Raw genomic sequence first — 53,117 nt, 5'->3', positions numbered from 1 at the left:
GTGCTTTGTACTCAATAAAAAACTAGGTAATCCGCCACTTCAGTTTGATTTGCTTATTTCAAGTTGAGAGTGGGGTTTTTAACATGCTATCTATAGTTAATCCAGACTAAAAATACTACATACAGCCATAGCCCCCTGTTCTATTGATATAAAGTTTTCTCACTGGCTGTTCGTAAGCATGATAAAGGCTTCGAAAAATTCATCCCAGTAGAACCCTACGCTTTTTAAAATGGATCGACTATATTGATAGTAGCAAGCCCGCTGCGCACACGCTGTTTTTTTGTATGTTTGCTGCGTTGCAAAACGTAATTCTCGCGGCTCACCTAAAACCTCTATGACTATGACTTCCATTTTAAATTTACAATCAAAATAAAAGACTATTTTATGACTTATCCAGACAACTATATTGAAACGCCTACGATCTCTGACTCTGAACCACATTTGGAGAGCAAGCCAGTTGCGAATGCATCCGCTGATATAGCTGATATCGATATTACCGCTGCTGCAGATACTACGCAGTTGCCACAACCGATGCAGCCACCGTTAAAACGAGCAACTTATAAAGCAAATACTACAGATTTCATCGTTAATGAGCTATTGCCATTGGACTTCACAGGCGAAGGTGAACATCTATGGTTGCATATTGAAAAATCAGGAATGAATACTGCTTATTTGGCCAAACTACTATCAGAGTGGGCAGAGATTCCATTGCGTGATGTTGGATATTCAGGATTAAAGGATCGTCATGCACTAACGACCCAGTGGTTTAGCCTGCGCATACCAAAGAAACAATTACCAGCCACGGAGTTTGCACCGATAGACATTGGGGAGCATGAATCTGTCACCATTCTCGACCAGCATTGGCATAATAAAAAACTCAATCGCGGCACACACCGCGCCAATCAATTCGTGATTACCTTACGTGATATTCAGTTTGAAAATAGCGATACTGAAACACTAGAACCTGAGCAACGATTGTCTGCAAAAGAAACGGTCGAGCAGCACCTAGCGAGTATTAGTAAAAGCGGCGTACCCAATTATTTTGGTCCACAGCGTTTTGGCCGGCAAGGCAATAATATCAGAGAATCCTTATCACTGTTTGCTCGTCCACCACGAGCGCCTCGCCCATCGCCTAAAAAAAGCAAAAGCAAGCGTGCCCCACGCGAGCAAAACACGATGGAGCTGTCTGCTGCCCGCAGTTTGATATTCAATGAGATATTGGCAGCACGTGTACGAGATGGTAGCTGGAATACTGGCCTATCCGGTGAAGTGTTTAATTTGGATGGCTCAGGATCGATATTTACCAGTGAAGAGATAGATGACACATTACATGAACGAATGGCTAGTGGTGATATCCATCCAACGGCTGTGATGTGGGGTATAGACAATGACAAAGTCAGTAATGCGGCGGCAGACATTGAAAATGATACTGTACAACATAGCCTTTTATTGACGCAGTTAGCAGCAGGATTAGAGCAACGAGATATAAAGGCACAACGACGAGCGCTGCGTTTACCTATCGAAGCATTAACATGGGAATGGCATGATTCAGAAGAAGATTCGCAGACGCTTGTCTTAAGTTTCACGCTAACGACTGGCAGCTTTGCAACCAGCGTATTGGCAAGTTTGGTGCAGCAACTGGCGTCTTGATAAAAGAATTCACAGAAGATAAGACTGGCAGCTGATACGCACACAGTATTAGCTGATTACGTGGTTGCTGATGAATGGTTGGCTATCGCTTTTGATAGAGCGATAGCACGCCACAGTCTTTTTCGACCAACATATTGTTAGCACTTACGACTTGGTTGCGACCACGATGTTTGGCTTCATACAACGCCTTATCTGCCATACTGATCAAGCGTTGACAGATATCACTCGGCAGTTTTTGCATTGATCCAATATGACTCTCAGCGCGTTGACTGGCAATCGGTTTGATGAGAGGCAATGTCTGACCTAGGGTTTTTTTCTGTGAGATAGTCTTGTATCCTTGGACGATATCAGCGCGTTCTGCATGAGTTAAGGTATATAGCCCAAAGCTCGCCGTCACATTGAAATCAGGTATACCATTAGGACTGAAGATATGTTTGGCAATGCTTAGTCGCAATTGCTCGGCAATCAACATAGCGCACTCATGCCCCGTGTCTGGTAGGACAACCAAAAACTCTTCGCCACCGTAGCGGCTGATGATGGTCTCATCTGATAACGACTGCAATAGCGTTTGCGATACTTCCACCAAAACGTGATCACCCACATCATGACCATAATTATCATTGATTTGTTTGAACCAGTCCAAATCCAACAGCATCACGCTTAGGTCTTGATACTCTCGTACCGTGGACAAGGCATACTTCATTTTTTTCAGACCGTAGCGGCGGTTTTTTAGTTGAGTCAATTCATCCTGATTGGCATGTCGCATGGTTTCATGCTTACTGTCATCTAACACCAATAACAAAGCACGAAACATATACACCATAAAAATCGCTTTAGGTAGCGCTAAATATAAATGCGTCGAACGCCAAAAAAGTGCTGACGAGCGCTGTAGCGCACTAATACTGTCCCAATTCATGACGTTATTTTCAAAGGCTAAAGCCGCAACCGCATTCTCAGCAGCCATTATTTCGTTATAAGTTAAATAATTATGACTAGCAAGCATCGGATGAATAACGGATAACTGGCGTAGATTGGGCAGATTAATGCCAAAATAAGGGGACAGAATCGCCAGTAGCATCAGTACAATGTGTAGCCAAAACATACGCCAAGCATAGCGGCGCTTGATAAGCATCATGGCTAGCATCGCACCGCCCACCAGCGACACACCTGCAAACAAACTGCTGTACCCTATCATCACAATGACAGTGGAAATATAAGCGGTATAAACCAAGATCAAAGCGATCTGCCATTTGCTTAAGACACTGTCATTATTATTTTTCGAATAGTACAAGCATTTAACCATGCACAAAAAAAACAATCCGACTAAGCTTATCCCTAACCATAGTGGATACAGATAATTCATATTGACATAGCTATTGAGTGCATCTTGTCGCCACCAGACAAACAAACACCACAGCCAATGCAAGGACACTTCCATAATGATGAATAGTGCCAGCAGTAATGTTCTATCCACAGCCTGCCACTCAAAAATCATTTGAGAGAGTTTTTTATAGCCTAGATGGGATATCGATACAGCCATAAATGGGCTACCGCAGAGTATGAAAATTATTAGGCCATGTCCTCATTTTAAAAACGGTGAGCAAAATGAGAAAAATTGCCGTCAAACGAGGAAAATAGTGCAGATAATATCGGGATACTAACCAACTATTTGACGCTGTTGGGCAAAATTTAGCTATTTTTAGGCCATTTAGAGGACACGCCCTAAGTCAATATTATGATTATTTAGTAAACATCAAATGCATTAATCGAAAATAATCACTGATACGAACCTTTACCTTATACCATTTCCAAAAACATGAGTAGATAGAAAAAGAACGTTAATACTACATTTTGTAAACGTAGCGGTTTTAACGCCCTCAATCTCAGTTTTAGGGATATATATTATTAGTGTGACAACTTCTGCCTATATTATCAATCCATTTGACCTATCTATGCGTCAACATATGACGCCTTATTTTGGCTGATTTTTTAGCTGGTGGTATCATTTATATTGAACCGACTATAGAGTCAGTTAAAGACAGGTTAAAGTCACATTACAAAAGATGCCCAAACCCCTTGCTGGTCAGCATTCAAGACAGGCACATCGCCCAAACGTCGCCATGGCATATTGCTACCATGAAAGTCACTGCCGATGGATGCCGCCAGACCATGCTCAGCAATGCTACGATCAACCATTCGGCGAGTGCTGATTGGCTCACTGGTGGCTGGTAGCTCACAAGCATCGCCGCCCAGCTGCGCAAACTCTTCAATCAATTTACGCACGCGTGTCGCTGACAGTTGATAACGTGTGGGATGCGCGAGCACTGCCTTACCGCCACACTCATGGATCAAATCGATACCATGCTGCATCGTTAGTGCTTCGATCGCCACATAAGCAGGCTTGTTGTCCGCTAAATATTTATCAAAGGCTTTTTGAACCGTTTTGACTTCACCACGCTCAAACAGTACTTGCCCAATATGTGCGCGACCGACTGCTTGTGGATTGCCTCCTGCTTTATCGAGAACCGCTTGCCACAGCTCATCATAATTGATATCTAAGAGCTCACTCAATTTTTCGGCGATACGCTGACCACGCGTGGCGCGACTGTCTTGCAGTTGCTGCAGCGTTGCGTGCATTTTGTCTAAATCAGTAAAATCAAGCCCAAGGACATGGATAATCTTGTTGGTGGATTTATTTTTTCCATAGCCACCACTTAATGTATGCTCACAGCTGATTTCAACCCCATTAATGAGCTGCATATCGCAAGCAGTGGCAACAACTCTCGCTTCATCAATCCCTGCTAACGTGTCATGATCCGTCAATGCCAATACGTTGATGCCCGCTGCATGGGCGCGTTGTATGACTTCGGTCGGTGCATAAGTCCCATCCGAGCAAGTACTGTGACAATGTAAGTCGATTTTCATAAGGAAAGCCTTAAAATTTTAATAAAATAATCGTAAAAGAGAGGAATGCTAGCTGACAGTCGCTACCATTATGATTACTGGCGGCGCTGAATGCTTAAATGTTGAATGCTTAAATATTAAACGAATGCCTAAGTACAGAACACTTGGATTTGGCTGCGTATGACTGCTGTATTTAATGCTGATTTTGAGCTGGTATTCATACCATTAGGTTCAATCAAAGGTTATCGGTCTACAGGCTACTTATATCGCATGATTATCGTGTTGATTGCTTTTTTTTGAGGCAGTAGACGTGTAAACTACCGCATACGTTTTTGTTGGATACAACCTTTGCTATGAAAGCCTTATTAGACTTTATTCCCTTAATTGCCTTTTTTATCGCGGCTCGTTATAACGGTATTTTGGCAGCAGCAGGGGCTTTGCTCGTCGCTACTATTATCGTTTATGCCATTCATTTTATTCGTCAAAAAGGCAAGTTTGATAAGCAGCAATGGGTTGTCTTATTATTAACGATTGTATTCTGCGGTGGCACGTTACTCTTGCGTGACGATATTTACCTGCGCTGGAAGTCGCCAATTATCAATGGTATTTTTGCGTTGACGCTGTTCGTCAGTGCTGCTATTAATAAGCCATTGATGCAGCTTGCGATGAAAGAAGTATTTACGCTGACACTTAGCGGTTGGAAAAAACTTACGGTTGCTTGGGCGTTGTTTTTTACACTGATGGCTGTACTGCATTATATCACAGCGTTCACAATGTCAGATGAGGCATGGATCAACTTTAAGACCTATGGCTGGATTCCGATTATGTTGGTGTTTGTCATCGCTCAGTTTGCTGTACTAAAAAAGCACTTAAACCCTGCTCTGACGGACAAAACCACCAAATAGTTTCTGTCAGTGCCATGGTCGAATATCAAACACGCCCGAAGCCCATTATTACTTTTTTCTTATTCTCAAAGGAAGTCTCATGTCTTTATTTGCCATCATTGGTCATGACGTGGCTAATAGCAGCGCACAACGTCAGATTACCCGTACTGAACATATCGAACGTCTAAAATTGTTAAATCAACAAGGCCGCCTCATTATCGCAGGTCCAACGCCTATCGAACACGGCAAGAATGATATGTCAGGCAGCTTAATCATTGCTGATTTTGACTCTATTGACGCAGCACAAGCATGGGCAAACGATGAGCCTTACTTACGTGATGGTGTGTATAGTCACGTTGATATCAAGCCATTTGTTCAAGCACTGCCAGCACCAACCGATCGTACTGATCAAGTTGCCGCATCGTGAGTCAGTGTGCCTCCTATTCAAATCATTGGTGTTACAAAAGCGGCTTTATAGGCCTAATATTAATGGCAGCAGTCTCAGCGCATGCTACATCGATAGCACCTGCTATTGATCCAGCTAACCCTTTAGCAGCAAGCGCTTTGCCAACAAGAAACTCGACACTAGATATCAATAATACCTTAACGGCACAATTGCAACCGTCCAATAAAGCATTGTCAGCGGCCAATCAAGAGTTGCTCAGTCGCAATGCACAATTGCAGCGCCAAGTGAATGATTTGCAAACACAAGTGAATGTGTTGGTCTACGAAAGTAAAGGTCAGTTATTTTTATACGGTGCCTTTACCGTTTTGATAAGCTTATTGGTCGGTATTTTTGTTTCTTGGCTCGTGTTTGTTCGCCGTCAGCGTTGGTAGAATAAGGCGTGCAAGCGACACATTAGGGCCTGCCATCAATCTGAACCCTCTGTCGATACTGCTGTTCACCTCCCTGTTGCTGACTTTATTATAGCTACTGATATCCCTAAGAAGTGCCTCATGTCTATCGCTCATTGCAACAAGTCTGAACCCTTAAACGTTATCACGCCTGCCAAAATTGACTGGCAAATGGATGATACTGGCAATATGGTGCCAGTATCAGGGGAGTTTGGGGATGTGTACTTCTCTCATGCGGATGGTTTAGCAGAGTCACGCTATGTGTTTTTGGCGCATAATCGACTACCAGAACGACTGGCATGCCTTGCACCAAAGCAATGCTTTACGATTGCTGAATTGGGATTTGGTACAGGACTCAATCTATTAGCCACTTGGCTGCTATGGCGACAGTTACGAGAGACTCATCCACAGTTAGCAACGGCTCGTCTACATTTTATTACTACTGAAAAATTCCCCATACCACTTGCTGATTTGACTCACATACTGGCATTATGGGGTCAGCGCGCGCCTGAGCTTGTCGCATTGATTGCGCCTCTTTTGGCCGCCTACCCACCCCTGATTGCCGGTTGTCATCGTTTAAATTTCTTTGATGACAATTTGACCGTTGATATGTGGTTTGGTGATGCTGCTGAGAGCTTGGCCAAGTTAGCACTAGATACTTCCATAAAGCCTACACCCTGCGTTAACGCATGGTTTTTAGATGGCTTTGCCCCTTCTTGTAATAGCACCTTATGGGCAGAAGATATCTTTACGCAGATAGAGCGCTTATCCTGCCCAAATACCACCGCTGCGACCTATAGCAGTGCAGGTGTTGTTAAACGTGGGCTAAGAGAGCATGGCTTTGAGATTAACAAGGTAAAAGGCTTTGGGCGAAAGAACCAAATGCTAACAGCGGTTATGACTGATGCTGTCTGTTTATCTGAAACTAATAGTCAGAGCAAGCCTGCTAACAGTACATACAATACTCCTGCTCATAGCAACCTCAAGCCTGATCATAGTATCGTTATTGGTGCTGGTGTCTCAGGATTGCTAACGGCTTGGGCACTTGCCAATCGCGGTATCAAAGTCACGTTGCTAGACAAATCAGCGCCATTGGCAGGTGCGTCAGGCAATCCTCGGGCATTGCTTGCGCCCAAAATGACACCGATTCATCATGTCGATGAGCATCTACACACCATGGGTTATCTCTACAGTAGCAGACTCTATCGTGTGCTGAATGAAATAGCTGCACAGCAAAATATAGCAGCCATACTAGAGCCAACGGGTGCGCTCGATTTACTGATAAAAGCCAATATCGGCACAGCGCAAATTGCAGATTATCCTGATGAGATGGCAACCACGTTGTCGCTTACGCAGGCGCAGGATGCGAGCGGTTTAAAGACGCAGGATGTATCGGATAACCTATATCTACCACAGTCAGGCTTGGTCAATCCACAAGCCTTAAAAGAGACGATTCTGACCCATCCACTCATTCATTTTCAGCAGTTAGCCGTCAATAATATTAGCGAGATGGAAAGTCATATTTGTGTTGAAGGGTATGATCAAAATCAACAAGTAATATCTATAAATGCTGATAATGTGGTGGTTTGTGCAGCGTTTGAGAGCCATCAATTAGATAAGCGTATTTTTGATTGTCGCAAAATTCGCGGTCAGCTCTCATGGTTCACCCCTACAGCCAAACAACTCGCCAGCCTACCTAAAATACCGCTCAAATATAGTGGTTACTGTACGCTATTCACCGCACAAACGGGCGATGGACAGTTAAACGATGTCATAGAGTGCAGCCCTCAGTTTTTACTAGGTGCGAGCTTTATCCGTAACGATACAAGCACAGATATACGCGATGAGGAACATCAGATTAGCCGTGACAAGCTGGTCACTGCCATTCCTGAGCTGGCGTCGGTTGTGCCAACAGATATGAGCTTATGGCAAGGACGGGCTGGCATTCGTACTCAGACGCCTGATTACCATCCCATCGTAGGATCATTAAGTAACAGCGAACGCATCTGGGTAATGAGTGCGATGGGTGCTAAAGGCTATGCCATTGCACCACTATGCGCTGAAGCATTAGTCGATATGATGCTAGGCTCGTTTACGCCTTTATCGACCGCGATGCTAGCACGCCTTTCACCCAACCGTACGCGCTTGCAGACACCGCTGACTTAATTGTTTCTTTTAGTCGAAGGCTTTACTCATTGCCTTCCATTTTAGATTTAACTGCACCAAAAAGTGACTTTCCAGACTCAGAGTGGTTCCTAATTTCTTTAGTAATATCTATTCCACTATTCTCATTAAATCCTGTTATAGGTGTAATCAGTTTGCGAACTTGCTCCTCATCACGAGTGTTTTTTTGAATGGTGACGGCTGCAAATAAGCTCAGCGTAAACGCCATCATATAAAAACCTCTCTCACTCAATATTAGCCCCTCTGCATTTACGAGTCCAATCACAATGAGGGCAATAGATAATCCCAAAGCAGCCCAACTTATCATGTAATACAAATTAGTCGTTGGAATACCTTCTGCACGATCACGGAGTGTTTTTTGTAAACTAATGGCTGCATACAAACCAAGCGCTAAAACAGCTAGATAGTAGCCTTTTTCATTTAGCAACATGCTTTGTGCATTCCATAACCCAATCAAATATGCCAATACGCCTATTAGCATCGCACCCCAAGAGATACCTACATAAGTAGCTGTTGGCTTATAAGCTTCTAGCTGACTTCTAGTAGTTGTGTCGTTATTCATTACTATTCCTAAGTGTATGTAGACTAACATTTAATAACGAAGCACGACATTTATCGACCTCCGTTTTCTTTAACATAACCCAATCGTATTATGTTGTAAGCTAAAATGTCTACTGATAAATCAAATACCGATTCATAAGTCAAACTAGATACCCGATGTTTTATGATAAAACATTCATAATGACAGCCCGTCAAATTGAGTATCACTCTATATCAATACGTCCAGACGCCTTGTTAACCTATTCTAAAAACTTGCCATTTGAAACAGTTTTGACCATTATACTTATTAACGACACGTTGATATTCGACAATTAGTAAGAGACTTACTTAAATAAGCATAGATATTTTATTAAAAAGTATGGTGGTGAGCTAAAGTTAGTTATTATGATCAGTACTTAATATACAAACTGCCTTGTACCATTTACTGTGCGTAAATAAAGCACACTTATTGGATAATCACCTTATTATGAACAACCTTACTTTAACCCCACTAAAATCCCAGTCTTACTATAAAGTAATTCCTGTTGTTCTCTTTAGTGCACTGCTACTGACTGCCTGCCAAAAAGATCCAGAACCTGAAGCAATCAATGACGCTACAGCTGCGGCTGAAACTTCAACGCAAACAACGCCAGTGACGACAAATATTAATGTCAATGCAGCTGAAGATAGCAGCGCTGATGACGCTCAGAATGTCACGCAGACTGACATTGATTCAGAGCGCGATATGAGCTTAACGGAGTTAGAAAAAGACCTTGGAAATACCGTTACTACTTCAAATGATGTCGCTGAAACACCCAATCCAGAGCAAGCCATCAAAGGTGCACAAATCACGGATGTCCGTTATAAAAATGCAGCAGGTGAAACCTTATCTGTGGTCTTTGAGACGTCGGCATCTGGTATGCTAAACGCTATTGTCACCCTACCTAATAAACCAAAAATGACCTTAAGCGCACCCGAAGGCCAAGGCAACAATCCCACCTATCAGTCAAACGATGGTAGCATTCAGCTGGTGAGTCATGCTGGCGGCGGCACCGTTGACCTCGTTCAAAACAAGAAAGTCACCAGCTTTGATGCGGTCAGTGCAGAAGCAGAAGTCATCACTGAGTAATATCTGAACCTTAACATTTATAAAAATTTGCCATAAAAAAGGCGGCATACGTTACGATTAAATAGTAACGTGTGTCGCCTTTTTGCTTACTCTTTTATTTTAGCCAAACCCGGTGGTTTGCCCGAATAGACTGACCAACCAACTTATCATTGCCCATAATCCCCAACCAACCACCACAATGACGATTAATCCTAAAATGTCAGGGATATGCAGGTACAGCCAAGCGGCGATTGGAGTACGCCAAAAAAAACCAAAACGACTTTGCTGTTGCTTATCTTCTAGTGATTGATGTAAAAATGGTCGATCCATATGCATCGTTTCGGTGATGCCATACTCATCATGTAGATGCTCGTGCACGATACCCAATGTCTTACGACTCGGACGAATAAATATATCGAGCAATGTCCCAATACCAGGCACGATACCTACTACCATATCAATCAATGCCAATCTGACAGCCGGCGTCATCTTATGTGCTGGCACACCCAATTGACGACCCAATATAAACGCATAGCTCGTCAGTGCCAATCCTGCCAAATCGCCCGCCAACGGAATGGTTGAAAGCGCGGCATCCGCACCCATACCTTGTTTAGTAAACGGTATCCGTACTAACGAATCCATTGTATTGGCAAACTTTGCCAGTTTACGCTCGGTCGCAATGACTTGCTCGCGTGTCAGCCCATGCTCAGCCAACCTTGCCTGATAATCGATTTCAGATATATTGGCATCAGATGATTTCTGCATTTTTAATTTTGACATTGTATCCACTTCATCCATTGAGCGTCGTCCATACACAAGCGATGGTAATGAAAGCAAAGACGTAACGTCCTACCCAAATATTAGCCAAAAACGCCTGAAAGCAAGCCAATGCATTGTAGCTAGCACAAGCACTGTTTTGCTTGGCAAACATCATAGCGACTAATGCCAAACCAAATACTGGCGTAACACCCAACGTAGTCGGCGCAAAATAGTGCCACATGACCACGCCCATAATAAGCAAAAACAACGTTTGTAGTAGCGAGATGATAATCACATCATAGCGACCAAATAATATCGCCGTTGATTTTACCCCAATTTTCAAATCGTCCTCGCGGTCAGCCATGGCATATTGCGTATCATAAGCCACCGTCCAGCACATATAGGCTAAAAACAATAACCAACACCAGATATCAGGAGCACCTTGTACGGCCACATAAGCCATCGGTATCGCCCAACCAAAAGCTGCTGCTAAAAACACTTGCGGCAAATGTGTATAACGTTTCATAAAGGGATAAATGAACGCCAATATAACGGCACCAAGCGACCAATAAAACACGGTAATAGGTAAGAAAAACAACAGGCTGGCACTTAGTAGCACCAACACCAAAAACGCAGCGACGGCTTCTCTACCTGATAAGCGCCCGTCAGCTAATGGGCGTCCTTTGGTACGGGTCACATGGCCATCTACTTTTCGATCAGCAAAATCATTAATCGCACAACCAGCCGCGCGCATAAAAATCGCACCGAGGGCAAATATTATAAATATTTTGAGGCTTGGCAAACCTGCTGTCATGCCTTGCTGCTGCGCTTGACCCATCGCAGCCAGCAGCACACCCCATAATGTTGGCCATAGCAGCAATTCAATGCCCACTGGCTTATCAAAACGGGTTAGTTGGATGTAGGCCTGTAATTTGTCTTTAAATGTCATGGCTTTCTATTATCGTCAATATAATATGTTGTGTGCGTGTTTATAGACTTTGCTAAGAGCGCCTAGAATGACTGCTTAATGAACTGACTGCTGGCTACTAAACTTGTTTCCATAATCGATTGGCATCGACCAGCGACAGCTCAGGATACTGTTTGCGCAACGCTTTCAGCGCAGGGACTTTATCTTTCTTCGATGCTTGCTGACGCAAAAATGCCAATTGCTCTTGTGGATTGCTCAATTCTTTTAGTCGTGCTTCAAGCCGAAGAATTCGTGTGCGCAGCAGGATATTAATCAATAACAATCCTGCACCCATGACCCAAATGATTAGCGTTGACATTCCTTGCTCCTAAATCCATTAGTTCCGATAAACAATCGCTATCAAACAATCACTATCAAACAAAGTACCCATCAAAACGTACTGCTTCATTATGCCAGCTTTCATTGGGTTGTTGGCTTGCTAACAATGGCGCATGCTGAGGACGTTTTACGATAACGCGCCCAGAGTGCTGCGCATATTTACTGACAACAGCTTTTGCAGATGCTAGCAACTGGCATTCTTCGTCCAATGTTGGAGGGCTTGCCAATTGATGCAATGCTTGCATGTGCTTACCAACTTTAGCACCCTTGCCTGTCTTGCTATCTTGGTAGCTATCCTCTGGAAACATAGGGTCCAGATAGACGACATCGATGACGTTACTCTCGCTAGTGTCTGACTCAACGTCTAGTCCTTCAAAATAACTAAGCGCATCCGTATTTATGATATGTAAACGTGACATCAGCTTTTGCCAATTCGGCAACGTACTCATGCGCTGCTGCTCTACAAGTAGGAGCAATGCCATCAAAGGCTGCTGCTCAAGCATGATGACTTGGGCACCTGTACTGCCCAATATCAAGCTATCATGCCCAAAACCCGCCGTCGCATCAATGATGCAGCTATCCGATGTGAGCTTGGCAGCTTGCAATAGCAATTCAGACTTTCGTCCTGCACTCACCACACGACGTTGCAGTTTGTCCCACTCTGGTGCGACACTCAACCCATCACTAAGCCATGATAGTTTATTTTTATCGTCCAATAACAAAATAGCTTGAATGGCTGTTTGGCTTAATTGCTGACGACGCTTTTGCGTTAACTTATCGACAGACAACTCAGCTTTTAATTCGATTGGTAATCGGTGCTGCTCTATCAATACTTGCAAGCTATCTACTTGCTCTTGCTGCGACTCACTCACATAGAGTAACTGGCATTGCATAAAGGCATTAGCCTGTTTAGAAGCGTGTGGCAAACTACTCATGACTACCCTCTTTTTTACTGCTCATAAGGCCATCGACCATCGTGATGGCTTAACCTGCCATTTGATAACCAAAGCCCCAAGCGGCGACCAATACGACGATACCAGTGATGATGCGTAACCAAGCAAAGATCGTAAAGTCACGACGGCTCACCCATGCTACTAGCAGGCGAATACAGAGTAAAGCGACGATAAACGACACGATGGTGCCGATGCCCAGTACTAACCAATCTTCACTGTTGGTCAATACATCACCATGTTTGATTAAGTCTAATAATGCCGCGCCTACGATAACTGGAATACCTAAAAAGAATGAAAACTCTGCTGACGCTTTGCGCGAGACACCAAGCCACAGTGCACCAATAATAGTCGCACCCGAGCGTGACGTCCCTGGTATGAGTGCTAGACATTGAAGCAGACCAATCATCAGCGCAGTTTTCATGCTGACGTCTTCTGCCTCCTCTGCAATGACCGTCTTAGGGCATTTTTCTACATAAAATATCAGCAGACCGCCGATGATAAGCATAATCGCGACAACGATTGGATTAAATAAATAAGCTTTAATCTCATCAGCGAAGGTAAAGCCAACGATCATCACAGGAATGGTGGCGACAATTAGGCTAAGTCCCAGCTGTCTTGGATTGGTCATGCCTTCTGCTTTACCTGTTAGCAACCCCATAAGCGCTTGCCATAGTCTGCCCCAATAATCATAGATAACGGCCAAGATAGCACCCAGCTGCACGACAACGACAAACAAGTCGACCTTTTCTTTGGTCCAAAAGCCCATCACATCTGCTGATAAAATTAGGTAGCCAGTGCTAGAGATGGGTAAAAATTCAGTGATACCTTCAACGATACCCATGATGACAGCTTGAATTAATAAAATGATATCCACGGTGGCTTTCCTAGATACAGACCTATTGGTTAGTACAGTTTTTAGTGTGTTGTTATATTTTACGTAGCGCTAAAAATGATGGGGATTGACTACGCTTTGCCTTGCTCTTTAAGGGTTTTCCAAGCTTGGTTACGTAAGTATTTTGGTAAAGCCTGCGATGCTTCGGTCCCACCTACCGCCATAAACTGGGCGATACCGAGCTGACCGATAACTACTGCATCCGGCGACACGTCTTCATGAAAAATCTGATTATCATGCAACGTTAATAGGCCTGAGCCATTACCGACGATGGCTATATCGAGTATAGTCTGACGGTCATAATCTAACAGCTGCTCGGTGCTATCGCTATCATTGGCCAAGACTGGCTGCATAATGGCTGCTTCACTATCGATTACTGCATACTGCCCAAAATACACTTGCTGCATACGGGCATCAAGCGCGCTATATACTTGCGTCAGACCATACTGCTGATACGCACACTGTGCAATTGCTTGCAAGCTTGAGACGCCCACACAGGGAATATCATGTGCCACAGACAATGCCTGTACTACAGCTGTATTAATGCGGATACCACTAAATGCACCAGGCCCTCGATTGAATATTAATGCCTGTATATCAGCAAGCTTTAATTGCGCTTCGGATAAGGCTGCATCAATCATTGGCAAAATTTGCTGAGTCTGCTGGCGCTTACCTGTTTCGGTATGACTCGATAGCACCTGACCATTCGAATCCAAAATTGCGATTGAGCACTGATCAAACACGGTATCCATTGCTAAAAACATCATAACCTCGGCTTGTACTTTTGGTGTTCTAAATTGGCTTGTCAGCTTTTAATCATTTTTTATAACGATTTATCATTTGTACATTGTAAAAATACTGACAGAATAAAACAGCGCCTATCATAGCATTTAGGGTACACGTATTTTATCAATTTCTACGTTTTTCATACTTTATCCATAAGGGCTTGACCAAATTAAAAGAAAAGAAAAAACCTCAAAACCGTGTCAGTTTTGAGGTTTCCATCAGCAAATCATAGACAATACAGTCAGCTATTATTTAAAAGCGCGTTTTAAACTTCTTTGGTGCTTGGCTTTGCATTTCTTGCATTTGCTTTTGCATCTCTTCGGTGCTTGGCATGTTATTTGGATCAAGGCCCATTTGCTTTGCCATTTGCTCTGGATTCACATCCTTTGCGCCGCCTTGTTGACCGCCACCGAATAGTGGGCCACCACCGCCGCCACCTGCTCCGCCGCCGCCCATCAATCCTTGCATAGACTTCATCATTTTACTGATGCCTTCAGGCTTGGAGATCATTTTCATCATTTTGGCCATTTGCTTATGTTGCTTGAGCAAACGATTGACGTCTTGAATCTCGTGGCCAGAACCAGCAGCAATACGACGCTTACGGCTTGGATTAATCTTATCAGGATTTTTACGCTCAAATGGTGTCATAGAATTGATTAACGCTTCCATTTCACGCACTTTTTCTTCTGGCTTGGCATCTTCGACTGCTTTTTGCATGTCAGATCCGCCCATACCTGGCATCTTGTCTAAAAATCCTGCCATGCCGCCCATACTTTTCATTTGCTGGAACTGCGTCAAGAGATCCTCAAGGTCGAATTCGCCGCCCTTTTGCATCTTTTTCGCCATTTTTTCGGCTTTATCACGGTCGATTTTTTGCTCGACTTCTTCCACCAAACTCAGTACATCACCCATGCCAAGAATACGCTGAGCAATACGTTCAGGATGGAACAGCTCTAACTCATCTAACTTCTCACCGCGACCTAAAAACTTAATGGGCTTGCCTGTAATAGCACGTACAGAAAGTGCAGCACCACCGCGTGCATCACCATCCGTTTTGGTCAGAATAACACCCGTCAACGGTAGCGCATCATTAAAAGCTTTGGCGGTATTGGCAGCATCTTGACCTGTCATTGCATCAACGACAAACAGCGTCTCAGACGGATTGACAGCAGCAGTCAGCGCCTTAATCTCATCCATCATCGTGTCATCAATATGTAGACGACCCGCCGTATCGATGATCAAAATATCTTGATATTGGATTTTTGCTTCTTCGATAGCACGTAGCGCGATATCGATTGGATTTTCATCAGCGCTCGAATTCACAAATTTAGCGTTGACCTGACCTGCTACTTGCTCAAGCTGCTTGATGGCGGCTGGACGATAGACGTCAGCTGAAACCAACATGACTTTTTTCTTATGACGCTCTTGTAAAAACTTGGCCAACTTACCAGCGGTGGTGGTTTTACCCGCACCTTGCAAACCTGCAAGCAAATAAACAACAGGTGGCTTACCCGTCATCTCTAACTGTTGGTTGGCACTGCCCATCATCTCAGTCAATTCGTCATGGACGATTTTGACAAAGGCTTGGCCTGGGGCAAGCTCTTTAAGCACCTCAGCGCCAAGTGCTTGCTCTTTGACGCGTTTTACGAAATCACGAGTGACAGGCAGCGCCACATCGGCTTCTAACAGCGCCATACGCACTTCACGTAGGGTGTCTTTGATATTGTCTTCGGTCAATTGCCCCGTGCCGACGATATTGCGCAGGCTCGACGATAAGCGTTCTGTTAAGGTATCAAACATAAATAACTCTCAATTAAAATAGTACTCAATTAAAATAACTTTGAATCAAACCATTCAAATGGTTCATAAATAATATTAGGTTACACTATAAAATATTAGGATATTTCGTGATAAGAAATATTATAAAAAATCATATTATCAATACTATAGCATCAACATGGCTCAAAACTTATAGGTGTTCCGCAAACCGCATGGCTCTTAGATTTATAGACTACTTACTGTATATATGGTTATGTGCATCCTAGCCAATCATTTATAAGGAATACACAAGAAGGTGCTCAACTGGCTACCATTTTATGATAAATTGGTCGATTATTCTAATCATTCTGATAATACCACTTTAGCGACACATTGAGCGGCCAGTTTACGCTCAGTATAAGATGAGGCTTTTTATCTGTGCACCTTGCATTCTTACTTGCTAGCATGGCTTATATCTTAGTCAGCATCCATATTGGTTGGGCGCTGGCTCAGGATAAGCCTATCCACAAAAGCGTCAGTTTAGGCCTATTTCTAGTCGGTATGGCCGCCCATGCGACACTACTCTATCCATATGTCGTGACGCTATATGGTCTGAATTTCAACTTGTTTAATATCATCAGCCTGACCAGTTTATTTTTCTTATTCTTTTATTTGTTGTTTTGTTTATATCGCCCGATTCTTAGCCTTGGTATCTTAGCTGCACCCACTGCACTGATCGGTATGACCGTCGGCTATATCGGTCGTGCGCCTTATCAGCCGCTGACGGATATCAGCATCGGGCTTGAGACTCATATCCTATTATCACTAGCTGCCTATTGTGTGCTACTGATGGCGGCGGTACAAGCGCTATTTTTACGTCTACAAATCCGCGAGCTAAAGCATCATACCATTCATCGCTTTTGGGTCAATAAACTCCCCTCACTACAAAGTATGGAAAGCTTATTGTTCGATATGCTTTTGGTGGGCTTTGTCTTGCTCAGTATTGCGCTCGGCATTGGATTTGTCTATGTGCAAGACCTGATGGCACAACACATTGTCCATAAGACCGTCTTTAGCCTGCTCTCATGGTTATTATTTGGCACACTACTATTTGGTAGTTGGCGTGCAGGGTGGCGTGGCAAACGTGCTGCCAACATTACTATTTATGCCTTTATTCTACTGGCCATTGGTTTTGTCGGTAGCAAGTTTGTTTTAGAGATGCTGCTATAAAACCAGCAAAAATATTGCGGTCGGCAGTAATATTTATTCCTGCCGACTGGCATCGTATTAGATAAGTCTTCTATTTCTTCTATTTGCTTTGTCTTAGTTAAAAACCACGGTCTTGTTCCCTGCCACAATCACACGATTTTGCACATGCCAATTCACAGCACGTGCTAATACATTACGCTCGATATCACGGCCGATAGCACGTAACTCTATCACACCTTGACGATGCGTCACACGGTGCACATCCTGCTCAATGATAGGCCCTTGGTCAAGCTCAGCTGTGACATAGTGCGCCGTTGCTCCGATGAGCTTAACGCCTTTATCATAGGCTTGACGATAAGGGTCTGCACCCACAAACGCTGGTAAGAATGAATGGTGAATATTAATAATCTGCATCGGCCAGCGCTTGACAAAGTCAGACGATAATATCTGCATATAACGCGCCAATACGAGCAAGTCATTGCCTGCCATTAATTCATGAATCTGCTCTTCTGCCTCAGCTTTATTATTCTTAGTCACTGGTACATGATGGAAAGTAATACCGAAGTTTTCTACCGATTGACGTAAGTCAGGATGGTTACTGACGACAGAGGTAATCTCGCAATCAAGCAGACCGCGCTGGTGACGCCATAACAAATCTAATAACGCGTGATCAAACTTCGATACCAAAATACCGACCTTAGTTTTCATCGCATTGTTATGTAAACGCCAATCCATGTTATGACGTTTGGCAACAGTATGCGCAAAGCTGGCCTCAAAATTATCAATAATTTCACTCAATCCTGCTAAGGCAAACTCTAAACGCATAAAGTACTGTCCACCTTCATGAGCCGTTGAATACTGATCTAGCGTGATGATATTTGCACCGTAGCGATGAATAAATTCAGAAACCGCTTGTACGATACCTGCTTGATCTTTGCACTTAATCAAAAGAGTGGCTGTATCAATAGCAGTAGTGACTGGTTTGCTCTGCGAAGCTGTGTTCGATAATGACACTGTTTTGGTATTGTCTGACATAGTACGCCCAATGTAAAAATGATGACTCATCGCTGAAAAACTGCTGTCAGCATAATAAACCGGTTATTTTAATCTGTTTTGCGAAACTTTGCTGAGAGAGTTGGTTGTTTTTAGTTATTTAGGCTGATAACGCAAAAACCCCCAACACGTGGTTGGGGGTTTTTGTATTAAAATAAGTTCTATTTAGAACTAGAACAACTCAAGTCAGTACCAAACGGACTCTTCGTATTCGGACGTCTTAGATTATCAGCAGTAGGTGAACTGATATCATCTACTAATGCTGGGAAGTCTATCATTCTAGATTGTTGTGACTCGCTACCATCTACTCGCGTATTTACGGTAACATTAGCTCTGTACCAGTTTGCATATTGTTTTGCATAACGTATAGAAAAGTCAACTCTGCCAGAATCATCTGTTATGAAGTTAAAATCTTGGCTAGAATCAACTAACTGACCATCCTTGTTAAGCACGGCTGTCACATTAACTGGATCCAATAGACCATTACCGTTAAAATCCTCACCTATGTCTAAAATTGAATTGTTATTTTTATCTTCATTTTCACAGGTAACAGCTTTTTGTTTCCAAACTCGGTACCAATTCCAAATTACATCATCGTCTTCGAATCTTTCTCTATCAACAATAAATTCACCTTTTAAATAACTATCAGGAATCAAGTTAATAGAAACTGGCTGATTAATTGCTGGCTTACCAGAACTATTGAGCACACTAACAGATCCTTTACGGAAATAGTATATCTCACTACTATCTACAGAAACTTTATCAGCAAAAGCAAAACTAATATATGATGACTTAGTCTGAACTGTAATTGCTGAACTATCTATAAGCGTATTTACCGCTTTTTCCTGCCCATTCGGCAACTTGATTGACTGAACTTGAGCTTCAATGATAACACCGTTTGTGCTCGTTGGATTTTTCCCAGCATTATAAGTTACTTTAGCTCGACCACTATCATCCGTATAGGCCACTCCTTGACCTAAACTTCCGCCAGATGCATCTTTAGTCGTCGTAAACTGCACGATAGCATTTTTTACTGGGGCATCATTTTTGTCCAAAACTCTTGCGATTACCGAAGTTGAACCACTTGCCCCAAGAACAGCACGCTCTATTTGTAGTAGCAACTTAGTTGGCTCAATAGAGACAAAATCTAATGAAACTTCTTTGGCATCAGTACCATTTTCCGCCCTTATAGTTGCTGTACCAGGTACGTTTGAGTCAATATAAAAATCTATTTTTTTGTTAACTACAGTTAATGCTTTACGTGAGCTAGACTGAGTGTCATTAAGGCTTGCTAGTACTTTACCTTTATTAGTAGAAACATACACAATATCGCCATTCACAGAGTCTGGAACATTCAGAGTTATTTTTTGTTTATCCCCTACAACAATGTCGGTAGTTTGTGAAAAACTCATGGTTGAACTACTTGCAGCTGCCACACTTAATATATCAGGAATACGTTGAGAGACTTTCTCTCCTCGAACCTCGATGCTAAATAAGTAGCCAACATCTGACGCCTCTAAATTCGACGCATTTAAATCAAAAATGAATTTACCGTTATTATCTGTTGTACCAGTTATTGCTTCTTTATCATTGCTATACAAAACAACATTGGCATTAGCCACTGGCTTTGCGGTGCCATCTAAAATTTGTCCAGATACGCTGAAATTTTCACCAGCCTCTACCACGTTTTTGGAAGAGACGACATTACTTGTGCTAGTACCAGACACCAAGATGGGAAGGTTTTGTTTAATGATATTACTGTTTGCATTAATAGTAACAGTCAATATACTTTCATGATTCAATTGAGAGTCAATACCGACTGTACTTTGTAATAACTCAACAGCAACAAGACCTTGATCATCGGTTATTTGGCTAGAGGCACCACTTAAAGACAATCCATATAGCGCTGCATCAGTAATATTTATACTGACTGGAGTGTTGCTGACAATACCACCATTTTTGTCCGTCACTCTAATATTGACAGTAGTCTTATCACTACCTGTCAATAGCTGGTTTTTTTCAGCTGATATATATACTTCGCTTGCATTAGCAGAAGAACCATCTGGATTTTCACCCGTACCGTCCGTACTCCCCGTACCACCCGGCTTAGGGGCGATAGAATCTACAGTATCACCGCCACCACCACCGCCACAACCCGCTAAGGCCAACGATAATGTGAGCGCTGTTAACTGGAACAACTTAGAAGTAGGTAATGATGGATATGACATGTTTTGGACTCCGCATGAGCAGTAAGTTATTCAAGTAAATAGGAAAAATCATTACACAGAATCATAATAGATTGGTAATGATACATAGATTTACAGGAATGTCAGTTGTATTAACAGATTGTATTAAATATATAACAGCAACTTTACTGACTTTTGTTATAACTTACAACTAAAAAATAATTTTTACTATTAAATAATCAACAACATAGTGCCTTCATTTCAGGGTATAATAGCCCTCCTTTAATCCAACAGTTATCACAAAAATATTTGAGTATTCATCTCTTTTATGGTATAAATGTCGGCTTTAAAATTTTCTGAATTGGTATGCTTGTTATTTGCCTTTAGATAACAGTAATATCAACTCAACATTCATATAGTTTTGTTTGGTGCAAAGCTGCCGCTTGCTGTGTCCATGCCGCAAAAACGTGCAACTTGCCCAGACTGGTATGAGAAAAACTCATACCTCATAGATTAGGAGTTCGCCATGTCTCGAGTTTGCCAAGTGACTGGAAAGCGCCCTATGGTGGGTAATAATGTTTCGCACGCAAACAACAAAACCCGTCGTCGCTTTCTACCAAACCTTCATAACCATCGTTTTTGGGTAGAGTCTGAAAATCGTTTTGTACGTCTACGTGTGTCTACCAAAGGTATGCGCACTATTGACAAACTTGGTATCGATAAAGTGTTAGCAGATATGCGCGCACAAGGTCAAAAAGTTTAAGTTAAAAGACTTGCAGCTTGATATGTTGATGATTTTCAGCAATTAGGCTGCTTTTCTGCTACATCTTATGTAGCTACTTACTATTTTAGATCCGTACCTATCGTTTGAAGACCCCTCATTTACAGGAAAGCTATCATGAGAGATAAAATTAAGTTAGTATCAACAGCTGGTACTGGGTATTACTACACCACTACTAAAAACAAGCGCACTATGCCTGGCAAAATGGAAATCAAAAAGTTTGATCCAAAAGTACGCCAGCATGTGATCTTTAAAGAAGCTAAAATCAAATAATTACCATTTTTATCAATGGTTTTATCTGAAAAAAAGGGTTTATCAATTGATAAACCCTTTTTTTCGTCTTGATTAATTATCTATCACTAGCGACTCATTTAATCACTCATCAGCTGTAATGTGTTGGCTCTTTATCATAGACATGTGCATGCCATTGACTCATTTGCTTTTGCATAATGACCTGAATCGCTGCATGAATCATATGCTGACCAATCGCTTGAGTATCACTACCAAGCAACTCTTTTAGCTTCTCAGAAAAATCAATGGTCATCAGCGGTGCTTCATCTTGTTCAGCATCACGCAATAACAACCTACCGTCATCAGCTTCCACCAGCTCTAGTGTGGTTTCTTTGGCAAAGCCTGCAAATTGGTCGGTATTCTCGTTATCTACTTCTATATCATTATCGATATCGTATGGCATTAATATGTTCCTCATTATCCCGTTGAATACTTGCAAAAAAATCGTATGGGGCAAAGTGATTGTTTTACAGTCGTACGGGTAAAACTGTCTTACTCATACAATGGACGCTTTGACATTGAAATTCAAGGGCCGTCATATAAGTCTTTGATATAACCGCAGCTTGAATACAATGCAACTGGTATATAATTAGCGCCAATAACGCAGCTTTCCTAACGTAAATAAGAAGGCCACAAACATCCCTAGGTAATAAACAAGCTTTAGCTCAAGGGTGGGGTCACGATATTTGAATGGCAGTGCAACGGTGGCGGTCGCGGTAGGCAATATGAGCAGCATCAGCAGCCAGTTTTCAATGACATTTAGCCAACCTTGTAAATCTGTACCATGACGCAGCGAAGCTAGGCCCATTAACAAACAGGCTATAATTAAGCTTGTAAACAAACCATTTGGTAGGTCTTTTGGATAAATAATGTTGGCAATCTTGGTCGGTATGATTCGCATGTAAAATCCCAGCCATGCTTATAGAGCATGACTTCATGATTAAAAGTGTATAGAAAACAGCTTATAAAAATATGACAACACTACCTACCTGTGTTAAGTAGCATCGTCTTTGCTGCTAAAGCCTTTAACTATAAGTACCCATCAGCCATAGCATCGATATACAAGACGTCAAATAGCCCAAGCTGATAGCATTCCAGCCCTCAATATGCATGCCTTTAACCTTGTTGAGTATGCGAGAGCCGACCCAGAAGAATAGAGGAATACCAAGCATAAATGCAGGCACAATGACCGCAGCATGGCGTAACACGTCACCAGTGTCATCGCCGACCATTAGGCGAAAACCATAACCTGCCAAACTAAGCACAAGCGCAAACACTGCTAAGCCAATAGTAATACCCTTTGGCACCAAGCTGCGTTGTTGTGTCTCACTTTGAAATTTCTGCTCAGCGAGTTGCACTGTCTCAGGCAATTCTGATGAATTAGTAGCGTTTTTTGTGTCCATATTTCACCTTTACGTCACTTGCAGTTAGGCACCGTTATAAGTTATACAGCACATTTTAAGACTATTTTTGTATGGCTAATAGCGTTCATTAACCATACAAAACTCGCTAGCTGTTATTAGCCAATGCAAGCTCTGCACGCATATCATCGATAGCCGCTTTATAATCTTCTTGATTGAATATCGCAGAACCTGCCACAAACATATCCGCGCCCGCCTCAGCTATCGCACGAATATTACTGGCTTTGACACCGCCATCGACTTCTAATCTAATGTCTCGGCCACTGGTAATAATACGCTGACGGACTTGACGAACTTTATCTAGCGTACCTTCAATAAACGATTGTCCACCAAAGCCAGGGTTGACACTCATCAGTAAGATTTGATCCACTTTATCCATGACGTAATCCAAATGATGCAATGAAGTCGCAGGGTTCAATACCAAACCGCACTCAGCGCCACCGTCTTTAATCAGCTGTAATGAACGGTCAATGTGTCCACTGGCTTCTGGATGAAAAGTAATAATGCTCGCACCCGCTTCCAAGAACTGCTCAATCATACTATCGACAGGTGATACCATCAGATGTACATCGATTGGGGCATCCACGCCATAATCACGCAACGCCTTACAAATCATACTACCAAACGTCAAATTGGGTACGTAATGATTGTCCATCACATCAAAATGAATCACATCGGCACCCGACTCCAATACTTTCTCAACTTCTTCGCCCAATCGCGCAAAGTCAGCTGAGAGGATCGATGGTGCAATAAGGTAAGGTTTAGCAGGACTGATCATAATTGAGCTACCTAATTTATGTTTATATAAGATATGGATAAACTAAAAAGAACATTTTAACAGGCTCACATAGGCTGCGCGCCTTTTATATACTGACATCCAATAAATACTTAGTTCATTAACGCTGCTTGTATTGGGTCTTACAATAAGCACGGCCTACGTCAAAGGAGCGTTTTGCCTCGTGTTTGGTCGCACGATTGCTCACTCTCTGACGCCATAAGCGAAAAGACGACGGCTTGAGCTCTTGACGCATAAGCTTGATGACACCAGTCTCATTCAGGCCGTAGCTATGCTCTATAGCACCAAATGGCGTTCTATCTTCCCACGCCATCTCTATCACGCGAGATATTTGTATATCATCTAGCACTCTATCACCAGCGTCATTGATATTTTTTGCGATAAACTCATCCGAGTTAGCTTTAGAGACTTGTTCACTGTTGCTATTCTGCTTATTTTTTAGAGCCACATCCATTTCGGCTTGCATAATCTCAAGTGCTGACGGCGCACTTTTAGACTCTGAGTAAGTCTCACGTATTGAATTCGCATCGGAATTAGATGCTGTCAAATCTCGATAACTTGCCATAAAAATCACCTTTTGGGCATTAGATAGGGTAGCAAAAAAACGTATTGTGGTCGCTTACACGGTATCCTAGCTCAATTGGGCCATGTGCCAGTGATGTTCGATATGATCATTAATCACTGTCTGAATAAAATAATAGCTGTGGTCATGACCTGCCTGATAACGTAATGTTAAGGGCTGTTTGGCTTTTTCACAAGCAGCTTGTAGGGTAGACGTTTGTAACTGACCTTCTGCTAAAAAATTATCCGCAGCGCCTTGATCAACCAAAATGCTCAAATACTGCTGACCGACTTTTTCGATCATCTGTGAGGCATCCGCTTGCGCCCATAGAGACTTGTCATCACCGAAGTACTCTGTATAAGCGGCTTGCCCCCATGCCGACTCACTGGCCGCACATACTGGCGATAAGGCCGATACACTGACAAACTTACTTGGGAACTTAAATCCTAATAATAGCGCACCATGACCACCCATCGAGTGCCCTGTGACACCGATGCTATGGATAGGAAACTCCGAACGCAGCAAGTCGTATAGCTCGTCGACGATGTAGCTTTGCATATTGAAGTTGTTTGCCCAAGGTGCTTGGGTCGCATCGACATAATAGCTAGCGCCTTGACCGACAAAATAACGCTCATCGTTTGGTACATCATGGCCTTCACTACTGCGAGGAGAAGTATCGGGCGCGATCAATATCATGCCAAGCTCGCTACATTTTTGCTGAAAATGCGCTTTGTGAGTGACATTATCCGCATTACATGTCAAACCTGATAGGTACAATATCGCAGGACAACGTCGACCAGCCAAGGCTTCATCAGGTAGATAAATACTAAACGTCATAGAGGTTTTGGTAGATGTCGACTCGTGACTATAATAATGTTGCTCACCGTTAAAGCAACGATTCACGCTTTTTTGTGTGAGCTGTTTATTGGTAGATAAACTGTGACTATAAGAATTTTGCATGAGTGATATCCTTTTTATCCAAAATAAAGCCAGTGACGATGTTTAATAAGTACTCATCATCTGATAGTGAATCTAATACTGATATTCATAAAATACTAGGGCGTGTCCTCATTTTAAAAATGGTGATAAAAATGAGATAAATTGCCGTCAAACGAGGAAAATAGCGCAGATAATATCGAGATATTGACCAACTATTTGACGATGTTTGGCAAAATTTAGCTGTTTTTAGCCCATTTAGAGGACACTCGTTTGAATTGAGGACACGCCCTAAATAATGTTTCATATTTATTCATCAGCTATATCCCCTTCGTCTACCGACAGATTATTAGCATTGTCAGGTAGAATGTTAACCGTTGTAGCAGTAGTATTATTTGTAATACTAGCGACTGATGGGCGCGCCTTATCAAACAATACTTGCTCAAACGCAGGCAATGCCGTTTCCATCAAACTACCAATCACCATTTGCGGCTCTGATGGCTCAAAGCCCATTGCGCTTTCACGCTCATTGACCCGTATACTGGCATCTTTAAATGCTGTCTCGAAACTGGTATTACTTCGTAGACTCTCAGCAAAAAATGCTTGACCAAAATACGTCATCTCAGCGGTATTGGTACAGCCAAATGAGGCCTTGTCAGCGGCAGATGCCGTAATCACTACCGTGGTCGGTGATGCTAATTCGTCAATAAACGAACCTGAATAGCAGGCAGACACCACCACCACACGCCAGCGGATACCTGACGCATCTAGCGCCTCACGTAACCATGTGGCATCTAAATTGTCCATCTCAATCGGTGGATTGGCCAGTTGTATGATGTCCTCGTTGCCATGTGAAGATAGCGTGAGGAATAACACATCTTCGTCGGCATTCATCTGCTGACCTATTCTTCTTAGACCACGCAAGATACTCGTCTTGGTAGCGATTGGCTCATCCAGCCAGCTGTAAGTGTTGTTAATCAGTGATAGTGAATGCCCACTGGTGCCAAAACGCACATCGAACAGCTCACGCACCTTATTAATCTCAGAACGGAAAACGTTTTGATCAGAAAACCCAGCAACCCCCATAAAATACCAGTCGGTCTTGCCTGAGGTACTTGGATCGATACTGTTTAATGCTTGCTGTAGCAAACGTGGCTGCTCGTATAACGCCGCTTCTTCTAAGATAGGCTCTACTGGAATTTGTTTAAAGATAGGCTGGTCAGCGACATTGCGCTGCCAGATAGTCAACAACGCCACCGCGCCAACCAGTACGATGATGCGCTCCCACCATGGGATACGCAAACGACGGGAAAAAATCCATAGCAAGGCCAGCGTCTGCCATAAGAACAACACCAAAAACAGGATGGGTAAGAACGAATAACTCCAATCGGGCAACCAACCATAGCTACCAAAAAACTGCACCAAACTCTGTAATAGTGCTGACAATGTATCAGCGACCAACCACAGTACTACTGGTACAAACACCAATGTTTGATTGCTGGCCCGCCGCGCCAAAATAATACCACCCAGCAAAATAATCATCGGCCAAATCAAATAACTGACCAATCCTTGCTCATTAAACATACTGCCATTTTCAGCAGCTAGCCAAGAAAATAGGACATTACTGCCAAGTGCTAATAGCGCAAACACAGCAAACTGTATAAAAGTGGGCTTGACCCAAGAAAACGCACGCGTCGACCCTACCAGCATCCATAAGGTTGCAATAATATTGGCAGCGAAGTTGAGCGAAAAGCGCTGAAGCGAGACGGTTTTTAACGACGTAAGTGACAAAGACTTAGACCTCTAACCAGTCGAGAAAAATAAAATGACCCAATGATAATTGTTCTGATGTAACCACCGTCTGCTGTAATCAACTTACGATTTTTTGTACGGCATGTAGACATCGATTTATATTGAATACACGATGAAATGATTATAAGAGGCGAATAGTACAGACTAAAATACGTATTGATAGTTTAGCTCGCTAATCTATCGCGATTGTAACGGATTGTCGGTTAAGAGGATAAGGCTGATTTGTAAAATTTGCTCATATTTGAGCTGAAAAACAAACAAAAAAAGAGGCCTTGTGTACAAGACCTCTTTTTTTATCAAATACCAGTCATTATCTCATCAATAACTCATTAACACGTTTTAGATAAGCGGCTGGATCTTCTAATTGACCACCATCTGCTAGTAACGCTTGATCAAAAATCACTTGCGCCAAATCATCAAATTGTTCGCTGCTCTCAAGCTTCTTAATCAATGGATGATCAGGGTTTACCTCAAGCGTTGGTTTGCTCTCTGGTACGTCCTGCCCCATCTGCTGCAGCATCTGAATCATTTGTGGTGACAACTCACCTTCACCCACGACCAAGCAAGCTGGACTATCGACCAAACGAGTAGACACTTTAACGTCTTTGGCACGCTCACCCAATGCAACTTTGAGCTTATCGACTACAGGCTTTAAGGTTTCTTCTGCTTTTGATGCTTCTGCTTTCTCTGCTTCATCTTGCAAGTCGCCTAAATCTACCGCACCTTTCGCGATGTTTTGCAGCGGTGTCTCATCGAATGAAGTCAAGAAATTCATCGCCCACTCATCGACACGACTGGTCATCAAAATAACTTCGATGCCTTTCTTTTTAAACAGCTCAAGTTGCGGGCTATTCTTTGCCGCAGCCAAGTTATCAGCCGTTAGATAATAGATGGCTTTTTGACCTTCTTTCATACGGCCTTTATAGTCTTCAAAACTGGTTTTTAGACCGTCTTGCGTGCTGGTGGCATAACGAAGCAATTTGGCAATACGTTCTTGATTGCCCATGTCTTCGCCAAGACCTTCTTTGATAACATCACCAAACTCTGCGTAGAACTGCGCAAACTTTTCTTGCTTATCGTTGTCTTCGCTATTGCCCAAACTTGCCAATGTCGTCAAGATACGACGCGCGTTACCATCGCGGATAGACTTCACATCACGTGACTCTTGTAATAGCTCACGGCTGACGTTTAGTGGCAAGTCTGCTGAATCGATAACCCCTTTGACAAAGCGCAGATACATCGGTAGCAGCTGCTCTGCTTCATCCATAATGAAAACACGTTTGACGTATAACTTGAGACCATGTTGCTGCTCTCTAGTGTATAAATCTGCGGGTGCTTTCGTAGGAATATACAAAAGCTGCGTGTACTGAACACGGCCTTCGACACGATTATGCGTCCAAGTAAGCGGCGCATCCATGTCATATGAGATGTTTTTATAAAAATCAACATACTCATCATCTTCAATCTCAGATGCTGAACGTGTCCATAGTGCACTGGCCTTGTTAATGGTTTCCCATTCATCAGTCAATACCATCTCACCACCAGCAGGCGCCTGATCATCAGAGCTGTCGTCTTCGGCTACATCTTCTTGCCAGATCTCTTTACGCATCTGAATCGGTAAGCTGATATGGTCAGAGTATTTGTTCACTAGGCGCTTGATTTTACCACGATCTAAGTAGCTGTCTTCGCCTTCAGAGTACTCTTCTTTTAAATGCAAAGTGATGGCAGTGCCGCGTGCGGCTTTGGTGATAGGCTCAACTGTGAAGCTACCTGTACCATCTGATACCCAACGTACACCTGTATCTGCAGGCTCGCCCGCTTTACGCGATTCAACGCTAATAGTGTCAGCCACGATAAAGCCTGAGTAAAAACCAACCCCAAACTGTCCGATGAGTTGACCTTCTTGCTTTTGCGATTCAGAAAGCTTGTCCAAAAATGCTTTGGTACCTGACTTGGCAATCGTACCCAAGTTTTCGATAGCATCCGCTTCATTCATACCAATACCATTATCGGTAAAGGTAATGGTTTTAGCGTCTTCATCAACAGCGATGCGAATTTTTAACTCACCATCATCTTCGTAAAGGCTGTCATCATTTGTACCTTCAAAACGCAATTTGTCACAAGCATCAGAGGCATTAGACACCAATTCACGGACAAAGATATCAGCATTAGAATATAGCGAATGCGTTACCAAATGCAGCAACTGCGCCACTTCCGCTTCAAACGTATGTTTTTTTAATTCTGGATTCAGACCTTCAGCTTGAGTTGCTTCACTCATAAAAACTCCTTTAAATTCTATGAAAGACCTATTATCAGATAACGATAAATTTGCCAGAGCTGATCTACTAATACTAGGGCGTGTCCTCAATTCAATCGATAGTTATCTAAATGGGTTAAAAATGGCTAAATCTTGTCAAATGGCGTCAAATAGCTGACTAATATCTCGATATTATCTGCGCTATTTTCCTTATTTGACTGCGATTTATCTCATTTTTATCACCATTTTTAAAATGAGGATATGCCCTAGAAAACCTGCCGTGTGCAAAACCGTTAAACTGTCTATACTAATAGGGGCATAGCAGAAAATTTCAAGCGCAAAAGGGTTATTCCATAAAAAACACCGCCTTAGTTTCCTAAAGCGGTGTTCTAGGGCGTGTCTTCAATTCACTCGATAGTTATCTAAATGACTCGGCTTAATGACTAAATAACCCTAAGCACCTATAAGCAACTAGCAAGGTGACGAGCTGGATCTGACTCGCGCGCTGCCATGGCATCTTCAACGCTCAAGCCTAGAGCTTTGGCAACCCCTTCACCATAAGCGGCATCGCACCAGTTACAGTTGCGGATATGGCGATACTGAATAAAGTCAGGCACGCCAGCCATATTGTTCGCCGTGTTTTCAAATAGCACTTGTTGTTGTTCAGCACTCATTAAATTAAACAACGCACGTGGTTGGCTAAAGTAATCGCTGTCATCTTCACGGAAATCATAATGCGCGGCATCACCATTGATTTTGAGTGGTGGCTCAGCATAGTCAGGCTGCTCTTGCCATTGGCTAAAGCTGTTTGGCTCATAATGTGGACGACTGCCATAGTTGTCATCGACACGTCCTTGACCATCACGATGATTACTCATCACAGGGCAACGAGGTTTATTTACCGGAATTTGCTGATGGTTGACACCGACACGGTAACGTTGTGCATCGGCGTAGTTAACCAAGCGATTTTGCAGCATTTTATCTGGTGAAACACTGATACCTGGTACTAAATTACTTGGCGCAAAGGCTGATTGTTCCACATCAACAAAGTAGTTGTCAGAGTTTTTATTTAATTCAAATTCACCCACTTCAATCAGTGGATAGTCGCCTTTTGGCCATACTTTGGTCAAATCAAACGGATGATAAGGGACGGTATCTGCCTCAGATTCTGGCATGATTTGCACATACATTTTCCACTTCGGAAAGTCGCTATTTTCGATGGCATCGTACAAATCTTTTTGATGGCTTTCACGATCCGAACCAACCAAATCTGCCGCTTCTGCATCGGTTAAGTTTTTAATGCCCTGCTGCGTGATGAAATGGAATTTGACCCAAAAACGCTCTTTAGCGTCATTCCAAAAACTGTAGGTATGCGAGCCAAAACCATGCATATTTCTGTAAGAAGCGGGAAGACCACGATCACTCATGACAATAGTGACCTGATGGAACGCCTCTGGTAGTAACGTCCAAAAATCCCAGTTGTTGGTCGCCGAACGCATGTTGGTACGTGGATCACGTTTAACGGCTTTGTTTAAGTCTGGGAATTTGCGCGGATCACGGACGAAGAACACAGGTGTATTGTTACCCACCAAGTCCCAGTTACCCTCGTCAGTGTAGAATTTTAAGGCGAAGCCGCGAATGTCACGCTCTGCATCAGCTGCGCCGCGTTCTCCTGCCACCGTACTAAAGCGCGCAAACATCTCAGTCTGCTTGCCAACTTTGCTAAAGATATCAGCACGAGTATATTTAGTAATATCGTTGGTCACGGTAAAGGTACCAAATGCGCCAGAGCCTTTCGCATGCATGCGGCGCTCTGGAATCACTTCACGAACGAAATTTCCGAGTTTTTCATTTAGCCAAATATCTTGTGCCAATAGTGGTCCGCGCTGACCTGCGGTCATGCTATTTTGATTATCAGAAACTGGTGCGCCATTGCCCATGGTGAGCTGGGTCGGTGCGTAAGGACATTTTTTATCGCTCATGGTCATACTCCTTTGAAACATAAATGGATTAAAGTACAAAATCTATTCTGAATAAGCCTCTATCAACATATCCAGAATAGTCGTCAGTTTGCTCGAAAAACGGCGAATTTTTTTCATAGTAATATCTTAATACAGTCATAGTCTGTTGTTAGAGACCATTACAACCGATTACCATTGATTTGTACAATCAATTAATTACATGTTTTAATTTTGTTTTTCAAAATCACTCGACTTGCTTTTGACGCAACCAAATGCCCTTACTGCTGAGAATGATTTTTATTAAGAACAGCAAATATTAGGGCGTGTCCTTAATCTGAACCCTAAACAGTAAATGGGCTAAAAATGGCTAAATGTTTACCATAATTTTTCAAAGTGAATCGACCATATAAAATGTCGCTTAATTAACGACCGATGAGCCATTAGCGCGGCATCGGACGGATGGTGAGAATTTGCTCACTACGACCAAAAGGCCCATACACATCATGCAACACCGCACTGGTCAATCCTATGCCATCAGCGCCATATTGTTGTACTGCCTCGATACCCAACCAACGACCTTTCGGCGCGCGATGCATGTGGATTTGTAAGTCAGTATTGGGAAACATCCATTCTAGTTTAGATAACCCCAGACCTAGGCGCGGTACAACACCATTGGCGGTATCGACCATCCCTAATAAATGCACCAAGTCATCAGTTGGCTCGCCTTCTACCATTTCGACATCATTGGTAATCCATACCATACCACGACCAGGGCGACGCTGCGACTCATCAGCGACCAAGCGCACACTCTCAATAAACCCACCTGGCCAGCCTTTCATATCTTCCCAAACTGGCAACGCTTCAGGCTGATATATCGACTTTTGATCTTCAAGCCCTGCAATCTCGCTAGTGTCTTGGGTTATCAGTCGCCACGCTCTTGCGATGATGGCATCACGACCACGACTGCTCATGACCGCTTCGATCAGCTCAATGGTCTTGCCCGGACGAATACAACGCGTGGTAATGGTAAAATCATCAAGCGGTATTAACCCCAAGATATCAAGGCTGACACGTGCAATACGCATGTTTTCTTGTGGTGCAAAGCTATTTATCTCAGCCGTTAGTAGGCCTGTCGCTGGTGCCATATGCTGCTCGTGCTCGTTCCAAGCACCTTGTGCATGCTTGGTTGGCTGATAATGCGCCACACTGATGCCATTTTCTTGTTGTTCGCGTTTGATAAACTGGTAATAAGCAGTCATAACTATCCTATATTTGGCACTTTCTTTTGTACTTTTTATTGATGGGTAAGCTCTTGTTTTCTTAGCATGAGAATACGGCGCGCTTTTTGTATAAAGAATAATAAGCAGATCATAATCACTGCGAGCACAGCGTAGAAAAAGCTTTTTTCTGCCATGAACTTTATGATGTTCATAAACAGCACAAACACCACTGCTACGGTCACCAACATATTGAGTTTGAGTTGCTTATTGACTTCAGCGAGCGTGGCTTCTGCCAATACAAATCTGGCTTTTGGTTCTTTCATGCGACCTTATCCATGTAAATGATGGTTCATACAAATACTAGGGCCTGTCCTCACTCTCAACCCTAAATGGTAAATGGGCTAAAAATAAGGACACGCCCTAGTTACTTACCAACTTGAGTGACTGGAATGCGTAAGGCTTTAGGCAGACTAAATATCACGTTTTCTTCAATACCTGACAGCTCACTAGGCAAATCACCACCCCAATCTTGCAGCTGCTGTAATACTTCTTGAATCAATACTTCGGGCGCAGATGCACCAGCAGTGACACCGATACTCTGCACACCATCCAACCAACTTTTATCCATCTCACTAGCGTTGTCGATTAAATAAGCACGGCAATTCATACGCTCTGCCAGCTCTCGCAGACGATTGGAGTTTGATGAATTTGGTGAACCGACCACTAGTACCACTTCACAACGACTGGCCAAATCTTTTACTGCATCTTGACGGTTTTGGGTGGCGTAACAGATATCATCTTTACGTGGACCTTGGATACTAGGGAACTTTTCACGCAGCGCATCGATCACGCGGGCGGTATCATCCATCGACAAAGTTGTTTGGGTCACAAATGCCAAACGCTCAGCATTTTGTACCGTCAATGCTGCGACATCGCTTTCATCTTCAACCAAATGAATATGACCACCATGGCGACGGTTAAAGCGCCCCATCGTGCCCTCTACTTCCGGATGTCCTGCGTGTCCAATCAGTATCGCATCCATACCATCTTGGGCAAATTTGGCGACTTCAATATGTACTTTAGTGACTAGCGGACAAGTCGCATCAAACACAGTGATATCACGGCGATCGGCCTCATCTTCAACGGCTTTAGAAACCCCATGAGCAGAGAAAATAACGATAGAGCCGTCTGGTACTTCATGAAGCTCTTCGACAAAGACCGCACCGCGATTGGCCAAATCAGAGACGACAAATTTGTTATGGACCACTTCATGACGGACATAAATGGGTGGCTCAAAACGTGTTAATGCTTCATTAACAATCGCAATCGCACGGTCCACACCAGCACAAAATCCACGGGGATTGGCAAGATAAATTTGCATAAAAAGGCCTATCATTGGATAATTTATAGTTACAACGTATTTTTAAAGCTTTTCGCTCAAAAGTTGCGGCGAAATCAATGCTCTACTTTAGCATAATTTGCTTTTATGACTCTTAGAAAAAGCCGTCTACTCATAGTAATATTTTATGGGCAAACATCAGCCTACTACTTTGAATATTCAACAAATCCTAATAACATAATACAAAACCAGCTTTCACTCACACAAAAGCCGTTTATAATAGTGCCTCTATTATAATTCCTACCGTCATACATGATGGCGTTTCTTCTTTTTTCCAGTCTTTGTTTTTGACTGAGGCCCTACTTAATGTTTTATTAAGACACATTTATTAAAATGTAGGTTACGAGTTACCAAGACACTCTCTATTAGGACAAATTGTATGACAGGTTCATTATTTATTATTACTGCCGCCTCAGGTACAGGCAAAACCTCATTGGTCAAGCAGTTGCTTGCTACCACCAATGACTTGACTGTCAGTGTCTCACACACCACTCGCGCACCTCGTTCTGGTGAGGTCGATGGACATCATTATCATTTTACTGACGTCGATAGTTTTGTAGCAGATATCAATGAAAATAAGTTTTTAGAACATGCTGAGGTGTTTGGCAACTACTATGGTACGTCAGAGCAAAGTGTGCGTGCGCAGCTAGAGGCAGGCGTTGATGTTATCTTGGAGATTGACTGGCAAGGGGCGCTACAAGTCAAAAAAATATTCACTGAAGCCACCATGATTTTTATTTTACCCCCTAGCATTTCCACGTTACGCCAGCGCCTATCAACGCGTGCGCAGGACAGCATGGAAGTTATCGAGCAGCGTTTGGCAGGTGCAGTCACTGAAATGGCACAGTATGTGAATTTTGATTTTGTCATTATCAATGACAATTTTGAAGTGGCTTTGACTGAGCTAAAGGCGATTATTGTGGCTGACAGACAGACACTTAGTCGCCAGCAGCAGCGCTATCATCGCACGATTAGCAACTTGCTAAACGCTCCCGCAGAAGAGTAAACTAAGCACGAGCAGTTAATCTCATAAGCAGATATAAAAAGCAACTACGCGACTTGGCAAAAAATGCTATAATATCTGGCTATCCCCCTTTATATTTTTGATATTATTTTTATTGAGTGGCGGGCAAGGTCCGTGACTAATAAAAACAACCGAGGTAGCTATATATGGCACGAGTGACGATTGAAGATTGTTTGGATAATGTTGATAATCGCTTTGAGCTAATTTTGGTCGCAAGCAAGCGCGCCCGTCAATTGGCCAAAGGTATTGCCGAGCCGTTGGTTGACGTTGATAACGACAAACCTACCGTACTTGCCTTACGTGAAATTGCCGCTGGCAAAATCACTCGCGATATTCTAAATCAGCCAGAGCACAACTTTGCTACGAGCTCATTAGATTTAGCATTGTCAGGTGACCACAGCTTCTAATAAGCTGTTTTGATAAGATGTCACTTATAAAGCTAATAGCGGCTTGTAAGTTAAACATACATCTTGATCGACAATAGAAACCACAGCATAGGCTGTGGTTTTTTGGTTGTAATTATAACGTATTGGCTGTTTTGGCAACCGCTTATCTCCAAAACAGACCGTTGAGTCAAAATTTTTCATCGCCTACTCGCTTATCAGTTGACATTGAATGCGATTTGCGATTAATTAGAGAATGGCGTACTCATCTTCAATTTTGGTACGATAGATCGTCATTCAGCCACCATTTGCTTTGGTAAGTGGTCCAATCAGTAGGTCATGGAAAATAGGATCATCATTTTATGAGTCAAACCCTACCCAAACTCAGTCATCACCTCGTCGATGACGCTCAATATAACTTACTGCGTTCAGTAGGTTATCTCACTGCTGCTGATCGCCGTGATATTGTTGATGCCTGTGAGTTCGGAGATATTGCGCACATCAAAGACAAGCGCAAATCAGGGGAACCTTATATCACGCATCCAATCGCTGTTGCCGAGATACTTGCCGGCTTTCGCTTAGATCGAGATACGATTATCGCCGCGATTTTGCATGATACGGTCGAAGATACTGAAGTGAGTGATGAGCAAATCAAGCAGCGTTATGGCGACGTTGTGTCAAGGCTGGTTGATGGTGTGACTAAGCTAAAGTCATCCTCACACAATAAGCAGCAAAACAAAGCAGCCACCTTTCATAAAATTTTGACTGCCACACTCGCTGACCCACGTGTATTGATTATCAAGCTGGCTGACCGCCTGCATAATATGTCTACACTTGACGCTGTTCGTCCTGAAAAACAGCGCACAACGGCTCAAGAGACCTTGGACTTTTATGTCCCATTTGCACGCTTGATGGGTCTGAATGATATTGCCGATTATATCGAGGTATTGTGTTATCGCAATCTTGATTATGATATGTACAACAAGCTGTCTGATAAGTTGCTACAACACGGACTTGGGCGTAACTTTCAAAGAGAAGCCATTCATCGTTACCTAAGTATCGTTCTAAACAACTTAGGGCTCAATGGGCTGGTCAAAGTTTTAGACAATCGAGTGGTCATATATCGTCAGTTTTTCCGCAACCGTGGTGAGGTTAGCGCACTACTACGGCATTATGCGTTTGAGATTGTCCTCGACAATATCGAAGCATGTGACAAACTGGCCTATTATTTGATCAAAAAATATCAGATTGATGATACCCATATTGCTGATAATATTCGTCGGCCGCTACCAGGTGGCAATCAGTCACTTACCCTCATCTATGAGCGTGATAATGATGTGGTAAAAGTAACCATTCTGACCAAGCAAATGCAAAGTGCCGCTAGACTTGGTGTCATCGGTGCTGAACACGCCTCCGATGTGAGTCAATCTGTCATCCAAGCGTCGTTACGCAACATGAAAGACTTGGTCGATGAAGACAATCTGAATGAAAACAGTCCTGATTTTTCGGCAGCAGTTTCTACCATTAATGAGCTGATGGATTATCTGCATTCCAGTAAAATCATTTGCTATAGTCCTCAGGGCCGTGCTTATGAGCTACCACAAGGAGCAACGGCTCTCGACTTTGCCTACGCCGTTGGGCCGATGATCGGTAACGTTGCCGTTGGGGCAAATATCGACGGTAAAGCTGCAAAACTTGGCACCGTGGTAAAAAATGGCCAGTCAGTTGAGATAGAAGTAAACAGTCATTCAGAACCAAAAGCGGAATGGTTGGGGTTTGTGGTGACCAATAAAGCACGTGAAGAGATTTTACGTTGGTTTAAAGACCTGTCTACCGCTGACAAACAACACCATGGTCGGCAGGCATTGGATCGTGCGCTCAAAACTCACCAAAAGGGTTTTGATGACTTAACAGAGGCAGACTGGAAAGATCTGACTGAATGGCGCGGATTGACCGAAAAAGATGCCTTATTTGAGCAAATAAGCTCAGGCACGCTACTCCCACAATTGGTAGTGACTCGTTTGTTTAGCGATGAGCTGAGTGACCTACAGGCAAAAGTACATAGCGCTGATATGACCCAACCACAACAGCTCATTGCGAATGCTGCTGGCGTTGAGCTTGATTTTGCCAATTGCTGTCACCCGATATATGGTGACCCTATCGTGGGACATTTATCACGCCATGGTTTGGTCGTTCATCGACATAAATGTTTTTCGCTGGATGAGATTCGTAAAGACAATCCTTATCAGGTTATCCAACTGCGTTGGCGCAATGACCATGCGGTCAAACAAGGTGACATCGGTGAGCACGACCTAAAAAACAGCGGCAAAATCCGTTTTCCTGCCTATTTGAAGCTATCTATTGCACTTAGTGATGAACAAATCAGTGAAGTTATCTATCACTTACGACAGCTAAATATGGGTGTCGAGACCGTTGATGTTCGTAACAGTGATACCATCATTCACATCGTTGTACGTAGTCGCAACCATTTAGCACAGGGAATCCGAGAGCTACGCTCACTGCTAGGTTTCCCTAACATTATACGGTTATATCAATTATAATAAGCGTATTTGCATTACGCATAATAATAGTGATGCAAATGCAAATAGCTGAAGTAGGCAACACATCTTCCAGCGATTTTCCAAACGTCAAATAATAATAGATAGAATTGCTGTTCTTATATAGCAATGGTTCTATTATTAATGGTAAATCAATCACATAAAATATAAAAGGGATATATCATGACTCGTCAAACCATCCAAACGGATAAAGCACCTGCAGCTGTTGGCACCTATTCACAAGCCGTCAAAGTCGGTAATACTGTCTATATTTCAGGTCAGCTTGGTTTTGATCCTGACACGATGGAGCTGAGAGAAGGTTTCAAAGCACAGGCTGAGCAAGTATTTGAAAACATCAAAGCTATCTGTGAAGCAGCTGGTGGCAGTCTAAATGACGTGGTTAAATTCAACGTATCTTTAACTGACTTAAGTGATTTTGCCGTATTAAATGAAGTATTCGTTGCCAATTTGAGCGAGCCATATCCTGCCCGCGCGGCAGTACAAGTAGCGGCCCTACCTAAAGGTGGCGTGGTCGAAATCGAGTCTATTCTATATATTGAATAAGACGATATGGAGCTTGTCATTAAGCACTGATGTTTTACGTTAAACAATAATAAGCTTAGCATCATGCTAAGCTTATTGGTCTCTGTCCCTTTATTTTGACATAACATTAACCTGATAAGACTGCGAAGCCGTTTATGTTGGTACAAGTTGCTCTACCTGTCCCCCTATATCGGGTGTTTGACTATAGCCTACCAGCAGTTAAGCTTGCTTCGCCAAACAGTCCGATGCCGCAAATTGGTAGCCGTGTCGAAGTGTCTTTCGGTCGCCAGACTCTAATCGGTATCGTTGTCGCGCAAATCTCCGAAGCAGATAGCAGCGTACCACTCAATAAGCTCAAACCTATCAATAAATGCCTAGATGCTGAGCCGATTTTGGACGCCAGTATGCTAAAGCTCGCCTATTGGCTGGCACGTTACTACCACTACCCACTCGGTGACGTGTTAGCGGTTACGTTGCCAACCCTCGTGCGTCAAGGCAAACCCTTAGATCTGCTGATTACTCATTGGCGAATTTTGCCCCATATCACTGATGACGACTTTCGTGCCAATGCAAACAAACAAAAGCAGCAGTTCGACATGTTAAAGCTGCATGGTCAGCATGGCGCAAGTGAAGATGTGTTGCTATTAGAAGGTATGCAGCGAGCATTTCTAAAAACGCTAGAAGAGAAAGGTTTGGTCGAGCGCTATATTCAGCCAAAACAAGCCCCTTCTCCCATTAAACTGGCAAAAATGCCACTTGATCTTAATGATGAGCAGAAGCTTGCTGTCGACGCTATTATTGCTGCACACGAATCCGATACTTATACTGGTTTTTTGCTCAACGGCATTACTGGTAGTGGTAAAACGGAAGTCTATCTGCAAGCGATGCAAGCTGTCCTAGAAGCAGGCAAGCAAGTTTTGATTCTAGTGCCTGAGATTGGACTCACACCGCAAACGCGTGCACGATTTGCCAGTCGATTTGCCGCCCATATTGTGTTGCTACACTCAGGTATGAACAACACCCACCGTTTACAAGGATGGCAAGACTGTCGTACTGGTCATGCACAAATCATCATCGGTACACGCTCATCAATACTGTATCCCTTTGCCGATTTAGGCTTGATCGTCGTTGATGAGGCTCATGATGGCTCGTATAAGCAACAAGACACTCTGCGTTATCATGCCGCTGACGTTGCGCTCTATCGAGGCTTGCAATACAACATCCCCGTCGTGCTTGGCACAGCAACCCCCTCGCTTGAGCATCTAAAATTGGTCGATGATGGCAAGCTTGTAGAGTGTCAACTGCTTACTCGTCCTGGTAATGCCAAGCCTGCAACCATGCAGCTCATCGATGCTCGTCTACAAAGCACCCATCAGCAAACACAAGATGACGGTGCACGTTATGATACTGGACTGACGGACGCCATGATCGGGGCAATACGGCAAACGCTAGAAGCGGGCGATCAGGTATTGATATTTTTGAATCGTCGTGGCTATGCGCCTGTGTTATTGTGCGAGGCGTGCGGTTGGCAAGCAGACTGTCCGCGCTGTGACGCTCACCTGACCGTTCATTACAATAGCCAATCTCAGCGCAACAGTTATTCAGGTAGCTCTTATTTAAAATGCCACCATTGCGATTGGCAAGCTTATATTCCTACCGTATGCCCTGATTGCGGCAGCGAAAATCTAGATGCCAAAGGCATGGGAACGACAAGGCTCAGCGAAAATCTGCATGCGATTTTTGCCAATCCCCAAACCAGCAAAGCGCTGTATCCCATCATCCAAATCGACCGTGATACCACAAGGCGTAAAGACAGCTGGGAAAACATCTATCAACGTATCAACGAAGGCACGCCTGCTATATTGGTCGGTACACAAATGGTCGCCAAAGGTCATCACTTTCCCAACGTCACGCTGGTCTGCTTACCCAATGCCGATCGTGGATTTTTATCCGCAGATTTTCGCTCACCAGAGCATACCGCACAGCTCATGATTCAGGTGGCTGGCCGTGCTGGTCGAGGTGACAAAGCTGGCCGCGTATTGATTCAAACTCTACAACCTGATAACGAGCTATTATTAAAACTGGTCAAAGATGGCTACTTGTCATTTGCGCGCGAGCTGTTACAAGAGCGTAAGATGATGGGCTTACCGCCTCATAGCCATGCTGCACTCATACGCTGTGAAGGCAAGACATTGGCAGCCACGACTCAAGCGCTCAAAGATGCCATTGCCCATTTACCAAGCGCACATAATCTCGCTGTCCTCGGCCCCATTGATGCACCCATGAGCAAAAAGAATAGCCGCTATCATGCACAACTTTTACTGTTGGCCAAAGACCGTCGGCAGTTACACCATGTGTTAGCGCAATGGTGGCAGCCAGTGCTTGCTCTACCAAGTGCCAAATACCTCAAGCTCACCCTAGATATCGACCCTGTTGGTTGGTAATCCAAATGCCACGAATATAAAAACGCATTGAACCTCACCATACCTCTTTACACCTGCCTGCATTATGTTTACTTCGTCGTTACAGCTTCTCAGGCTTGGCTATGTTAAATTTATCATCAGCAAATAGTAGGCGATAAGAGGTCTACGGCCGCTCTACCCGCAGTGAACATCGGTTACTTAACGCAAATATCAGCGAATTTGAGTATTGTTATGAATCAAAACGAGCCAAACTCTGAAGAGCACAAACACAAGCAGAATCACAATAATGGTGCTGATTTGCCTAAACATCTGCGCGAAGATGATGAAAACAACTACACTCATGACAATCAAGGCCGTCACGATCATGACGAGCACCTAGAACAAACAACCGCAGCGCGAGATACCAAAGGCTATCAGCGTACCTTGCTGTTTAGCTTTGTGATTATTACAGGCTACATGTTCGTTGAGGCCATTGGCGGCTGGCTCACTGGCAGTTTGGCACTATTATCAGATGCGGGTCACATGCTCAGTGATGCAATCGCCCTTGGTGCCACCTTAATGGCCTTCAAAATTGGTGAAAAAGCAGCCACTCATCAAAAAACCTTTGGCTATAAACGCTTTGAAATTTTAGTCGCTACGGTCAATGGTGCGACACTTGTCATAATCGCCTTGATGATTTTTTATGAAGCGATTAAACGCTTTAACTCACCGCCAGAAATTGCCACCCAAGGCATGCTTATCGTTGCGACTATCGGTATGCTGGTGAATATTTTGGTGGCATGGCTGATGCACCGAGGCAGTCAAGGTGACGAGTCACATGGTCATAGTCATGGAACAGACAATCCCAAAATAACAGAGGAAAAATCTGATAATAAAGCACCCGTTAACCTCAATATGCAAAGTGCTTATTTACATGTATTGAGTGATTTGATGGGGTCAGTTGCTGCAATTATTGCAGCGCTACTCATGATGGGTTTTGGTTGGGTATGGGCAGACGCAGTGGCATCAGTAATCGTTGCCGTTCTGATTCTCTTTAGTGGTTATCGTGTTGTACGTGATTCCGTACATATCTTGATGGAAGGGACGCCCGAAAATATATCGCTAACGACTGTCGAGGAAAAACTGGTCGCCCACCCACAGGTACAAAAGGTCCATGACCTACATGTGTGGAGTATCACCAGTGGTCTCAATGCACTCTCTTGTCACGTCGTGGTTGATGGTGAGATGAGCATTCATGAATCAAGCATATTGATTACCAATTTAGAAAAAAGCTTACTGACGCTTGGCATCCATCACGCGACTATTCAGGTCGAAAGCTCGTCTCATCCGCAGAATATCTCACATAGCGATGCATTGGTCTGTGACATCTCCGAACAAGCCGCTGATAGCAACAGTCACATTGGTCACACCCATTAATGATAAACGATATGCTGAACTTCGCCCATGTAGATGACTATCGAGTGGATTGAAACCACGCCCTAGCTGTCATACAAAATCAAAACTCAAGGTTCGATAACGTTGAAACAGTCATGATTTTTTATAGCATGACTTTTGATAGATTTTTGCTTTATTCGATTTAAAAAATTCAAGTCCAAGAACGCTTATGTGGTTATAATGACTACTATAACGTTCTGTTTAACACCTCAGCTCATTTTGATAACCATATTTTTTGGTATTTTTCACTCTATCTATTGATGATATAACACTATGTCTAGACGCTCAGCACCCTTTGTCGCCCCAGACTATATCGATGATCCTGCATCAAAAGATGGCAAAAAACACGCCAAAGTTTTGTTATCGACATTGCAAGAAGACATTGCAAACTTTCGTAATGAACAGTTTCCGCCTGATATTTTGCGACAAATTCGCGATATGCCTATCTACGAAGGTAACTTAGCCGAAGTCCAAACGTATCAGCAGTGTTGGCAAAATCTGCTTGAGCGCGCCAAGGATTTTTATCCAGCGGCCAACATGCCACCTGATTATCTGCCACTGCCAGCCAGCCTTGAGATACCGCAATTTATCTATCATGTTCAGCGTCTACATTTAACTAAGACACGCGCTAAAGAATCCAAAAGCTTTGGGTCAGTAGGTGCTCTCACCGATAAGTGTGGTCAATATACGGATGATGAAACTGAGCGCATGACAGCGGTGTTAGACAATGATGACGAAGCACGACTGGTGGCGCATCGTGAATTTATTGATTTGCGTGCTTATGTTTTTTGCCGCGATAGTAAGGGCGAGATGCTAGAACCTGAGCGGGTACGCTTTTATCGTACTGGTCTCATTGTACATGCCCTGCCTGATTTCAAGATTGTTGATAGTCGACAGACACCGCGTAAACGCCGCAATGATGCTTATAACAATCCGCTTGCAGACAATGGTGTGTGGAAAGTTTATCGTAAAAAATAACGTCTGTTAATGCGATATTATTTAGGACTTGTTCTCAATCTGAACCCTAAACGGTAAATGGGCTAAAAACGGCCAACTCTTTGCCACACTGATGTTAATTACTTCGACTTTATATTGTTTATTTTATTCCAATCTCTAAGGAGCCCAGATGTTCGCTGCCGCCGCCGGCTCACCAAACCTAATGTTGCAAGCCACTATCTTTTTGGGAGCAGCATTGCTCTTTGTTCCTCTTGGTAAACGTTTTGGTATTGCAACGGTCTTAGGCTATCTCATCACAGGGCTCATATTGGGCCCCAGTGGCTTAGATGTGGCAGGCGACGCTGAAAGTCTATTGCACTTTTCAGAGTTTGGCGTGGTCATGCTGCTGTTTATTATCGGGCTAGAGCTGCAGCCTTCACGGCTTTGGGCACTGCGACGCTCTATATTTGTATTGGGCGGTTTGCAAGTCGGTCTGACTGGTACGCTACTCATGTGGCTTTTACATCAGTTTTTCTCCTTACAGCTAGATACCGCCTTTATCGTTGGTTTTGGTTTAGCCCTGTCTTCTACCGCATTTGTGCTACAGATATTGACTGAAAAACAGCAGCTTTCAAGCACGCATGGGCGAGAAGCCTTTACCATTTTATTATTTCAAGACATTGCAGTTATTCCATTGTTGGCGGTCATTCCGTTTTTATCAGGGGTGCGTGAACAAAGCTACGATTTGATTTATTTTGGCAAAGTATTTGCGGTTTTTGCAGGCCTTATTTTTGCCAGCCGTTATGTGGTTCGACCCTTCTTTAAATTTGTGGCCTCCAGCGGTGCGTCAGAACTACTAACAGCGGTCGCGCTATTTATCGTGATGGGTGTGTCTATTTTGATGGGACAAATCGGTCTATCAATGGCGTTGGGCGCATTTTTGACAGGCGTATTGCTCGCCGATTCTGAATATCGCCACGAGTTAGAAGCCAGTATCGAACCTTTTAAAGGATTGCTCTTAGGTCTGTTCTTTATGTCGGTCGGTATGCTTACCGACGTCAAACTCATTTTGGCAGAACCCATCTTTATTATTGGCTGTGCGCTCGCCTTGATGTTTATCAAGTTTGCAGTGATTGCAGGTATTGCAAAAGTGTCGGGCAATCGCTGGCCGACCAGCATCAGATTGGGCGTGACATTGGCTCAAGGAGGTGAATTTGCCTTTGTCCTATTCAGTGTCGCCACTGCCCAAAATGTCTTACGTCCCGAGCTTGCCAATACCCTTAACCTTGTCGTTACCATCTCAATGGCGCTAACGCCTCTGGCATTTTTGTTATTAGAAAAAATAGGCGAACCGTTATTCGCCAAGAGCAAACCGAGCCGCGAATACGACACCATTCCAGATCATGAGCATCAGGTCATTATTGCGGGCTTCGGCCGCGTCGGTCAGATTATTGGCCGTGTACTGCGCATGCATAATATCGAATTTACCGCCATTGAACGCTCTGCAAACCGAGTAGATTTCGTTCGCAAATTCGGTAACCAAGTTTATTACGGTGATCCAAAAAACCCTGAAATTCTGCGGGCTGCCGGTATTCAAAAGGCACGGGTTTTTATTCTCGCCATCGATGACTTAGAACGCTCCATCACGACCGCTCAATATTTGCGTAAAAACTATCCCGAGTTAATTGTATTGGCAAGAGCCCGCGATCGTCAGCACTATTACCGCTTGCGTGAGGTTGGCGTGCGGCACATTTGGCGTGAGACTTATCTGTCGTCTTTGGACATGTCACGCGAATCGCTACAGTTATTAGGTATCTCACCAGAAAAAGCGCGTGAGACAGTGCAAACATTCCGTGATTATGATGATGATTTGATTGAACGTCAGCAAGCCATTTATGATGATGAAGCCAGCATGATTGAGTCGGCGCAGTCAGCGATGGCAGAGCTTGAAAGCCTGTTTGATGAAGACATTGGCAAAGCACGTAAGATGGATTTGACTGATTTTTACGAGGCATTAAAGAGCCAAGCAACACCAGTTGATGAAAAGGATGATATTGCAACGGACTCTAAGCATTAGCTCTCAGTACTAGCAACATCTACAAGCACTCGTGAAATACAGCCCCTAATCAGCCATGCAGTTTTTAGGGGCTTGTTTTTTATTCAGTGAGCTGGTGCAATCCCAATTATCACTGTCTGGTATATGATAAAAGACCAGCGTCTGCTCGTTTAAGTAGCGTATTGGAAACGTCACGTTCTGAATCGTTGCCACTACCGCGCAGTCGGTTTCTGTCACTCCAGCAGCTTGAGCATCGACATGCATGCGTATCTGCTGCTGGTCGGTGCTGAGAGGCAAATCTACTGGACACTGCCCCGTCTGCTGATAAATCAATGCCACTCGGTTTTGGGCGTTCTTCGCAATATTATAAGCATCAAACAACACTTCATTTGCTTTTGGCTTAGCGATAATAGGCAAAAACTGCACCTTAATGACCAATAGCGAAAATGCAAAGAAACCAAACCCTAATGCCAATCCAAACAAACTAACGCTACCCTCTCTTTGCAGATGCGCCTTCTGTGCTGCCTCATCTCGCGGATGATCATTTATCGCATCAGCGATCTCACGCCTTGCCATTCGGTAGTAATACGCATCAGTCCAGCGTGCCACCATAAACGACCAAAATAGCCAAATAACAGCAGCAATGCCGATACGTGTTGCCATCTGATAAGCATCAGGTACGTAAGACATCGCTACAAACTCAAAGGCGACTAGCACCAGTGCCACATTTAGCTGAATAAAAGACCACCCTGCGACACTATAGACGATCGCATCCATATAGCGCTTGCGATATAGCAACCAAGGAAAAGTGATAAAAAACGCAGCCCAATGCCATTTTGGTGACAGATAACCTTGCTGATCGAATTGTTCAAAACGTTTGAGGTAATAACGCTGGGTACGATTACCGATGAACCATTCATCCAATTGCTTGCGCTTGGCAGGCGTTAATGACTCTTGATAAAAGGGTGGCGGTGAATCCGTTTCGATAAATAACATGGCAACACGCTCTGCTTACTGACTCTTAGAAAAAGCATTTAAAAGATACCATTATATGATAACGCCAAAACCCGTGTGTAACATAGAGAAACCACAGCACCGACCAGCAAACACGCTAAAATAGGATTGTCCGTTCACAGTTGTATCGATTTAACTTATAATAAGCAAACATCACCCACCTAATTAAGCCTTACGAATCCTATGAGTCAACATTCTGATATCAATGACAACGTCAATAGTACCGACACTACTGATGAGCAAACCCTTAATAGCACGAGCGAGCCTATCGATATTGATACCAGCGCCAGCCACGAGATAGAGCCTACCTCTGATAAACACATCCGCATCGTCAATACATTCATGAAGCGCCGTACGCACATGAACAAAAACGCTGAGCTTGCATTAACTGCTCCAGAGTTTTCTGAGTATTTGGTCAATAACAGCTTTGGTGATGGCGACCTTACCGGTATTGACAACCTACGCACGCTATTCGCTGATAGTCCCAACGGCCCAGAGGCGCCTCTTACGGTAGAGATTGGCTTTGGCTTGGGTGATTCATTTATTGAGATGGCAGCGGCAGAGCCTGAACGCAATTTTATTGGTGTAGAGGTGCATGAGCCTGGTATTGGTAAATGTGCTTATATGGCTGGTACGCAAGGCTTGCGCAATGTGAAAATCATCAATGGTGATGCCATACAATTGCTTAAGCAACTACCAGAAAACCATATCGACCGTATTCAGCTTTATTTTCCTGATCCATGGCAAAAGAAGCGTCACTACAAGCGTCGTTTCGTCAGTCCTGAACGTATGACCATCGTTACGCGCAGCTTAAAACAAGGCGGCTGGTTCCATACAGCAACTGACTGGGAACATTATGCGTTTTGGATGGTTGAAGTGTTGGATGGTTTTGCTGGATTGACCAATCAAGCAGGCGCAGGCAATTTCACTGACCGTCCTGACTTTCGTCCAATGACCAAGTTTGAGCGTCGTGGCCTCGACCGTGGGCATGGTGTGTGGGATTTGATCTATATCAAAGACTGATTAATACAGCTCTACTTTTAAGTGTTTTGACAAAGCGGCTATCTGATGTAGCCGCTTTTTTGTACCGCTTTATCTATCACTCTATCCGCTAGACATTCTATCCATAAGTATGTTTAGTCGCATGTCAGCCATATTTCTTGCGTCATACTCCTGACTTTTAATACCTATAATATGAGTAGACGTAAAAAAAGATAAAGTAATGGTATGTGAAACATAGTGTTTACAGTACCGTTTATAGACAAAACAACATGCGTATCGTGATTAAAAAAGAAATGGCGTATGAGATTTTGATATTAATTATCTACGTAAACATATGTAATACAAGGCCTTAGAGAGTTCTCCCCATAACCTGTGGATAACCCTGTGCATAAGTCACTACTTGACAAGTATATGGCTAAGTAACTTAAAGGATAAGGTAAAATCGTTCATTTTTTGTACAATTTATAAATCCTTTAAAATCAATATCTTAAATTAAATCTGCACACATAAAAAATTATTTTAAATATCTTTTAAAATAATTCAATTATTCATAATGTTTCACAATCAATAAAAACACCCCCTTTATTTATTGTGGACAATTCACAAATCTATTGACAAATAGAGCCATTATCGGGTTCAAAATTACGACTACCCACGTCATCTTGTTTGCAAATTTTCCGTCTAATACCACACGACATATAGTGTCGCTTAGCATCGCTCAACGCTCATTATAGTGCGTTGCTTTTGCTATAATTACCCTATCAAATCAGCAGCGTTAAGAAATTGCGTCAAGTAATTAGCAGGCAAAGTCTGACTTAAAAACAACGATAACGGTGGCTAACTGCGAACTTATTTTTACTTCTCTCGCTATTTAATTTTACTGTATAGTAGAACGACACAGTCGATACTACTACCGATAACAGTCATGTGACAACCTATTTTTCGATAAAACAGCCAAACACGCCCTACTAACTTCATAACAATCAGTATGCGCTTACCCAAAATTTCAACAGTACCAATATTTTATCTATAGCATCAATTTAACTACCAAAAACAAGGAATCCAATATGGACGACAATAAAGCCAAAGCCCTCAAAGCGGCATTAGGTCAAATTGAAAAGCAATTTGGTAAAAACACCATCATGCATTTAGGCGATGACGCAGCCATCATGGATGTCGATGTGGTCTCAACAGGCTCATTAGGCCTAGATATTGCCCTTGGGATTGGTGGCCTACCAAAAGGCCGTATCGTTGAGATTTACGGCCCAGAGAGCTCAGGTAAAACGACCATGACCCTGCAAGCCATCGCAGAGTGCCAAAAGCAAGGTGGTACCTGTGCCTTTATCGATGCTGAGCACGCGCTTGACCCTGTCTATGCTCGCAAACTGGGTGTAAACACTGATGAGCTACTACTCTCTCAGCCTGATAATGGTGAGCAAGCGCTTGAAATTACCGATATGTTGGTTCGTTCAGGGGCCATCGACATGATCGTTATTGACTCAGTTGCAGCCTTGACGCCGCGTGCTGAGATTGAAGGCGAGATGGGCGACTCACACATGGGCCTGCAAGCACGTCTGATGAGCCAAGCACTACGTAAGATTACAGGTAATGCCAAACGCTCTAACTGTATGGTGGTCTTTATTAACCAAATCCGTATGAAAATCGGTGTTATGTTTGGTAGCCCTGAGACCACTACTGGTGGTAACGCGTTGAAGTTCTACGCCTCTGTACGCATGGACATTCGCCGTATTGGCGCAGTTAAAAATGGTGATGAAATCATCGGTAACCAGACCCGTGTGAAAGTCATCAAAAATAAAATGGCACCTCCATTCCGCCAAGCCGAATTTGAAATCACTTACGGCGAAGGTACCAATCACTTAGCCGAAGTCATTGATTTGGGCGTTGAGATTGGAGCCGTTGGTAAAGCAGGCTCTTGGTACAGCTATGGCGACGAAAAAATCGGTCAAGGTAAAGCCAATTCTGTACTATTCTTAAAAGAGAATCCTGCGATTGCTCAAGAAATCGAAGATAAGATTCGCGACGAAAAACTTGGGTCAAAAAAGAGTGCCAAAGATAAAAAGACTGACGAAGCCAAAGAAAAACCAGGCGCTGAACCTGTACAATAACGGAACGATCAATAACTGTTATCAATTATCATGATTTATTATGAAAATTAAAACCTTAGCTGAAATACTCGCTGAATCGGACACCGATTCAGCGAGTTCTCCTAACACCAAACCAAAAAAGCCTGCTAAGCACTCATACAAAGATGAGCCGCACAAACCTCGTAAAAATGGCAAGCGACCTACCTATTCAAATAAAAATAACGCTATAGTTAATGACTTATCAACTAATGACTCGTTAATTAGTGGCTCGTTAATTGGTGATTCTACTACTGATATAGACTCGGGCGACCCACTCTTATCTTCCTCTATCAATCAAAAAACATCCAAATCTAAAAAGCGTCAGAAACGTGAAAAACGCTTTCATCCAGCGGCTAATTTTAGCCCTGAGCCTAGTGATGTGCCTACTTATCTGCCACCTGAAGCGCAAAGTATTAAAGAGATGCTAGCAGAGGTCAAACACAGCATTCATGGAGATGAGACAGATAATAGCTTAGCAACAGATACTGGTCGTAGCACTGATCCGTCTTTGAGAAAATCAAAAAATGAAGCTGAGCTTTCGACTATTGATGATAACGACATAGACAATCAAAACGATAATATACCAGCTGCCCTCAAAGCTTATTTGCGTACACCTGAACAAAAACAAGCAGAGATCGATGCGATTAAAGCCGAAAGCCGCTTACGTTGGTTGGCATTTTATTATTTATCGCGCCGTGAATATGGCAAATCTGAGCTGAAACAAAAACTCATCGATAAGGAACAAAATCCAGAGAAAGTTGATGCGCTCCTTGATGAATTTGAGGAGAAAGGCTATCAAAGCGATTACCGCACTACTCTGATGCTAATACGTGAAAATATTCGTAAAGGCCGTGGGCGCGGTCGTATTAAGCAAGAATTTTATCGTAAGAAAATTGCTATGCCTGGTAATATCGATGAGCTAATCGATATGGCAAATGCAGAGTCAGAGGAATTTAGCGAATTTGTAGATGACAATGATGACAACTTAGTCGATGGCGTAGATTGGCTGAAACTGGCCGTCACAGCACGTACCAAAAAATACGGCGATGACATACCTGTTGAGCAAAAAGACAAAGCCAAGCAGCTACGGTTTCTACAATATAGAGGATTCAATACTGATATATGTTTTGCCGCGCTCAACTATACGCTAGACACGTTAGATGAGCGTTTTTAGCCAACACTCACCTATATATTGACTAGGGCGTGTCTTCATTTTAAAAGTAGTACAAGGCAACCGAGTGTAGATGTATATTAAATACTTCAAGCGAAGTTAACGCAGTAATACTTTTATAGTGGAATAACTATAGATTTAGATGACTGATTAATAATAACCAAGTACTTTCCACCAAATTAAACCAGCACCTATCCAAATGACTAAGTTAACCACGCTCATAATCGCACCAATGCTCCACCACTCTTTCAACGTCACATAGCCAGAGTTAAAAATCACAGGAGCTGTGCCAGTCGCATAATGGGTCAACGTCATCATGATATTACCCGCGGCAGCTAAGATTAAAGCATATAACATTGGCGGCGCGCCTAGTGTCAGGCCAACTGCGTAGAATGCTGCAAATAGTGCGGTAATGTGGGCTGTAGTACTAGCGAAAAAATAGTGTATATATAGATAGACTAAGGTCAGAATTGTCACTGCACCTATCCAACCTACCCCAGTCGTCCCAATGAGAGACTCAATATTACCTGCGAACCAGCTAATCAAACCAAGCTTGTTCAGATAAGCGGCCATCATAATCAGTGCACCGAACCAAATAATGGTATCCCATGCAGACTTCTCTTTTAGAATGTCATCCCACGTCAATACGCCAGTCAATATCAATGTCGTCAAGCCAATAAAGGCGGTTGTGGTGGCATCAACGCTATACTGCTCACCCAAAATTAACGCAGGAATATTCGCCCACAATACCAACATAAGACCAAATACACCGAGCATTATTTTTTCGTGGGTGCTGATTTTACCCATTTCTGTCAGATTATCTTTTGCGAAGTTTTTGGCATCAGGTGTTGCTTTGACATCAGGAGGATAAATTAGGTAAATAACTAATGGCATGACGATCAGACAAAGCATACCAGGGATAAACATCGCCACTGCCCATGTCGTCCACGACAGCTGAATATCGCCACCCGTCGCTTTATTCACCAACTCTACGACTAAAGGATTGGGCGCAGTAGCAGTAATAAACATACCAGAAGTAATAGGATTGGCGTGATAATTCACCATCGCTAAATAGCGACCAATTTTATTTTGAGTCCCTTCTTCTGGTGTCGAATGAAAGCTTTGCGCAATGGATTTCATAATGGGATGAATAATACCACCACCACGCGCCGTATTAGACGGTGTAATGGGTGCGACCATTAGCTCAGCAGCGGCCAAGGAATAAGCCACGCCAATGGTTTTTTTACCAAAGATAGAAATGAAATAATAAGCGATACGGCGACCTAAGCCTGTCTTTATCAACCCACGCGATATCATGACCGCAATACCAATTAGCCAAATCAGAGGGCTTGAATAGCTTGATAACGCATCGCTAATGGCTTGCTTTGGACTATCGCTTGTGACGCCTGTCAGTGCCACTAAAGTCACGGCAATAATGGCAATGGCACCAATCGGTAATACCTTGCCTATAATGGCAACAATGGTCGCGATGAATAGTGCCAACATATGCCACGCTTCTGGTGTGACACCCGTCGGCACTGGGATAACAAACCAAATTATCAAACCGACTAAAATAGCGATAGCCGCTTGAACAGGCTTAAATGGCATAAATAATAATCCTTATAAAATTATTGAACGAACAAATGGATATATCTTTCATTCAATACTCTTAGTGTGACAGGTATTACCGTCATCACTTAAGTTGTCGTCTTAGCTATTTTATAAGACTTATAGAACCCTTACGTTATTGTTTACTGTTTTTAACATATCTATTTAGATTAAAAGACAAGTTAATGACAACTGTTCTGTCAAATAGGGTACATATATACGTGATAAAAAAATAGCCCATCTAGTGACGGGCTATTTTTTATTATGTTTTCATCGATATGTCTAGGGCGTGTCCTCATTTTAAAAATGGTGATAAAAATGAGATAAATTGCCGTCAAACGAGGAAAATAGTGCAGAT

At 43.2% G+C, this 53,117-nt stretch carries 46 protein-coding genes; 20 read left to right on the top strand and 26 right to left on the bottom strand.

The genetic code is table 11. The features are described from left to right. Positions 1-384: 384 nt before the first annotated feature. Entirely contained in the window at positions 385-1,650 is a 1,266-nt protein-coding gene (locus QL982_RS06425; protein ID WP_290162550.1) for a tRNA pseudouridine(13) synthase TruD, read from the top strand. A gap of 82 nt (positions 1,651-1,732) precedes the next feature. Here QL982_RS06425 and QL982_RS06420 read toward each other — a convergent pair whose 3' ends face one another. Further along, complete coding sequence (locus QL982_RS06420) at positions 1,733-3,190, bottom strand: GGDEF domain-containing protein (RefSeq protein WP_290162552.1); 1,458 nt, start codon at positions 3,188-3,190, stop codon at positions 1,733-1,735. 509 nt (positions 3,191-3,699) lie between these two features. Then, positions 3,700-4,575, bottom strand: a complete 876-nt coding sequence (locus QL982_RS06415) for a PHP domain-containing protein (RefSeq protein ID WP_290162554.1) — start codon at positions 4,573-4,575, stop codon at positions 3,700-3,702. A gap of 332 nt (positions 4,576-4,907) precedes the next feature. Between QL982_RS06415 and ispZ the strand changes: the two genes are divergently transcribed. From ispZ to mnmC, 4 genes are all read left to right on the top strand, one after another. Continuing rightward, on the top strand, positions 4,908-5,459 hold the full coding sequence (ispZ, locus tag QL982_RS06410) for a septation protein IspZ (protein WP_290162556.1): 552 nt from the start codon (positions 4,908-4,910) through the stop codon (positions 5,457-5,459). A gap of 79 nt (positions 5,460-5,538) precedes the next feature. After that, entirely contained in the window at positions 5,539-5,865 is a 327-nt protein-coding gene (locus QL982_RS06405) for a YciI family protein (RefSeq protein ID WP_290162558.1), read from the top strand. A 62-nt stretch (positions 5,866-5,927) separates the two neighbouring features. Then, positions 5,928-6,275 carry a hypothetical protein gene (locus QL982_RS06400; RefSeq protein WP_290162560.1) on the top strand — a complete coding sequence of 116 codons (348 nt, stop codon included), beginning with the start codon at positions 5,928-5,930 and terminating at the stop codon, positions 6,273-6,275. Positions 6,276-6,395: 120 nt separating this feature from the next. Beyond that, complete coding sequence (gene mnmC / locus QL982_RS06395) at positions 6,396-8,459, top strand: FAD-dependent 5-carboxymethylaminomethyl-2-thiouridine(34) oxidoreductase MnmC (RefSeq protein ID WP_290162562.1); 2,064 nt, start codon at positions 6,396-6,398, stop codon at positions 8,457-8,459. Between the two features lie 22 nt (positions 8,460-8,481). Here the strand turns inward: mnmC and yiaA are convergent, their stop codons facing one another. Next, entirely contained in the window at positions 8,482-9,039 is a 558-nt protein-coding gene (gene yiaA, locus QL982_RS06390; RefSeq protein WP_290162564.1) for an inner membrane protein YiaA, read from the bottom strand. Positions 9,040-9,504: 465 nt separating this feature from the next. On the opposite strand from yiaA, the gene QL982_RS06385 reads away from it, so the two are divergent. After that, positions 9,505-10,146: a hypothetical protein gene (locus QL982_RS06385; RefSeq protein WP_290162566.1), complete on the top strand. Its 642-nt coding sequence runs from the start codon at positions 9,505-9,507 to the stop codon at positions 10,144-10,146. Between the two features lie 99 nt (positions 10,147-10,245). Here QL982_RS06385 and QL982_RS06380 read toward each other — a convergent pair whose 3' ends face one another. The 7 genes from QL982_RS06380 to ffh all read right to left on the bottom strand — a co-directional run bounded on the left by QL982_RS06380 (position 10,246) and on the right by ffh (position 16,621). Next, the gene (locus QL982_RS06380) at positions 10,246-10,923 is read right to left on the bottom strand and encodes a DUF4112 domain-containing protein (RefSeq protein ID WP_290162567.1); all 678 of its coding nucleotides are present in this window, start codon (positions 10,921-10,923) and stop codon (positions 10,246-10,248) included. Beyond that, positions 10,916-11,833, bottom strand: coding sequence for a 4-hydroxybenzoate octaprenyltransferase (gene ubiA / locus QL982_RS06375; protein ID WP_290162569.1), 918 nt, complete (start codon positions 11,831-11,833; stop codon positions 10,916-10,918). The genes QL982_RS06380 and ubiA overlap by 8 nt, the downstream gene beginning before the upstream one ends. 97 nt (positions 11,834-11,930) lie before the next feature. Next, the gene (locus tag QL982_RS06370) at positions 11,931-12,170 is read right to left on the bottom strand and encodes a hypothetical protein (protein ID WP_290162571.1); all 240 of its coding nucleotides are present in this window, start codon (positions 12,168-12,170) and stop codon (positions 11,931-11,933) included. Positions 12,171-12,225: 55 nt separating this feature from the next. Then, positions 12,226-13,125 (bottom strand): class I SAM-dependent methyltransferase, encoded by a 900-nt coding sequence (locus QL982_RS06365; protein WP_290162573.1) that lies wholly within the window; start codon positions 13,123-13,125, stop codon positions 12,226-12,228. A gap of 49 nt (positions 13,126-13,174) precedes the next feature. Next, positions 13,175-14,017, bottom strand: coding sequence for an undecaprenyl-diphosphate phosphatase (locus tag QL982_RS06360; protein WP_290162575.1), 843 nt, complete (start codon positions 14,015-14,017; stop codon positions 13,175-13,177). Positions 14,018-14,106: 89 nt separating this feature from the next. Beyond that, positions 14,107-14,799: a tRNA (adenosine(37)-N6)-threonylcarbamoyltransferase complex dimerization subunit type 1 TsaB gene (gene tsaB, locus QL982_RS06355; protein ID WP_290162623.1), complete on the bottom strand. Its 693-nt coding sequence runs from the start codon at positions 14,797-14,799 to the stop codon at positions 14,107-14,109. Between the two features lie 274 nt (positions 14,800-15,073). Then, positions 15,074-16,621, bottom strand: a complete 1,548-nt coding sequence (gene ffh, locus QL982_RS06350) for a signal recognition particle protein (RefSeq protein WP_290162577.1) — start codon at positions 16,619-16,621, stop codon at positions 15,074-15,076. A gap of 396 nt (positions 16,622-17,017) precedes the next feature. On the opposite strand from ffh, the gene ccsA reads away from it, so the two are divergent. After that, entirely contained in the window at positions 17,018-17,809 is a 792-nt protein-coding gene (gene ccsA, locus QL982_RS06345) for a cytochrome c biogenesis protein CcsA (RefSeq protein WP_290162579.1), read from the top strand. 93 nt (positions 17,810-17,902) lie between these two features. On the opposite strand, the gene purU is transcribed toward ccsA, so the two are convergent. After that, complete coding sequence (gene purU, locus QL982_RS06340) at positions 17,903-18,823, bottom strand: formyltetrahydrofolate deformylase (RefSeq protein ID WP_290162581.1); 921 nt, start codon at positions 18,821-18,823, stop codon at positions 17,903-17,905. 179 nt (positions 18,824-19,002) lie between these two features. Further along, positions 19,003-21,069, bottom strand: a complete 2,067-nt coding sequence (locus tag QL982_RS06335; RefSeq protein ID WP_290162583.1) for a carboxypeptidase-like regulatory domain-containing protein — start codon at positions 21,067-21,069, stop codon at positions 19,003-19,005. A gap of 484 nt (positions 21,070-21,553) precedes the next feature. On the opposite strand from QL982_RS06335, the gene rpmB reads away from it, so the two are divergent. Beyond that, positions 21,554-21,790 (top strand): 50S ribosomal protein L28, encoded by a 237-nt coding sequence (rpmB, locus tag QL982_RS06330; protein ID WP_010201401.1) that lies wholly within the window; start codon positions 21,554-21,556, stop codon positions 21,788-21,790. Between the two features lie 135 nt (positions 21,791-21,925). Then, on the top strand, positions 21,926-22,081 hold the full coding sequence (gene rpmG / locus QL982_RS06325; protein WP_010201403.1) for a 50S ribosomal protein L33: 156 nt from the start codon (positions 21,926-21,928) through the stop codon (positions 22,079-22,081). Between the two features lie 109 nt (positions 22,082-22,190). Here rpmG and QL982_RS06320 read toward each other — a convergent pair whose 3' ends face one another. From QL982_RS06320 to ispH, 12 genes are all read right to left on the bottom strand, one after another. After that, positions 22,191-22,502, bottom strand: coding sequence for a hypothetical protein (locus QL982_RS06320; protein WP_290162587.1), 312 nt, complete (start codon positions 22,500-22,502; stop codon positions 22,191-22,193). 186 nt (positions 22,503-22,688) lie between these two features. Next, positions 22,689-23,000 (bottom strand): hypothetical protein, encoded by a 312-nt coding sequence (locus tag QL982_RS06315; protein ID WP_290162588.1) that lies wholly within the window; start codon positions 22,998-23,000, stop codon positions 22,689-22,691. Positions 23,001-23,124: 124 nt separating this feature from the next. Next, the gene (locus QL982_RS06310) at positions 23,125-23,502 is read right to left on the bottom strand and encodes a hypothetical protein (protein WP_290162590.1); all 378 of its coding nucleotides are present in this window, start codon (positions 23,500-23,502) and stop codon (positions 23,125-23,127) included. Positions 23,503-23,608: 106 nt separating this feature from the next. Beyond that, complete coding sequence (gene rpe / locus QL982_RS06305) at positions 23,609-24,298, bottom strand: ribulose-phosphate 3-epimerase (protein ID WP_290162592.1); 690 nt, start codon at positions 24,296-24,298, stop codon at positions 23,609-23,611. Between the two features lie 118 nt (positions 24,299-24,416). Beyond that, a complete protein-coding gene (locus QL982_RS06300; protein WP_290162626.1) occupies positions 24,417-24,665 on the bottom strand; it encodes a TIGR03643 family protein in 249 nt (82 codons plus the stop codon). A 282-nt stretch (positions 24,666-24,947) separates the two neighbouring features. Continuing rightward, positions 24,948-25,838 carry an S-formylglutathione hydrolase gene (gene fghA, locus QL982_RS06295; RefSeq protein ID WP_290162594.1) on the bottom strand — a complete coding sequence of 297 codons (891 nt, stop codon included), beginning with the start codon at positions 25,836-25,838 and terminating at the stop codon, positions 24,948-24,950. 285 nt (positions 25,839-26,123) lie between these two features. Next, the gene (locus tag QL982_RS06290) at positions 26,124-27,605 is read right to left on the bottom strand and encodes a C13 family peptidase (protein WP_290162596.1); all 1,482 of its coding nucleotides are present in this window, start codon (positions 27,603-27,605) and stop codon (positions 26,124-26,126) included. Between the two features lie 331 nt (positions 27,606-27,936). Further along, a complete protein-coding gene (gene htpG, locus QL982_RS06285) occupies positions 27,937-29,904 on the bottom strand; it encodes a molecular chaperone HtpG (RefSeq protein WP_290162597.1) in 1,968 nt (655 codons plus the stop codon). A gap of 440 nt (positions 29,905-30,344) precedes the next feature. Beyond that, entirely contained in the window at positions 30,345-31,871 is a 1,527-nt protein-coding gene (locus QL982_RS06280; RefSeq protein WP_290162599.1) for a catalase, read from the bottom strand. 413 nt (positions 31,872-32,284) lie between these two features. Further along, the gene (locus tag QL982_RS06275; RefSeq protein WP_290162602.1) at positions 32,285-33,103 is read right to left on the bottom strand and encodes a thioesterase family protein; all 819 of its coding nucleotides are present in this window, start codon (positions 33,101-33,103) and stop codon (positions 32,285-32,287) included. Positions 33,104-33,138: 35 nt separating this feature from the next. After that, positions 33,139-33,387: a hypothetical protein gene (locus tag QL982_RS06270; RefSeq protein ID WP_290162604.1), complete on the bottom strand. Its 249-nt coding sequence runs from the start codon at positions 33,385-33,387 to the stop codon at positions 33,139-33,141. 101 nt (positions 33,388-33,488) lie between these two features. Continuing rightward, positions 33,489-34,445 (bottom strand): 4-hydroxy-3-methylbut-2-enyl diphosphate reductase, encoded by a 957-nt coding sequence (gene ispH, locus QL982_RS06265; RefSeq protein WP_290162606.1) that lies wholly within the window; start codon positions 34,443-34,445, stop codon positions 33,489-33,491. 397 nt (positions 34,446-34,842) lie between these two features. On the opposite strand from ispH, the gene gmk reads away from it, so the two are divergent. The 8 genes from gmk to QL982_RS06225 all read left to right on the top strand — a co-directional run bounded on the left by gmk (position 34,843) and on the right by QL982_RS06225 (position 45,841). Then, the gene (gene gmk, locus QL982_RS06260; protein WP_290162608.1) at positions 34,843-35,469 is read left to right on the top strand and encodes a guanylate kinase; all 627 of its coding nucleotides are present in this window, start codon (positions 34,843-34,845) and stop codon (positions 35,467-35,469) included. A gap of 164 nt (positions 35,470-35,633) precedes the next feature. Further along, positions 35,634-35,894 carry a DNA-directed RNA polymerase subunit omega gene (gene rpoZ, locus QL982_RS06255; protein WP_057761396.1) on the top strand — a complete coding sequence of 87 codons (261 nt, stop codon included), beginning with the start codon at positions 35,634-35,636 and terminating at the stop codon, positions 35,892-35,894. Positions 35,895-36,232: 338 nt separating this feature from the next. Continuing rightward, complete coding sequence (locus tag QL982_RS06250; RefSeq protein ID WP_290162611.1) at positions 36,233-38,431, top strand: HD domain-containing protein; 2,199 nt, start codon at positions 36,233-36,235, stop codon at positions 38,429-38,431. 180 nt (positions 38,432-38,611) lie between these two features. Continuing rightward, entirely contained in the window at positions 38,612-38,992 is a 381-nt protein-coding gene (locus QL982_RS06245) for a RidA family protein (RefSeq protein WP_057761400.1), read from the top strand. Positions 38,993-39,126: 134 nt separating this feature from the next. Next, on the top strand, positions 39,127-41,415 hold the full coding sequence (locus tag QL982_RS06240) for a primosomal protein N' (RefSeq protein WP_290162612.1): 2,289 nt from the start codon (positions 39,127-39,129) through the stop codon (positions 41,413-41,415). A 210-nt stretch (positions 41,416-41,625) separates the two neighbouring features. Then, positions 41,626-42,810, top strand: coding sequence for a cation diffusion facilitator family transporter (locus tag QL982_RS06235; protein WP_290162613.1), 1,185 nt, complete (start codon positions 41,626-41,628; stop codon positions 42,808-42,810). 291 nt (positions 42,811-43,101) lie between these two features. Next, complete coding sequence (locus QL982_RS06230; protein ID WP_290162615.1) at positions 43,102-43,806, top strand: hypothetical protein; 705 nt, start codon at positions 43,102-43,104, stop codon at positions 43,804-43,806. Between the two features lie 148 nt (positions 43,807-43,954). Further along, positions 43,955-45,841: a monovalent cation:proton antiporter-2 (CPA2) family protein gene (locus tag QL982_RS06225; protein WP_290162617.1), complete on the top strand. Its 1,887-nt coding sequence runs from the start codon at positions 43,955-43,957 to the stop codon at positions 45,839-45,841. A gap of 45 nt (positions 45,842-45,886) precedes the next feature. Here the strand turns inward: QL982_RS06225 and QL982_RS06220 are convergent, their stop codons facing one another. Then, a complete protein-coding gene (locus tag QL982_RS06220) occupies positions 45,887-46,816 on the bottom strand; it encodes a DUF2628 domain-containing protein (protein WP_290162619.1) in 930 nt (309 codons plus the stop codon). Between the two features lie 201 nt (positions 46,817-47,017). On the opposite strand from QL982_RS06220, the gene trmB reads away from it, so the two are divergent. The 3 genes from trmB to QL982_RS06205 all read left to right on the top strand — a co-directional run bounded on the left by trmB (position 47,018) and on the right by QL982_RS06205 (position 51,154). Next, entirely contained in the window at positions 47,018-47,857 is an 840-nt protein-coding gene (trmB, locus tag QL982_RS06215; protein WP_290162621.1) for a tRNA (guanosine(46)-N7)-methyltransferase TrmB, read from the top strand. A 1,046-nt stretch (positions 47,858-48,903) separates the two neighbouring features. Next, positions 48,904-49,962 (top strand): recombinase RecA, encoded by a 1,059-nt coding sequence (recA, locus tag QL982_RS06210; RefSeq protein WP_290164812.1) that lies wholly within the window; start codon positions 48,904-48,906, stop codon positions 49,960-49,962. Positions 49,963-50,002: 40 nt separating this feature from the next. Further along, the gene (locus QL982_RS06205; protein WP_290164811.1) at positions 50,003-51,154 is read left to right on the top strand and encodes a regulatory protein RecX; all 1,152 of its coding nucleotides are present in this window, start codon (positions 50,003-50,005) and stop codon (positions 51,152-51,154) included. A 147-nt stretch (positions 51,155-51,301) separates the two neighbouring features. Here the strand turns inward: QL982_RS06205 and QL982_RS06200 are convergent, their stop codons facing one another. Next, positions 51,302-52,759 carry an anion permease gene (locus QL982_RS06200; RefSeq protein ID WP_290164810.1) on the bottom strand — a complete coding sequence of 486 codons (1,458 nt, stop codon included), beginning with the start codon at positions 52,757-52,759 and terminating at the stop codon, positions 51,302-51,304. Between the last annotated feature and the right edge of the window lie 358 nt (positions 52,760-53,117).

Source organism: Psychrobacter sp. 5A.1 (assembly GCF_030407455.1).
GTDB lineage: Bacteria > Pseudomonadota > Gammaproteobacteria > Pseudomonadales > Moraxellaceae > Psychrobacter.
The sequence above is the reverse complement of the archived record's forward strand: the minus strand, read 5'-3'. Positions and strand labels throughout refer to the sequence as shown.

What these genes read in the sequence shown, in the direction of transcription:
- QL982_RS06310 (WP_290162590.1), bottom strand. Translation starts at nt 23,502, where the DNA reads ATGGACACAAAAAACGCTACTAATTCATCAGAATTGCCTGAGACAGTG.
- QL982_RS06240 (WP_290162612.1), top strand. Translation starts at nt 39,127, where the DNA reads ATGTTGGTACAAGTTGCTCTACCTGTCCCCCTATATCGGGTGTTTGAC.
- QL982_RS06320 (WP_290162587.1), bottom strand. Translation starts at nt 22,502, where the DNA reads ATGCCATACGATATCGATAATGATATAGAAGTAGATAACGAGAATACC.
- purU (WP_290162581.1), bottom strand. Translation starts at nt 18,823, where the DNA reads ATGTCAGACAATACCAAAACAGTGTCATTATCGAACACAGCTTCGCAG.
- QL982_RS06415 (WP_290162554.1), bottom strand. Translation starts at nt 4,575, where the DNA reads ATGAAAATCGACTTACATTGTCACAGTACTTGCTCGGATGGGACTTAT.
- QL982_RS06200 (WP_290164810.1), bottom strand. Translation starts at nt 52,759, where the DNA reads ATGCCATTTAAGCCTGTTCAAGCGGCTATCGCTATTTTAGTCGGTTTG.
- QL982_RS06220 (WP_290162619.1), bottom strand. Translation starts at nt 46,816, where the DNA reads ATGTTATTTATCGAAACGGATTCACCGCCACCCTTTTATCAAGAGTCA.
- rpmB (WP_010201401.1), top strand. Translation starts at nt 21,554, where the DNA reads ATGTCTCGAGTTTGCCAAGTGACTGGAAAGCGCCCTATGGTGGGTAAT.
- QL982_RS06225 (WP_290162617.1), top strand. Translation starts at nt 43,955, where the DNA reads ATGTTCGCTGCCGCCGCCGGCTCACCAAACCTAATGTTGCAAGCCACT.
- QL982_RS06385 (WP_290162566.1), top strand. Translation starts at nt 9,505, where the DNA reads ATGAACAACCTTACTTTAACCCCACTAAAATCCCAGTCTTACTATAAA.
- fghA (WP_290162594.1), bottom strand. Translation starts at nt 25,838, where the DNA reads ATGCAAAATTCTTATAGTCACAGTTTATCTACCAATAAACAGCTCACA.
- QL982_RS06425 (WP_290162550.1), top strand. Translation starts at nt 385, where the DNA reads ATGACTTATCCAGACAACTATATTGAAACGCCTACGATCTCTGACTCT.
- QL982_RS06370 (WP_290162571.1), bottom strand. Translation starts at nt 12,170, where the DNA reads ATGTCAACGCTAATCATTTGGGTCATGGGTGCAGGATTGTTATTGATT.
- ffh (WP_290162577.1), bottom strand. Translation starts at nt 16,621, where the DNA reads ATGTTTGATACCTTAACAGAACGCTTATCGTCGAGCCTGCGCAATATC.
- rpoZ (WP_057761396.1), top strand. Translation starts at nt 35,634, where the DNA reads ATGGCACGAGTGACGATTGAAGATTGTTTGGATAATGTTGATAATCGC.
- QL982_RS06365 (WP_290162573.1), bottom strand. Translation starts at nt 13,125, where the DNA reads ATGAGTAGTTTGCCACACGCTTCTAAACAGGCTAATGCCTTTATGCAA.
- QL982_RS06420 (WP_290162552.1), bottom strand. Translation starts at nt 3,190, where the DNA reads ATGGCTGTATCGATATCCCATCTAGGCTATAAAAAACTCTCTCAAATG.
- QL982_RS06380 (WP_290162567.1), bottom strand. Translation starts at nt 10,923, where the DNA reads ATGGATGAAGTGGATACAATGTCAAAATTAAAAATGCAGAAATCATCT.
- tsaB (WP_290162623.1), bottom strand. Translation starts at nt 14,799, where the DNA reads ATGTTTTTAGCAATGGATACCGTGTTTGATCAGTGCTCAATCGCAATT.
- ispZ (WP_290162556.1), top strand. Translation starts at nt 4,908, where the DNA reads ATGAAAGCCTTATTAGACTTTATTCCCTTAATTGCCTTTTTTATCGCG.
- trmB (WP_290162621.1), top strand. Translation starts at nt 47,018, where the DNA reads ATGAGTCAACATTCTGATATCAATGACAACGTCAATAGTACCGACACT.
- rpe (WP_290162592.1), bottom strand. Translation starts at nt 24,298, where the DNA reads ATGATCAGTCCTGCTAAACCTTACCTTATTGCACCATCGATCCTCTCA.
- QL982_RS06230 (WP_290162615.1), top strand. Translation starts at nt 43,102, where the DNA reads ATGTCTAGACGCTCAGCACCCTTTGTCGCCCCAGACTATATCGATGAT.
- recA (WP_290164812.1), top strand. Translation starts at nt 48,904, where the DNA reads ATGGACGACAATAAAGCCAAAGCCCTCAAAGCGGCATTAGGTCAAATT.
- QL982_RS06335 (WP_290162583.1), bottom strand. Translation starts at nt 21,069, where the DNA reads ATGTCATATCCATCATTACCTACTTCTAAGTTGTTCCAGTTAACAGCG.
- QL982_RS06235 (WP_290162613.1), top strand. Translation starts at nt 41,626, where the DNA reads ATGAATCAAAACGAGCCAAACTCTGAAGAGCACAAACACAAGCAGAAT.
- QL982_RS06400 (WP_290162560.1), top strand. Translation starts at nt 5,928, where the DNA reads ATGGCAGCAGTCTCAGCGCATGCTACATCGATAGCACCTGCTATTGAT.
- QL982_RS06205 (WP_290164811.1), top strand. Translation starts at nt 50,003, where the DNA reads ATGAAAATTAAAACCTTAGCTGAAATACTCGCTGAATCGGACACCGAT.
- QL982_RS06405 (WP_290162558.1), top strand. Translation starts at nt 5,539, where the DNA reads ATGTCTTTATTTGCCATCATTGGTCATGACGTGGCTAATAGCAGCGCA.
- QL982_RS06245 (WP_057761400.1), top strand. Translation starts at nt 38,612, where the DNA reads ATGACTCGTCAAACCATCCAAACGGATAAAGCACCTGCAGCTGTTGGC.
- QL982_RS06275 (WP_290162602.1), bottom strand. Translation starts at nt 33,103, where the DNA reads ATGACTGCTTATTACCAGTTTATCAAACGCGAACAACAAGAAAATGGC.
- mnmC (WP_290162562.1), top strand. Translation starts at nt 6,396, where the DNA reads ATGTCTATCGCTCATTGCAACAAGTCTGAACCCTTAAACGTTATCACG.
- gmk (WP_290162608.1), top strand. Translation starts at nt 34,843, where the DNA reads ATGACAGGTTCATTATTTATTATTACTGCCGCCTCAGGTACAGGCAAA.
- ispH (WP_290162606.1), bottom strand. Translation starts at nt 34,445, where the DNA reads ATGCAAATTTATCTTGCCAATCCCCGTGGATTTTGTGCTGGTGTGGAC.
- rpmG (WP_010201403.1), top strand. Translation starts at nt 21,926, where the DNA reads ATGAGAGATAAAATTAAGTTAGTATCAACAGCTGGTACTGGGTATTAC.
- QL982_RS06315 (WP_290162588.1), bottom strand. Translation starts at nt 23,000, where the DNA reads ATGCGAATCATACCGACCAAGATTGCCAACATTATTTATCCAAAAGAC.
- htpG (WP_290162597.1), bottom strand. Translation starts at nt 29,904, where the DNA reads ATGAGTGAAGCAACTCAAGCTGAAGGTCTGAATCCAGAATTAAAAAAA.
- yiaA (WP_290162564.1), bottom strand. Translation starts at nt 9,039, where the DNA reads ATGAATAACGACACAACTACTAGAAGTCAGCTAGAAGCTTATAAGCCA.
- QL982_RS06280 (WP_290162599.1), bottom strand. Translation starts at nt 31,871, where the DNA reads ATGACCATGAGCGATAAAAAATGTCCTTACGCACCGACCCAGCTCACC.
- QL982_RS06270 (WP_290162604.1), bottom strand. Translation starts at nt 33,387, where the DNA reads ATGAAAGAACCAAAAGCCAGATTTGTATTGGCAGAAGCCACGCTCGCT.
- QL982_RS06250 (WP_290162611.1), top strand. Translation starts at nt 36,233, where the DNA reads ATGAGTCAAACCCTACCCAAACTCAGTCATCACCTCGTCGATGACGCT.
- ubiA (WP_290162569.1), bottom strand. Translation starts at nt 11,833, where the DNA reads ATGACATTTAAAGACAAATTACAGGCCTACATCCAACTAACCCGTTTT.